Source organism: Streptomyces sp. NPDC001868 (assembly GCF_040297125.1).
In the GTDB taxonomy this organism is placed as follows: Bacteria; Actinomycetota; Actinomycetes; order Streptomycetales; family Streptomycetaceae; genus Streptomyces.
Window position 1 is genome coordinate 75,308 of sequence record NZ_JBEOYO010000016.1, and the last position, 56,036, is coordinate 131,343.

Here is a 56,036-nt window from a genome sequence, read left to right on the forward strand (position 1 = left end):
CCGGCGCCGGTGCGCCCTCGGTGATCAGCCCTGCGTCTCGCCGATGTTCACCATCCACGGGACGCCGAAGCGGTCCGTGCACATGCCGAAGACATCGCCCCACATCTGTTTGTCGAGGGGGACGGAGACCGAGGCTCCGGCGGAGACCTTCTCCCAGTAGCCGCGCAGCGCCGCCTCGTCGTCGCCGTTGAGACAGACGGAGAAGTTGGTGCCGGGGGTGTAGGGCATGCCGGGCGGGGTGTCGGCGCCCATGATCATGAAGCCGCTCGGGGTCTCCAGCGCGCCGTGCATGATCTTGTCGGATTCCGGGGCGTCGGGCTGTCCGAACTCACCGAAGGTGTTCAGCGTCAGATCGCCGCCGAAGACCTCCTGGTAGAACTCCATCGCCTGCCGGGCGTCGCCGTTGAAACTGAGGTAGGGGTTGAGTCGCGCGATCACGAGAACCTCCCTGAAACGGACAAACGGTCAGTTGTCCGGAGACTAGCCCCCGCCACTGACAACGGCATGCCGGACCGCCCGCACGCACCTGTCCGCCCGTACGGCGTGGCCCCCGTCATAAACGGAATGGGGAGCGTCAAGTCTTCACAAAGTACCCATCAGTAGGGGGAGTCGAGACTGTTACTTTCGCTTTCAAGATTTCCTCACCCCCCACCGAGGCCCCCCATGCCCACCCCCACGCCCGCCCCCTCCTCCGTCGTCCGCGCGAGCGGCCGGCACCGTAAGGCCAAGGCTCCGAACCCGGCGTTCCGCAGGGCGGCCGTGATCGCGGTCGTCGCCCCCGTCGCCGGGACGATCCTGGCCGGGACGTCCGCCTTCGCCGCCGACAAGACGACCGCGAAGGCCGGTGCCACCGAACTCGACGCCGCCGAGCAGAAGATCGCGGACAACCTGAACACGCGCAGCCAGGACACCCGCCTCGGCAGCACCCTCAGCGGTGTCGTCATCGACGCCAAGTCCGACAAGGTGGTGTGGGGGCACGACGCGGACACCGCGCTGATGGCCGCGTCGAACACGAAGCTGGCCACCTCCACCGCCGCGCTGACGGTGCTCGGCCCGAACCACCGGCTGACCACGAAGGTCGTGTACGGCGACGGCACGCTCACCCTCGTCGGCGCCGGTGACCGCACGCTGACGACCGACGACCTCGACGCGCTCGCCAAGACCGCCGTCGCCGGGCTGAAGCACGCCGGCCTCACCTCGGTGAAGGTCCGTATCGACGACAGCCTCTTCCCCGAGCCGACCCTCGCCAACGGCTGGAACACGGGCTACTACCCCGACTCCATCGCCCCCGTACGCGCGCTGGTCGTCGACTCCCACAACGTCGACGACACCTCCCTCGACGCGGGCGGAGTCTTCGCCAAGCTGCTCGCCGACCGTGGGGTCACGGTCGACGGTGACGTCACGCGCGGGGTCGTCGGCAAGGGGGACGTGCCGGTCGCCTCGCACACCTCCGACAAGCTGTCCACGATCGTCAAGCGGATGCTCAAGGTCAGCGACAACGACATCGCCGAGTCCCTGCTGCGGCTCACCGCGCTCGGCGCCGGCCGCTCCGCCACCTTCGAGGACGGGACCGCCGTCGTCCGCGACGTCCTCACCCGGTACGGCGTCCCGCTCGACAACTTCGCGATGTACGACGGCAGCGGGCTGTCCCGGGCGACCCGGATCCCGGCGCGGACCATCGCCGACATCGTCGACCTGGCCGCCGACCCCCGGCACGCCCAGACGCTGAAGTACATCATCGACGGGCTGCCCGTCTCGGGTGAGGCGGGCGCCACCCTGGGCCCGGAGTTCGGCCGCTTCGACACCGCCGACTCCCAGTGCGCCGTCGGCCAGGTCAAGGCCAAGACCGGCACCCTCACCGGCGCCGTCGCCCTGAGCGGTCTGACCAAGGGCCAGGACGGGCAGTGGAAGGTCTTCTCCTTCATCGAGAACGACTCCACCGCAGGGCCGTCCGACATCAAGGACGCCCTGGACGGCCTCGCGGCCACCGTCAACGGCTGCTGGGCGTAGCGCCCCGCACCCTCAAGCACTCACGGACGCCGGCTGTGGGGACGGCCGGCGTCCGTGGGGTACGACGACGTGGCCTCTACTGGGCGGTGAGGTGGTCCTCCAGGTCGCCGAGGACCTCGTCGGCGGCGGTCACGCCGAGGCCGAGGTACCAGGTCTCGTCCGGGACGTCGTACGCGTGACCGGCCTTGACGGCGGACAGGTTCTTCCACAGCGGGTTGCCCTGGGCCTTGGACTTGTCGGTGGCCTTCGGGTCGCCGTACACGCCGGTGAAGATGTAGTCGGCGTCGGCCTGGTCGATGTTCTCGGCGCTGATCTCGGCGGCGAGGTCCTCGATGTCCTGGTTCTTCGGGCGGGGGACGCCGACGTCCTTGAGGATGGTGCCGATGAACGAGGCGTTGGCGTAGAGACGGACGACGCCGTCGGGCATGTAACGGACCATCGACACGGTCGGCTTGTCGGCGCCGAGCTTCTTGCCCAGCGCGTCGGCCTTCGCCGCGTACGCCGCCAGCTTCTCCTTCGCTTCCGCCGTCCTGTCCAGGGCGGCGGCGTTGAGGAGGTAGTTCTCCTTCCAGGTGAAGCCGGGGCGGACGGAGAACACGGTCGGCGCGATCTTGGACAGCTCGTCGTACTTGTCGGCGGCGCGCAGCTGGCTGCCGAGGATCAGGTCGGGCTTCAGCGCGGCGATGGCCTCCAGGTTGAGGCTGTTGATCGTGCCGACGTTCTTCGGGCTGCCCGCGTCCTTCCTCAGATACGACGGCAGCTCGGGCGAGCCCTCGGTCGGCGCGAGCCCGACCGGCTTGATACCGAGGGAAACAACGTTGTCGAGCTCGCCCACGTCGAGGACGACCACGCGTTTCGGTTCCGCCTCGATCTTCGTCTCGCCCATCGCGTGCTCGATGGTGCGCGGCCACTCGCCGGCCTCGGCGTCCGTGCCCATCGCTGCGGTCTTCTTCGCGGCGTCCGCGAAGTCCTTGCCGCCCTTGGCGACGTCCTTCTTCTCGGCGGCGCCGGCGGAGGCCCCGGCACCCGACCCCTCCCCGTCGGAGGAGCCGCCGCACGCGGTCAGGGCCAGCGCGGAGGCGAGAGCGAGGGCCGCGGCGGTGGTGCCGCGGCGGCGGAGGGGCGTGGGGGGCATGGGGGGCTCCCGTCGGTCACGACTGTGGACTTAGGTACGCCTTACTTTATGGGTTTCCTGTGGGCCGGGAAGCCATGGAGCGTGTGGTTCCGGACACCTGGCGGGCCCGGCACCACCAGCGGATCACCCGTCACCGGATCCGGTACGACGACCGAGGCGAGCCCGAACACGTCCTGGACCAGCTCGGCGGTCACGATGTCGGCGGGCGGGCCCTGCGCCACGATCCGGCCCGCCCGCATGGCGATGAGATGGTCGGCGTAACGGGCGGCCTGGTTGAGGTCGTGCAGCACCGCGACCACCGTCCGGCCGCGTTCGTGGTTCAACTGCCGTACGAGGTCCAGGACTTCGACCTGGTGGGCGATGTCGAGGTACGTCGTCGGCTCGTCGAGCAGCAGCAGGTCGGTGTCCTGGGCGAGGGCCATCGCGATCCACACGCGCTGTCGCTGACCGCCCGACAGCTCGTCGACCGGGCGCTCGGCGAGGTCGAGGGTCCCCGTGCGCTCCATCGCGTGGGCGACGGCCGCCTCGTCGTCGTCGGACCACTGCCGCCACCACTTCTGGTGCGGCTGCCGCCCGCGCGAGACCAGGTCCGCGACCGTGATCCCCTCCGGCGGCACCGGCGTCTGCGGCAACAGCCCGATCACCTGCGCGATCCGCCGCGTGGGTACGTTCGCCAGCTCGGCCCCGTCCAGCAGCACGGCCCCCCGCCGAGGCTTCAGCAGCCGCCCCAGCGCCCGCAACAACGTCGATTTCCCGCACGCGTTGGGCCCGACGATCACGGTGACCTTCCCGTCCGGCACCTCCAGATCGAGCTCCTCGACGACCGTACGGTCCTCGTAGGCGAGGGTGAGGGAGCGGGCGGCGAGGCGGGAGTTGGTGCGCGGGTTGGGGGCGGCGGGGGTTGTCGGGCGGGTGCGGATGGGTGGGGGCTGGTCGCGCAGTTCCCCGCGCCCCTGAGAAGCGGGGGCTGCGCCCCTCGCTTCCCGGCCGGTGGGGTCTGTGGGGTTCTGCCCGGTGGGGTGGTCGGCGGTCACGCGGTTCCTCCGGAGCGGTTGCCGCGGGTGCGGATGATCAGCCACATCAGATAGGGGGCGCCCACGAGGGCGGTGAAGACGCCGACCGGCAGTTCCAGCGGCGACAGCAGCTTGCGGGCCAGCACATCGGCGACGACCACGATCAGCGCACCCGTCAGCGCGGAGCACACCAGCGGAACGTGCGGCGTACGGGTCAGCCGCCGGGCGATCTGCGGGGCGAGCAGCGCCACGAAGTCGACGGGCCCGGCGGCCCCGGTCGCCACGGAGGCGAGGACGACGCCGAGGACGCTCAGCCCCAGCCGTACCCGGCCGAGCCGGACACCGAGCGCGGTGGCCGTGTCGTCGTCGAACGCCGCGCTCCGCTGGGCGCGGGCCGCCCACAGCAGGAACGGCACGAGCAGCAGCAGAACCGTCGCGAGCGGCGCCGCCTGGTCGTAGCCGCGGCCGTTGAGCGACCCGGTGAGCCACACCTTGGCCTGCTGGGCGACGAGATAGTCCCCCTTGGTCACCAGCAGCCGGGTCAGTGAGCCGAGCGCCACGGAGATCCCGATGCCGACGAGCACGAACCGGGATGCGCTGAGCCCGCCCCGCCAGGCAAGCAGATAGACGAGCAGCGCGGCCAGCAGCCCGCCCACGACGGACACGTACGGCAGCGCGGCGGCCGAGGTGAGCCCGAAGGTCATCGCGGCGACCGTCGCCGCGCCCGCGCCGTGCGTCACCCCGATGATGTCGGGGCTGGCGAGCGGATTGCGGGCCATGGTCTGGATCAGCGCCCCGGACAGCCCGAACGCGACCCCCACCAGCAGCCCGGTCACCAGCCGGGGCAACCGCAGCTCCCCCACGACCAGTTCATCGGGACTGGGCAGCCCGACCAGCACCCGCACGACCTCGTCCGGCGAGACGAACGCCTCCCCGACACACAGCGACACCACCACCGCCACCGCGAGCAGCCCGGCCAGCACGAGGGCCACGCCCATGGCCCGCCGATACACCAGAAAACTGCTCCCCCACCCACCCCGCACGACAACATGCCCAACGGGCCGGCCGGACAGGGCCCCACCGCGAGGCCGGGGAACGATGGGAGGAGCCGTGGCGTAGGCCGAACGCTCCGCGAGACCGGCGGTCCCGGCGGAGGCCGAGGCCCCGGAGGAAGCGGCGGTCGCGGCGGCGGAGGCCCCGGGGAGCGCTGACTCCCCGGACCCTGGGGCAGCGGTGGCTGCGGCGGCGGAGAACCCTGGGGACGCCGACTCCCGGCCCTCCCCGGCCTCCCCGGACCCCGGCGAGCCGGCGGTCCCGGGAGCGGTGGCCCGCCCCGGCCGCCGGGCGCCGTTGCCGCTGCCCTCGCCGTGGTCGCGGTCGTCGTGGTCGTCGACGTGCGTCATGCCGTCGCCACCGCTTTCCTCCGTACCAGCACGATCAGGAACGGCACGCCCGCGAGGGCCGTCATGACGGCCACCGGTACCTCCGAAGGGCGTACGACGACTCGGCCGAGGACGTCCGCGAGGAGCAGCATCACCGGGCCGAGCAGTGCGGCCATCGGCAGCAGCGTGCGGTGGCCGGGGCCGACGAGGGCGCGGGCGATGTGCGGGACGGCGAGTCCGATGAAGGCGATGGGGCCGGCCGCGGCGACCGCGGCGCCCGTGAGGACGGTCGCGCCCAGCGCGCCGGTCGCCCGCAGCAGCGCCACATTGCGGCCGAGCCCGCGCGCGATGTCGTCGCCGAGCGCGAGCGCGTCCAGACCGCGGGCCATGGCCAGCACCAGCAGCAGCCCGGCGAGCAGGAACGGCCAGACCTGACCGGCGATCGACGCGTCCCGCCCGCTGATCGACCCGACGTCCCAGAACCGGAACTCGTCCAGCGCCCGCGCGTTGGTGGTCAGGATCGCCGAGACGACGGACGCGAGGAACGCGTTCATCGCCGCCCCGGCCAGCGCCAGCTTCACCGGCGACGCACCCCCGCGCCCGCTGCCGGCGACGGCGTAGATACAGACCGCCGCGGCCCCGGCGCCCGCGAAGGCGTACCAGACGTACCCGGTCAGGGAGTGCACGCCGAGGAAGGCGATGGCACAGACGACGCCCAGCGAGGCGCCCTGGCTGATGCCGAGGATGCCGGGCTCGGCGATCGGGTTACGGGTGATGCCCTGCAGCACGGTCCCGGCGACGGCCAGCGCGACCCCGACGAGCACCCCGATGACCGTGCGCGGCACCCGCAGCGCCCGTACGACCTGGGCGTCGTCGGTCGTACCGCCGTGGACCAGCGCGTCCCACACCGCAGAGGGCGGGATCGTACGACTGCCCACCGCGAGGCTCAGCAGCACGGCCAGCGACAGCAGGAGAAGGGCGGCGACCAGCCAGCCGACACGGCGACCCACGACTCCCGACACGCACCCTTCTCCATCACTTTCCCGCACTCAGGCAGCTGAGGCTTGCCTAAGCGTACGGTGTGGGAGAAGGGTGCCCGGGAGCGCCTGCCGTCAGAGGCCGAACTCCTGCGGGGACAGGCCGAGCGCCGCGCACACCTCGCGCAGGACCTGCTCCTCGGACTGGGCGATGTACCCGTCCGCGCCCGCCACCACGAAGCCGGTCTGGACGACCGCCCGCGCCTCCGTCGGCTTCTTCGCGGCCTTGGCGATCTCCTGCATGGCGGTGGCCTTGCCCTGCTGGAAGTTGAACGACAGCTGGTCGACGTGCTTGTTGAAGCGCTGCCGCAGCTGGTCGGCCGGGAAGTTCTGCAGGACGTCGTTGTTCAGGATCAGGGACTCCACGTGCGCCCGCTCGTGCTCGTCCACGTTCCCGTCGGCGGCGGCCACCAGGGCGCAGACGGCCATGCTGGCGTCCCGGTAGGCACCGCTCTTCAGCTCGGTCTTGAGGGAGGTGAGCTGGGACTTGAGCGCGCTCACCAGCTGGGCCTTCGACCCGCCGGAGGACCGCCCGGACCCCGAGGACCCGGTGGAACCCATCGGCCCGTTGGAGCCCATGGGCCCCGCGCCCGGCCGTCCGTGTCCGGTGCCGCCCCGCGCTCCCTGCGCCTGCTGCTGCAGACCCTTGGCCTGGTCCTTGATCCGATCCCACATCGCCATGCGTGCCACCTCGGCTTAGCCCGTGTCGTGCCGGTCGTTCCGGTCGTCCGCGTGCGTTCCGCACGTCTCCCTGTGAACGCCCGCCGCCCCCCTCAGAGTTCCACGGCCGGCCGAGCCCGTTCCGCGCCGCTCAGCGGCCGTTCCCCTTCGCGGGCGCGCGCCGGCGGCTCTGGCCGGGGCGACCCCGGCGGCCGCGGGACGACGAAGCGGACCGGGCGGGCGGCTGGTCGGTGACCGGCGGGGTGATGACGACGGGCACACCCGAGGGGGCCTGCGCGCCGGTGATGCGGTTGAGGTCGGCGCCGCCGGAGCGGACCCGCGTGGTCGTCGGGGTGATGCCGGCGACGGCCATCAGCTGGGTCACCTCACGGCGCTGGTGCGGCAGGACGAGCGTGACGACCGTCCCGGACTCGCCGGCCCGGGCCGTACGGCCGCCCCGGTGCAGATAGTCCTTGTGGTCGCCCGGCGGGTCGACGTTGACGACGAGGTCGAGGTCGTCGACGTGGATGCCGCGGGCGGCGACGTTCGTGGCGACCAGGGTCGTCACATCGCCTTCCTTGAACTGGCTCAGGGCCCGGTTGCGCTGGGACTGCGACTTGCCGCCGTGCAGGGCGGCGGCGCGCACCCCGACGGCCAGCAGCTTCTTGACCAGCCGGTCCGTGGCGTGCTTGCTGTCGAGGAACATGATCACCCGTCCGTCACGGGCGGCGATCTCGGTCGTCGTGGCGTGCTTGTCGTCGTCCTCGATGTGCAGCACGTGGTGGTCCATCGTGGTGACGGCGCCCGCGGACGGGTCGACCGAGTGGACGACGGGGTCGTGCAGGTACTCGCGGACCAGCCGGTCGACGTTGCGGTCCAGGGTGGCCGAGAACAGCATCCGCTGTCCGCCGGGACGCACCTGGTCGAGCAGCGCGGTGACCTGCGGCATGAAGCCCATGTCGGCCATCTGGTCGGCCTCGTCGAGGACGGTGATGGCGACCTGGTCCAGCCGGCAGTCGTCGCGGTCTATGAGGTCCTTGAGCCGTCCGGGTGTCGCCACGACCACTTCGGCACCGCCGCGCAGCGCGCTCGCCTGACGTCCGATGGACATGCCGCCGACCACGGTCGCAAGCCGCAGCCGCAGCGCGCGGGCGTACGGGGTGAGGGCGTCGGTGACCTGCTGGGCCAGTTCCCGGGTGGGTACGAGGACGAGGGCCAGCGGCTGCCGGGGCTCGGCCCGCTGCCCCGACGTACGGGCCAGCAGCGCGAGACCGAAGGCGAGCGTCTTGCCCGAGCCGGTGCGGCCCCGGCCCAGGACGTCCCGGCCGGCCAGCGAGTTCGGCAGCGTCGCGGCCTGGATGGGGAACGGGGCGGTCACCCCTTCGGCGCCGAGGGTCTCCAACAGCCGTGCGGGCAACTCCAGTTCGGCGAACGTCTCGACGGCGGGCAGCGCGGGCGTGACCGTCACCGGCAGCGCGAACTCCCCACCGGCCGCCACGGCGGGCCGACCACCGCCACCGCCGCCACGCGACGGCCTGCTACGGCCGGTCCTGGGCGCGGCGTTCCTGCCCGACCCGTTCCTGGCCGACGCGTTCTTCGCCGGTGCGTTCTTGGCCGTACCGCCCTTGGACGGCGTACCGCCCTTGGACGCCGAGCCGGTCTTGGCGCCCGTACCGGCACCGCTCGAACGGCCCTTCGATGTACCGCCGCCCTGCCCTGAACCACCGCCCGTTCCGGCGCCCGTGCCCTGTGAGCGGGCGCGGTTGCCCCGGGCGGCGCCGGTACCGGCGGAGCCCTTGTCCGTGCGGACGGCAGCGCCCTTCTCCGGCTTCTCCGTGCGGGAGCGGGAGGGGTTGCTGCTGTTCGTACGAGCCGTGCGGTTCATGGGGACCTTCCTCGATGCGGCGGCGCTTGTCGCACACGAGCCGGGGCCCGCACCCTTCGGGCGCGGGCCCCGGCTCATGCGTACGCGTCAGAGTCAGGCGGGAACGATGTTCTCGGCCTGGGGGCCCTTCTGGCCCTGCGTGACGTCGAAGGTCACCTTCTGGCCTTCCTGAAGCTCACGGAAGCCGGAGGTGGCGATGTTCGAGTAGTGGGCGAAGACGTCGGGGCCGCCACCCTCCTGCTCGATGAAGCCGAAGCCCTTTTCCGAGTTGAACCACTTCACGGTGCCGGATGCCATGCTGAAACTCCCTTGATGCAGTGCCCGGAGTCCACACTTTGCGGACCCGGTGTCGCAGCACGGTTCGACCCGACGGGAAGATCTGAAAAGTCCCGGAAAGCCCCGGAAACAACAAAGAGTGCTCGTCGACGGAAGGTCGAAGAGCACTCAGAAGCCTCTGGTAACCAAAACTGCCACTTCATGGCAAGGTAGCACAGGCTCATCGTCTTCGGTGTGAGACATCGGACACCACGAGCGAAAATGTTCCGGCGACGCGGACCGGGGGCGTCGGCGGGGCTGGAGACAGCGGCCCTCATCGACCTCTGCCAGGGCACCGTCGACCAGGGCGGCCTCGAAGCGCTCACCGCCGGCCATCTGACCCACGCGGCGGCCGTCGCCGACCTCAACCTGCTGGCGTACGGGCTGGTGCGGGCGAAGCGGGCGGGGTGACCGCGGTGGGGTGCGTTGTCGGGTGCGGGTGAGTGGGGGCTGGTCGCGCAGTTCCCCGCGCCCCTAAAAGCTTCAGGCCCTTGCGGGCCTGAAAAGCACAGGGCGTAGCCCGTGCTTTTCAGGGGCGCGGGGAACTGCGCGACCAGCCCCCACCGGACCCGCACCCGACGAACGAACCCCCGCAACCGCTCGCCGATGCCCAGATCGTGGTCGCGAAATAGTGTGAAAAGGGTGCAGAGGGACATATCGAAGGTAGTGGGAGGGGCGAGGGAGACCTGGGGCGAGAACGCGGGCGAGAGTGAGATGAGCGGCCATGGTGCGGCATGTCGTCGACGATCCGGGAGCGGGCCCGGGCCCGGGCCCGGACGCGGCCGGTGAGGCGCTGACCGCGCGGGCCACCGTCGACGAACACGGCACCGTGACCGGCTGGAGCGCCGGCGCCGAGCACCTGCTCGGATACACGCCGACGCAGATCCTGGGCCGGCCGGCCGCCTCCCTGCTCGCCGAGGAGCCCCCGGCGGCCGCCCTCCCGTCGTTCTCCGGTCTGCCGAGGTGGCAGGGCACCCTCGTCCTGCGGCACCGGGACGGCCGCCGCCGGGAGGTCAAGGTCCTGGCGCATCACCGCACGTCGTACTGCGGGACCCGGGACTGGTTCCTGGTCTCCGCCCTGACGGGGACCCGGCCCCGCCCCGGCGACGACGCGCTCGCGCTGCGCGGTTTCCTCGACTCCCCGAGCTGCGCGACCTCGGTGCACGACAAGGATCTGCGCTTCCGCCGGTCCAACCGGGGCTCACGGGGTGCCCTGGGCCTGAGCGACGACGACCTGCGCGGGCTGCGGATGACGGAGGCGCTGGACGACCCCGCCGGCGGGGAGGTCGAGCGGCTGATGCGCCGGGCCCTGGAGACCGGCGAGCCGCAGTACCTGGAGAACCACGCGCGCGCCCCCGGTGAGAGCCGCGAGCACGCCTGGTCGGTGCACCTCTACCGGCTGGAGGACGACGACGGCCGTGTCCTCGGCGTGGCCTCCACCGGGCACGACATGACGGAGCAGTACTGGGCCCGCAAACGCCTCCAGCTGATCGCCGAGGCCGGCCGGCGCATCGGCAGCACCCTCGACGTGACCCGGACCGCGCAGGAACTGGCGGACATCGCGGTCCCGGACCTCGCCGACTTCATCAGCGTCGACCTGCTGGCGTCCCTCGACGACGTCCACGAGCCGCCCCCGCACGCCCCGGCCGCCGGGCGCGCCCTCGCGCTGCGGCGCATCGCCCACCAGTCCGTGCTGCCGGGGAGCCCGGAGGCGGTCGTCGCACCGGGCGAGGTGGACGAGTACCCGGACGGCTCGCCGCCGGTGGAGAGTCTGCGCTCGGGCCGCGCCGTGCTCTACCAGGTGACCGAGCCCGCGATCGCCGACTGGGTGGCCCAGGACCCGCTCCGGACCTCCCGTATCCGCGACTTCGGGTTCCACTCGGCGATGACCGTGCCCCTGACGGCACGCGGGACCACCCTGGGCGTCGCCGTCTTCGCCCGCCACCGGCACCCCGACCCCTTCCAGCAGGACGACCTCGTCCTGGCCGAGGAACTGGCGGCCCGGGCGGCGGTCAGCATCGACAACGCGCTGCGCTACACGCGTGAACGCGGTACGGCCGTCACCCTGCAGCGCAGCCTGCTGCCGCAGAGCCTGCCCGAGCAGAGCGCGGTCGAGGTCGCCTCCCGCTATCTCCCGGCCGGTGCCCGCGCCGGGGTGGGCGGTGACTGGTTCGACGTGATCCCGCTGTCCGGGGCCCGGGTGGCGCTGGTCGTCGGGGATGTCGTGGGCCACGGCATCCACGCCTCCGCGACGATGGGCCGGCTGCGGACCGCCGTCCGTACCCTCGCCGACATCGACCTGCCGCCCGACGAACTCCTCACCCACCTCGACGACCTCGTGGCACGCCTGGCCACGGAGGCGGAGGGCGCGGAGCGGTCCGCCGGGGGAGGGGCGGGCGCGGGGGACGCCACCGGGGGCGTGGTCGGGGCGACCTGTCTGTACGCCGTGTACGACCCCGTCACGCGCCGGTGCACGCTCGCCCGGGCGGGGCATCCGCTGCCGGTCGTGGTGGGCCCGGACGGCGCCGCCGAACTGCTCGACCTTCCGGCGGGGCCCCCGCTGGGCCTGGGCGGACTGCCCTTCGAGTCACGGGAGACCGAACTGCCGGAGGGCGGCCTGCTCGCCCTCTACACCGACGGCCTGATCGAATCCCGGGCCGGTGGACGCGGTGACGCGGGACGCGATGACGGCGGGAGCGGTGATGGCGGGCGCGCTGACGGCGGGCGCGCTGACGGCGGGCGCGCTGACGGCGGACGCGGTGACGGCGGGCGCGGTGACGGCGGGCGCGGTGACGGCGGGCGCGGTGACGGCGGTGGCATCGACGGCCATGGCCACGGCGACGGCCCCGGTGGCGACCTCGACGACGGGATCACCCGGCTGCGTCAGGCCCTCGCCGCCCCCACCGCCTCCCTGGAGACGCTGTGCGACCGGGTCCTGGGCGCCGTACTGCCGGAGCGGCCCACCGACGACGTGGCCCTGCTCATCGCCCGCCCCCGCGCGCTCGACCCCGACCGGGTCGCCACCTTCGACGTGGAGCCCGACCCCTCCGCCGTCGCCGAGGCCCGTAAGAACGCCCTCTGCCGGCTGGAGAGCTGGGGCCTGAATGACGCGGCCTTCGTCACCGAACTGGTCGTCAGCGAGCTGGTCACCAACGCCATCCGGCACGCCGAGCCGCCCGTCCAACTGCGACTCATCCACGACAGAAGCCTGATCTGCGAGGTCTCCGACGCCAGCAGCACGGCACCTCACATGCGCCGCGCCCGCACCTACGACGAAGGCGGCCGGGGCCTGCTCCTGATCGCCCAGCTGACCCAGCGCTGGGGCACCCGCCCCACCCCCACGGGCAAGACGATCTGGACGGAGCAGGCCCTCGGATGAACCTCCGGCCCCCGGGACGACCCCCGGGATCACCCCCCGGATGACCTACGGCCTGCCCTGCTTCGGCCCGCCGAGGGTGTCGGCGGCGTGCCGGGGGCCGTGTCCGGACGAGAACTGGCCGACGAGTTCACGGAAACAGACGAGGGCGGTGATCGGCGGAATCCCGACGATCACCATGGCCAGCAGCGAACTCGCCGACTGGCCGATGCACAGGGCCACCGCCGTGCCGGAGGAGAGCAGCATCACGGCCCAGGAACGCCGGGCGGTCCGGTGCTGGACGGATGCCCGCAGGATGGACAGCCCCGCCAGCAGCCACGGCCCGTACACAGTCAGCGGCCACCAACGCGCCAAATGCTCCGACACCACCAGCAGCGCGATGCCGCGAAGCTGAATGTACGAATAAGAGACGGACCAATAAAGCATCGTCAGTGCGCACAGGGCGATTGTCGTGACCAGGAGCACGACAGGGAAGATTCTCGGATTTCCGGAGAAGATGTGGGCCCCCGGGCGGGGCCGCCGTCGGTTGCCCGGGCGGCGCGGGCTGTCGCGGAGGTCCGGCAGGGGCGGGACGGGCTCCACGCTGTGTGCCGTGTAGGCCATGTGGGGCATGTGGATCAGCTCGTCGTTGGGGTCCCAGACGCCCGACGAGGCCCGCGGGCCGGGGAGCCAGATGGGCTGCGTCTCGTACGGCTGGGGCCCGTCGAGACTCTGATCTACCGAATCATAATCGGTTCGCATTCTGATTCTGAATCCTGTTCATTCGGGATCCGCTTTTCCGACCGGTACAAGAGGGTCGACGCCTGATTTTGGGCATTCGGGAGAATAGCGATCGGCGGGGATTTTCGCGAGGAGCGAACCGCGGTGCATGGCCGATGAAATGGAGAAGGCGCGCTTGGCGCCGAACGAGTGGACTCGCTCCCGGGCGCACCCGACGGGACTCCCGGCCCGGGGCCCGGATGGTGACGTGGGCGCCTCCTGCCCCCGACCTGGAAGAGGCGACTCCCCGTGCCACTACCTGCGCGATTTCCCGTACGGCTCCCCGTGCGACCCCCTGTACGACGCACCCGCTCCCGCCGGCTGTTCGCCGCGGCGCTGCTGGTGGCGTCCGCGCGACCGGGGTCGCCGACACCGCCACCCGCCGGCCGATGGCCACCGACCAGTACATGCGGATCGGCAGTGAGACCAAGACCTTCACGGTCACCGCGCTGCTCCGGCTCGTCGACGACCGCCGGATCCGGCTCGACGACCCGATCTCCCGCTATGTCCGCGGAGTGCCGAACGGCGGCAGGATCACGCTGCGTCACCTCGCGGAGATGCGCAGCGGCCTGTTCCCGTACAGCGCCGACCCGGACTTCACACAGGCCCTGCTCAGCGACCCGAGCCGCTTCTTCACACCGCGCGAACTGCTCGCCTACGGCTTCCGGCATCCGAACACGTTCCCGCCGGGTGAAGAGTTCCAGTACTCCAACACCAACCTCATCCTGCTCGGTCTGGTGATCGAGAAGGTCAGCGGCCGGCCTCTCGCCGACGTCATCCACGAGCGGGTGCTCCGCCCGGCCCGGCTGCGCCACACCCTGTTCCCCGAGGGCCGCGAGTTCCCCGAGTCGCACGCGCACGGCTACACCGACCAGACGCTGAGCGGCGAGATCGAGGACGCCACGGACTGGAACCCCAGCTGGGCCTGGGCTGCCGGGGCGATGATCTCGGACCTGCACGATCTGCGCCGCTGGGCCAGGATCGTCGCCACCGGGACCCTGCTCACCCGGGAGACCCAGCGGGAGCGGCTCACGATGCTGCCGACCGGCTTCCCGGGCACCAGCTACGGCCTCGGCATCTTCGACTCCGGCGGCTGGATCGGGCACAACGGCTCCATCCCGGGCTACCAGAGCGTGACCGTCTACCTGCCGGCGCGGAAGGCCACCCTGGTGCTCCTGCTCAACACCGACATCACCCACGAGGGCCAGGAGCCGTCCTCGCTGCTGGCCCGCGCGATCACGGAGATCGTCACCCCGGACAACGTCTACGACCGCCCGGCACCCCCGCGCTGACCAATATGTCGGTATTGCGGGTATAAGCCGCGCCCGGTCGGATACCCGCACGGCATGATGCGGACGCTGAAGAAGCACGGAAGGCACGCCGAGCACACCGAGCGCACGGGACGGGCCGAGCGCACCGGAGAGGCCGGGCGCACGGGTCACGCGGGGCCGGACGAGCAGGTGGAGCGACAGGCGCCGGACAGTCCGACGGATCTGTCCGGCGCCTCCTGGCGCTCGGTGCTGAAAGGCACTCTGAAGGAGTTCAAGAAGGACGAGCTGACCGACCGGGCGGCGGCGCTGACCTACTACGGCATCCTGGCCCTGTTCCCGGCGCTGCTGGCCCTCGTGTCCCTGCTGGGGATCGCCGGGCAGTCGGCGACGCAGCAGGTGCTGGACAACATCCAGCAGCTCGCCCCCGGCGCGGCGCGGGATGTCCTCACCAACGCCGTCGAGCAGATGCAGGGCAACGCCGGGCTCGGCTCGGTCATGGCGATCGTGGGTCTGGCGCTCGCGGTGTGGTCGGCCTCCGGCTATGTCGCGGCGTTCATCAGGAGCGCGAACGCGGTGTACGACATGCCCGAGGGCCGTCCCGTGTGGAAGGTCCTGCCGGTCCGGGTCGGTGTGACGGTACTGCTGATGGTCATGGCCGTGATCAGCGCGCTGATCGTGGTGTTCACCGGCGGTCTCGCCCGGGAGGTGGGCACCGCGCTCGGGGTCGGCGACACCGCGCTCACCGTCTGGTCGATCGCCAAGTGGCCCGTGCTGATCCTCCTGGTCACCATCATGATCGCCGTCCTCTACTGGGCCACCCCGAACGCGAAGGTCCGCGGCTTCCGCTGGATCACACCGGGCAGCTTCCTCGCCCTGCTGCTCTGGATGGTCGCCTCGGCCGGGTTCGCGTTCTACGTGGCGAACTTCGGCTCGTACAACAAGACGTACGGCGCCATCGCCGGCGTGATCATCTTCCTGGTCTGGCTGTGGATCACGAACCTGGCGATCCTGCTCGGCCTGGAGTTCGACGCCGAACTGGCGCGTCGACGTGCCGTCGAGGGCGGTCATCCGCCGGACGAGGAGCCGTACGTCGAGCCGCGCGACACCCGGGCGTGGGACGAGGAGGACCACCGCCGTCTCGAAACCTGAGCGGCGGGGAGGGGGCGGCCCGGGACACGCCGTCGGATGGACTATCGGGCGGTTCCGGGAGCATCTGGTCATACCTTGCGGAATATGACGAAATGGCATATTGCCCATGTGGCGTGTATCGCGGCGGTCATCGGGGCGGGGCTCGGGGCCGCCCCGCAGGCTGTCGCCGACCAGCGGACCCATGTGGTCTTTCCGGGAGAGTCGATCCAGCGGGCGGTGGACGCCGCCGCACCGGGCGACACGGTGCTCGTGGCGTCCGGCACGTACCGCGAGAGCGTCCGGGTGAGCACACCCGGGATCACCCTGCGCGGCATGGGCCGCGGCACCGTCGTGGAACCGGCCGCGAAGCCCGCGCCGGCCGCGGAGAAGCCCGCCCAGGCCGCCGAGAAGCCGGCACCGGCGCCCGGCGAGAAGGCCGCCGACGGCTGCGCGGACAGCGGCAACGGGATCTGTGTGATCGGGACCAAGGACCGCAAGGTCGAGGACGTCACCGTCGCCGCCCTGACCGTCACCGGCTTCGCCGGGTCCGGGGTGTACGCCCTGGACACCGACAGGCTGACCGTGCGGCATGTGACCGCGGTGAAGAACGGTGTGTGGGGCATCGCCCAGGAGCGTTCGGTGCGCGGGGTGTTCCGCAAGAACACCGCCCGGGACAACGGCGACGCCGGTCTGTTCCTCGCCAACACGATCAAGGCCGAGCAGGGCGCCATCGACAGCGGCGGCACCGTCGTCGCCCACAACCGCCTGGAGGGCAACCGGATCGGTCTCACCGTCCGGCGTCTGCGCAACCTCACCGTCGCGGACAACCACCTCACCGGCAACTGCGCGGGCGTCTTCGTCGTCGGCGACGAGAACATGCCGAGGGCCGGCGCCCTGACCGTGCGCGACAACCTCATCGACCGCAACAACAAGTCCTGCCCGAAGACCGCGCGGCTGGACGCGCTGCAGGGCACCGGCATCGTGCTGACCGGCGCCGAGGACACCCTGGTGACCCGCAACCGGATCATGGAGAACGCCGGCACCTCCCCGCTGTCGGGCGGCATCGTCGTGTGGAAGAGCTTCGTGGGCACCACCAGCGAGCGGAACCGGATCACCGACAACGTGCTGGAGAACAACTCCCCGGCGGACATCGTCAACACGGACACCGCAGGCAAGGGCAACACCTTCACGGGCAACACCTGCGCGGCGTCCAAGCCCGCGGGGCTGTGCTGACCGGCCGAGGTCGCTCATGAACTCCCAGAAGGAAGGCGTCACATGACGACCGCTCAGACCACGGAGACGGCACCCACCGCTCCGACCGCACCGGCCGTCCACACCTCACCGGCCCCGCCGCCCCCCATGCGGTTCAGGGAACTCGTGTTCGGGGCGGCCGTCGCCGCCGCCCTGCGCGCGGCGGCCCGGCTGGGGGTCGCCGACGCCCTCGGCGACACCCCGCTGTCCGTGGAGGACCTCGCGGCGGCGGTGAAGGCCGAACCGAAGCCGCTGCGACGGCTGTTGCGGGCCCTGTCCTGCCACGGCGTCTTCACCGAGCGCCCGGACGGGACGTTCGCGCACACCGACATGTCCCGGCTGCTGCGCGAGGACGACCCGCACAGCCTGCGCGCCATCGCCCTGTGGTGCACCGAACCGTGGACCTGGGACGCCTGGCCCAAGCTGGACGAGGCGGTGCGCTCCGGCCGCGACGTCGTCCGGGACCTGTACGGCAAGGAGTTCTTCGTCTATCTCAACGAGGACGCCCCGGAGTCGGCCGACGTCTTCAACCGGGCCATGACGACCTCCAGCACGCAGTCCGCGCGGGACGTCGCCGAGTTCCTCGACCTGTCGGGGAGCGCGTCCGTCGCCGACATCGGCGGGGGACAGGGGCATGTGGTGGCGAGCCTGCTGGAGAAGCATCCGGCGCTGCGCGGCACCCTGCTCGACCTGCCGCGCGTGGTGGAGAACGCCGACCCCCGGCTGCGGCCGGGCGGCGCGCTCGCGGACCGGACGACCGTCGTCCCCGGCGACTGCCGCGAGGCCGTCCCGGTCCGGGCCGACACCTACGTCATCAAGAACATCCTGGAGTGGGACGACGACAGCACCGCCCGGCTGCTGCGCAACGTCATCGGGGCGGGCGGCCCCGGCACCCGGGTCGTGGTCATCGAGAACCTCGTCGACGACAGTCCCTCGATGCGCTTCAGCACCGCCATGGACCTGCTGCTGCTCCTCAACGTCGGAGGGGCCAAGCACACCACCGAGAGCATGACCGCCCGGCTGACGGCGGCGGGGCTGGTCATCGACGACGTACGGCCGGTCAACGCCTATCTGCACGCGTTCGACTGCCACGTGCCCGGCTGAACACCGGCACGACGGCCGAAGCACGACGGAACCGAACCACGTAAGAACCACCCGTAGGAACCACCCGTAAGAACCGAACCCCGCAGGAAGCGAACCACGAAAGAACCGGCCGCCGGGCCCCCGCCATCGCGGGCCCGGCGGCCGGTCGGCCGTGGCCGGGGTCAGCCGGCCGGGTCGCGCTCCCAGAGGTAGAAGCGCTGCGCCATCGCGTCCTTCGGGGACCGCCAGGTGGCGGGGTCGTACGCGCTGACATGGGCCGTCAGCCGGTCGCTGATGTCCCGGAACTCGGGATGCCCGGCCGCCGCGGCGATGGCGGGACCGGGGTCGCGCTCGGCCTCGATGAGGTGCAGGTACACATCGCCGAACTGGAAGAGGCTGCGCCGGGAGACCCCGATGAGGTGGGGCAGCTCCCCCCGGTCCGACTCCTCGAAGATCCTGGCGATGTCCGGCCCGGCGCCCGGGGCCATCCGGGCGACGATCAGGGTCTGGTGCATACGGTGTTCTCCGTCCGGCTCTGTCGGTCGGCGCTCAGTCGGTCAGGCCCGGCGCCGCACCCTGTTCGGCGGCGGCCTTCTCGATACGGTCCCGGATCAGGGCCATCTGGACCTTGGAGTTCCGGTTGATGTTGTCCGTCATCCAGTCGTCGTCGACCGGCGCGTCCGGCTTCATCGCGAAGTCCTGCGTCCAGGCCATCCGGGTGCCGGTGGGGACCTTCTCGTACTCCCACAGGATGTTCATGTAGGCGAAGGGCCCGGTCTCGACGCGGCGGGCCTCCACGGTGAGCGTGTCGCGGTCCGTCTCCCGCTCCGAGACCCAGCTCCACACCTTGCCGTTCTCGTCGGGGTGCATGGTCAGCCGGAACGTCACCCTGTTCCCCTCCTGGGAGAGGATCTCGGCGGTGGCGTACTCGCTGAACAGCCGGGGCCAGTTCGCCACGTCGTTGGTCATGTCCCAGACCAGGTCGAGCGGCGCGGCGATGACGATCTCGTTCTGCGTGTGCCCGGCCATCTCAGGCACCCGCCAGAAGCGCGCTGTTGACCTGTTCGAGGAACTGCCGGGGACTCTTGCTCTTCTCCGCGTCCGGCGGCATCGGGGTGCCGTACCGGTTCTCCAGCTCGCCCACGATGCCGAGCAGACCGAGCGAGTCGATGCCGATGACGTCGAAGCCGGACTCGAGGCGCTGCTGGAGCTCCTCCGGGGTGACGGTGACCCCGGCGGCCTTCTTCATCAGCTCGGACAGTTCTTCCACGGTGATGCGGTCGCTCATACGATTTCTCTCCTTGGCTGTGTGGATCGGTGTGCGGGGGGCGTGGTGCGGGGGTGGTCAGGAGGTGGTGTCGCCGGTGCCGAGCCGGAGCACCAGCGCCGAGTTCGACCCCATGAGTCCCCGGCTGAGGACCAGTGCCGTGCGCGGCTCGGCGGCGCGGGCGCGGGTGGTGACGAGGTCGAGGTCGTGGCAGACGTCGTAGACGTTGGGGGTGGGCGGGATCACGCCGTGCTCCATCGCGAGTACGGCCGCGGCGACGTCCAGGACGGCCGCCGCGCCGTTGCCCCGGCCGACGGCGGTCTTCGGCGCGGTGACGGGGACGCGGGTGCCGTGCGGGCCGAGGGCGTCGACGAGGGCCAGCGCCTCGGCGCGGTCCGCCGCCGGGGTGCCCAGGGCGTCCGCGAAGACCACGTCGATCTCCTCGGGGGCGCAGCCCGCCTCGTCCAGGGCGACCCGGATCGCCTCGGCCAGCCCCGCCCGGGACTCCTCCCAGCGGGAGGCGCCGGTGAACGTCGCCGCGTGGCCCGCCAGGACCGCCCGTACGGGCGCACCCCGCCTCCGGGCCGTGTCCTCGGCCTCGACGACGAGCATGGCGCCGCCCTCGGCGGGCACGAAACCGCAGGCCGCCGAGGTGAACGGGCGGTAGGCGCGCTCCGGGTCGTCGATGGCGCTCAGCTCCTCGTAGCCGAGCTGGCAGACCACCGAGTACGGCGCGAGCGGTGCCTCGGTCGCGCCGGCCACCATCACGTCCGTACCGCGCCGCACGGCCCGTGCCGCGTGCGCCAGGGCGTCCAGGCCGCCCGCCTCGTCGGAGGCGATCACCCCGCAGGGGCCCTTGAAGCCCCGGCGGATGGAGATCTGGCCGGTGCTCGCCGCGTAGAACCAGGCGATGGACTGGTACGGGCCCACGAAGCGGCTGCCTTTGGACCAGAGCTGCTGCAGCTCCCGCTGCCCGAACTCGCCGCCGCCGGAGCCGGCCGCGGTGACCACGCCCACGGAGAACGGCGCCGCGTCGGTCTCGGGCCGGTCGAGGCGGGCGTCGTCGAGCGCCTGGTCGGCGGCGGCCATCGCGAAGTGCGTGAACCGGTCGGTCTGGACGAGATAGCGCTCCTCGACCGCCGACGGCGGGTCGAAGTTCCGGACCTCCCCGGCCACCTTGAGCGGCAGATGCTCGCAGCCCTCGCGGGTGACCCGGTCCAGGACGCTGATGCCCTCCCGGGTGGACTTCCAGAACGTCTCGGTGCTCGTTCCGTTGGGCGCGACCACGCCGATGCCGGTGACGGCCGCGCGACGGGGACGCCGGTCGCTTGTCGTTGTCGAGGTCATCGTGTCTTCTCCCTCGGCAGGTTCAGGACCACCGCGGACTGGAACCCGCCGAACCCGCTGCCCACGGAGAGCACGTTGTTCAGCCGCCGCTCACGGGCGACGCGCGGGACGTAGTCCAGGTCGCACTCGGGGTCCGGGGTCTCGTAGTTCGCGGTGGGCGGGACGACCTGATGGGCCAGCGCCAGCGCACAGGCGACGACCTCGATGGCGCCGATCGCGCCCAGCGAGTGGCCCACCATGGACTTGATGGAACTCATGGGCGTGTCGTAGGCGTGCGCGCCGAGCGTCCGCTTCACGGCCGCCGTCTCGTGCCGGTCGTTCTGCTTGGTGCCCGAGCCGTGCGCGTTGACGTAGTCGACGGCCGTGCGGTCGATCCGGGCGTGGTCGAGGGCGTCCTCGATGGCCCGGGCCATCTCCAGGCCCTCGGTGGTCAGACCGGTCATGTGGTAGGCGTTGCCGAAGGTGGCGTAGCCGCTGATCTCGCAGTACACATGGGCGCCGCGGGCCCGTGCGTGGTCCAGCTCCTCCAGGACGAGTACGGCGCCGCCCTCGCCCATGACGAAACCGTTGCGGTCGGCGTCGAAGGGGCGGGAGGCGTGGGCCGGGTCGTCGTTGTTGGGGGAGGTGGCCTTGATGGCGTCGAAGCAGGCCATGGTGATCGGGGAGATCGGCGAGTCCGACGCGCCCGCTATGCAGATGTCGGCCCGGCCCTCCTCGATGGTGTGGAAGGCGTACCCGACGGCGTCGAGGCCCGAGGTGCAGCCGGTGGAGACGGTCTGTACCGGCCCGCGCGCCTCGAAGCGTTCCGCCACCGTCGAGGCGAGGGTGCTGGGCGCGAACGCCCGGTGCAGATGCGGCCCGGCCTCCCGGTGGTCCACGTCCCAGCGCTGCCCGCCATGGCTGACCAGCACGTAGTCGTGCTCCAGCCGGGTGGTGCCGCCGACCGCGGTGCCGAGCGAGACCCCGACCCGCCAGGGGTTCTCGGCGGCGAGGTCGAGACCGGAGTCCCGTATCGCCTCCTCGCCGGCCACCAGGGCGAACTGGATGTACCGGTCGCAGCGGGCGACCTGCTCCGCGTCCAGTCCGTGGGCCGCCGGGTCGAAGTCGCACTCGGCGGCGATCCGCGAACGCAGCCCGGACGGGTCGAAGAACGTGATGCCGCGTGTCGCCGTACGACCGTCGGCCAGGAGGTCCCAGAACGCCGGGACACCGATGCCGCCCGGGGCGACGATGCCTATGCCGGTGACCGCCACGCGCCTGGTCATGAGCGGACCTGAGGTCGTCCGGCCGCCTGCCCCGCACCGGCGTGCTCGGCCTCCACCGGGATCGGTACGCCGTTCGCGTCCTCGGTGTCGACATGGCCGAGCGGCGGGCTCGGGGCCAGCGGGCCGAGGTGGAAGACCATCCGGGCCTCGACCTTGCCGACGTTGCGGAAGCGGTGCCGCATATGGGCGGGGATCAGGAGCCCCTGCTCGGGCCGCAGCTCGTGGGGCTCACCGTCCAGGTCGACCTCCAGTTGGCCGCAGACGACGTAGATGAACTCCTCGGAGTACGGGTGGTAGTGCTCGGCGATGCGGTCGCCGGGCGGCACGATGGCGACGCCCATGAAACCGCTGGTGGAGCCGACGGTGGTGGGGGTGAGCATGGCGCGCAGATCGCCGCCGCGCCGGGTGTTGGGCTCGACCTCGCTGACATCCACGATTCCGGGATGGCGTTTGATCACGACGTTCCTCCGAACATGAGCTGCACATGAGCTGCGTCGAACATGTGCTGGGGCGACAGGGATCAGGCGTCGGGCGCCCGGCGGTCGGTGACGAGTTCCATGCGGGCGACCGTGAGAAGCCGGGCCGGGGCGCCGTCCCTGGGCGAGCCGTCCGCGCCGAGGGCGCCGCCGTCGAGGAGCGCAGTCAGCTCGGCCGCGCGGGCACGGTCGGTGAGACCGAGCACGGGCCCGGGGTCGTTGTCGATGCCGCCGCGTACGTCGACCAGCCGCACCACGATGTCGTCGCGCTGGAAGATCGTGCTGCGCAGCACCGGCCCCTGCGGGTCGTCCGCCGCCGCCTCGTCCTGCCGGGCGAGCAGTTCGGCCAGCCGCAGACCGCAGCCCTCCCGGGCCGGGTAGTACAGCGCGTGCCGTACGGCGTCCGGGCTCTCCTGACCGGCCGTCACATGGTGGACGGCGGGCAGGGCCGCGCGGGTGAAGAAGACCCGGGCGGAGTCGGGGTCGTCGAGGTCCCGGTCCTGCTCCAGATAGGGGTTGATGGCCTCCTCGACCGCCCGCACCTCGGGCTGCCGGGCCACGTGCCGCAGCGCGGCGAGCAGGTCGCCCCGCACCTCGACGGCCCGGACCACCCGGTTGCCGTGCATGAACAGGGAGGTGCGGCACAGCCGGGTGGTGTCGTCGACCTTCGGTTCGGGCGCGGCGTAGTCGGCGAGGATCCGCGCGACCTTCTCCTCGCTGCCCGGCTTGACCGTGAAGGTGAGCGCGTGCCGGATCAGGCCGTCGCCGATCCGCGGCGAGGTCTGCAGCCGGCGCTCGCCCGTCTCCGCCGCCACGGCCGGGCCGCCGGTCTCGCGGACGATGTGGAAGCGCAGCGAACGGGTGTCCCGGACGCAGTCGTGCAGCGGCCTCACCATCTGCACGTGCTCCTCGCTGTTCACCCAGGTGAGGAACGGCGGGGCGCTCTCCCACTCACTGGTGATCAGCCACTGGGAGGGGTTCTCGATGGACTGGCACAGCTGGTCGCTGACATGCCCGGGGACGGACGCGACCTGGTTGCACAGTTGCTCGTACGCCTCCAGGAACTGCTGCTGGGCCCCGTCGTACACGTCGACCAGCAGGACGACACGGAGCCGGGAGCCGTCGAAGACGGACTGGGAGACGTGCTGCGACACCTGTCGCTTCAGCGTCTGGGAAACACGTTCGGACGTGGTGGTCATCCTGCGCACATCTCCTCGGTGGGGGGCAGAGAAGGACGGACGTCGGCCGGACCGGCGTGACGTCGGCGTGCCTCGATCCTGAGCCCGCCCCTTCCGGCGCGCGACTCGTATGCACTGCGCGGGTGACCGGTGCGCCGGGCGGGTGACGGCGCGTCACGCGTCGCCTCACCGGCCGCGCCGCCATGCGCCCGACCTACCGGGCCGCCGCGCGCCTGACCTGCCGGGCCGCCACACGGGGGCGCGCGTGGCGGCCGCGGCGGCTATCGCGTCCGGCACGGGTCAGGCCACGCTTCCGGCGGTCTTCCTGCGGCGCGCCGCGTACAGACCGGTCCCGGCGACGGCGAGGACGGCGAGTCCGCCGGCGGTCACGGCCGGCGAGGCGAGACCGCCGCCACCGGTGTGCATCCCCCCGCTGGGCTTCTCCTGCTTCCCGCTCCAGGACCCCTCGTCCTGCTTCCCGCTCCAGGACTCGCCCTCCTGCTTGCCGCTCCAGGAGCGCTCGTCCTGCAGCGTGGTGCCGGTGGTCTCCTTCTCCTGGCCCTTCTCCTGTCCCGTCTCCTGCCCCTTGTCCTGCTCCTTGCTGTAGGAGGAGTCCGTGTCGTCCCAGCCCCCGGACGCGTACGCGCCGGGCGCGCCGAGTACGAGGACGGCGGCGGCCGCCGCGGTGGCCATGAGCGTGCGAGCAGAACGCATCTGACGATCCTTCCGTCGGCGGGGCGGGCAGCTGGCACTTCGTCAGCTGTGGTGACCCGCCCCCGACGTGATCCACCGTCAGCCAGCCGTCTCCCCGTCACCACTCAAGACGATCACTCGGGTGAACGCGCCCGGCCCGGCAGGTGAGTTCACGGGTTACGGCTTCGGCTCGTCGCGAGCACGGTGGTCAGGACCTCGCGCAGGGCGGACTCGGCGTCCGGGACCGGCCCCGGCGACCGCCACGCCACGAATCCGTCGGGCCGGACGAGGACGGCGCCCCCGGCCGTCGTGCCGTGGACGGCCGCCCAGTCCGCGTCGCCCTCGGGCGTCAGCTCGGCCTCGGGGCCGGTGCCGAACCGGTACGAGGTGAGGGGGACGGACATCGCCTCGGCGAGGCGGAGGGCGGCCTCGTGCCAGCCGCCGCCCGGCCCATCGGTGCGGGCGTCCGCGTCCGCGTCGGCGTCGCTGAGCAGGACGAGCGAACGTTCGTAGAGGTCCAGGGTGGAGAGGGCTTCGCCCCGGTGCCGTACCGCCATGTGGGGTGCCCTGCTGCCGGGTTCGCCGGACAGGTCGAGGCGTTCGGGGACGACCGGGGTCGCGGGATCGGCGCCGAGGACGGCGCCCCGGGGGTAGCGGTAGCCGAGGGCCACGTCGAGGATGCCGCGCTGCGGGCCGCCGCCACCGCCGACGCCGGGGGCCGGGGCGAAGCCGGGGTGGCTGTGCTCGACCGAGCGGGCGGCGGCACGGGCGCTGGTGGCCTCCGCCACCGGGCGGCGCTCGGCGTCGTACGAGTCGAGCAGTCCCTCTCCGGCCCAGCCGCCGAGTACGGCCGCCAGCTTCCAGGCCAGGTTGTGGGCGTCCTGGATACCGGTGTTGGAGCCGAACGCCCCGGTGGGGGACATCTCGTGGGCCGAGTCGCCGGCCAGGAAGACCCGCCCCGACTGGTAGCTCCGGGCGACCCGCTGGGCGGCGTGCCAGGGGGCCTTGCCGGTGACCTCGACGTCGAGGTCGGCGACCCCGACCGCGCGGCGGATGTGCTCGACACACCGCTCCTCGGTGAACTCCTCCAGGGTTTCGCCGTGTTCGGGGTGCCAGGGGGCGTGGAAGACCCAGTTCTCCTTGTTGTCCACGGGCAGCAGGGCACCGTCGGCGTCCGGGTTCGTCAGATAGCAGACGATGAAGCGGCGGTCGCCCACCACGTCGGCGAGGGCGCGGGAGCGGAAGGTGACGCTGACGTTGTGGAACAGGTCGCCGGGACCGCTCTGCCCGATGCCGAGCTGCTCGCGGATCGGGGAGCGGGGGCCGTCGGCGGCGACGAGATAGTCCGCGCGGATCGTGGTGTGCTCGCCCGTCTCACGGCTCTTGACGATCGCCGTGACACCGTCGGAATCGCTCTCGAACGACAGCAGTTCGGTGCCGTACCGCAGATCGCCGCCGAGCCGCTCCGCGTGCTCGAACAGCACCGGCTCCAGGTCGTTCTGGCTGCACAGGCACCAGGAACTGGGGCTGAACCGGGCCAGTCCGCCGCCCGCGTCGATCTGCTTGAAGAGCCACTCGCCCGCGTCGCCGACCAGGGTGGGCGTCTGCAGGATGCCGTGGTTCTCGGCCAGGGTGGCGGCGGCCTCCCGGATGCCCGGCTCGACGCCGGCCGTCCGGAACAGCTCCATCGTGCGGACGTTGTTGCCCCGGCCGCGCGGATGGATGGAGGTGCCGGTGTGCCGCTCCACCAGGGTGTGCCGCACCCCGAGCCGGCCGAGGAACACCGACGTCGACAGACCGACGAGGGACCCCCCGACGATCAGGACCGGAACACGGTGGGTCGGGTGGCCGGTGGGATCGGTCCGGTCAGGGCTCTGCTTCATCGCGTTCATCGCTCAACTCCAGCGCTTCGGGTCCGCCGGCTCCGCCGGGTGGGGCCGGGGGCTTCATCCATGCCCCGCACCGGGAATCCGGGACCGGGCTTCACCCGCTTAGGGCCCTGGGCGCTCACGTACTCGGGTGAAGCTGAGTACGTGCGCTCTGTGCGCCGGCGGGGCGCGCCGGGAGGCTGGGGACATGACCCGAGACCTTCCCAAGTCCGTTTCCCAGCTGCTGCCGACCCTCGTGACGGCCGTGGCGTCGCTGACCCTGTGGGCCCTCTGGCTGGGCTGGGACCAGCGGCGTGATCTGCATCCTGACGGTTCGTCGACCGGCCCGTACGAGGCGTGGCAGGTCATCGGTCTGGTGCTGACCCTGCTGCCGCCGCTGTACTGGGCGGCCTCCCGGCGGCACATCGCGGGCGCCGTCGTCGGCACCACCGCCGGTCTGACCGTCGCCTCCTTCTACGACTGGTCGGACGACGCCAGCGGCCTGTTCGTCATCGGCGTCACGATGGTGACGCTGGGGAGCATCGCGGTGACCACCGCCCTCTCCTTCCTGATCGCGGCAGTCGGGTCACGGCCTCAGCCGGCAGCCTCCGTGATGTCGTAGGCCTCGGGGTCGAACCGCGCAAGCTGCCGGCGCATCCGGCCCGTTGACCAGGGCCAGCTGAAGCTGTTGACGCCGTTGTCGTCCAGGTAGTAGCTGGAGCAGCCGCCCGCGTTGTAGACGGTCGACGGCAGCGCCTGCTGGACCTCGGCATTGAACGCGGCCTGCACCTCGGGGCGTACGTCCATGCTGGTCCAGCCCGCCGAGCGGAAGTGCCGTACCGCGCCCGCCACATAGTCCAGTTGCGCTTCGAGGACCGCGTACGCGGAGGAGTGCCCGGTGCCGAGATGCGGCCCGAGCAGGACGAACGCGTTGGGGAAGCCGCTGACGGTGGTGCCGAGGTAGGCGTCCGGGCTGCCCTTCCAATGGCTGTCCAGGTCGGTGCCGTCGGCGTCGAACACCCGCTGGGCGATGGGCATGTCGAGAATGTGAAAGCCGGTGCCCAGGACGATCGTGTCGACGTCCGCGTGGCTGCCGTCCGCGCCGATGACCCGGCCGCCCTCGACGGCCTGCACCGCCGTCGCGTGCACGGTGACATTGGGTCTGGTCAGCGCCGGATAGTAGGTGTTGGAGAGCAGGAGGCGCTTGCAGCCCAGGGTGTAGTCCGGGGTCAGCGCCCGTCGTAGGTGGGGGTCCTTGACGGTGGCCCTGAGGTGGAGCGTGCCCAGCTTCTGCACCGCCCGCAGCAGGGCCGGGTGGCGGAAGCCGACGCCGAGGGCCTCCAGCGCCGCGTACTCGGCGCCCCGCAGCGCCCGTTGGGCTCCGGGGAGGTTCCGCAGCAGCCATCGTTCGGCGCGCGGCACCGGGTGGTCGGGCTTGGGCAGCACCCACTGGGCGGTGCGCTGGAACAGATGCAGCCGGCCCACGCGGGGCTGGATCGCGGGCACGAACTGCACGGCCGAGGCACCGCTGCCGACGACGGCCACCCGGGCGCCGGTGAGGTCGTGGTCGTGCCGCCAGCGCGAGGAGTGGAAGACCTCGCCGGGGAAGTCGGCGAGGCCCGGTATGTCGGGGAGCAGCGGTTCGTGCCAGGGGCCGGCCGCCGAGATCAGGAACCGGGCGGTGTAGGTGTCGCGGGTGGTCTCCACGTGCCAGCGGGCGTCGGCCGGGTTCCACTGCGCCCGGGTGACCTCGGTGCCGTAGCGGATGAGCGGGGTGATGCCGTACGCGGCGGCCGTGTCCCGGAGGTAGGAGCGGATCTCGGGCTGGCCGGCGAAGGCCCGCGTCCACTCCGGGTTGGGCGCGAAGGAGTACGAGTACAGGGCGGAGGGCACGTCGCAGGCGCAGCCCGGGTAGGTGTTGTCCCGCCAGGTGCCGCCGAGGTCGTCCGCCTTCTCGACGAGCACCAGATCGCGCACCCCCGCCTCGCGCAGCTTGACCGCCGCGCCGATGCCGGAGAGACCGCTGCCGATGATCAGCGCCTCGACGTGGTGGGTCTCGTGGGTGACGGTCGCGGCGGCCGGGCTGCGGTGGCTTTCGGCGCTGTCCGCACGGTCCAGGTTCTCGGCGTTCTCGGCGTTCTCGGGTCTTTCGGGGCTTTCGAGGTGCGGCATCTCAGGCTCCTGTCCGGGCGTCGGCGGTGGGGGCGGCCTCGCGGACGGCGTCAGGGGCGGCCTCGCTCACGGCCTCGCGGACGAGGGCGCGGGTCGTGCGCAGGGCGGTCTCCAGGACGCTGAGGCGTCGCCCGGGGTCCATGAAGTTGCCGCCCATCACCTCCAGGTCGGCGGCGGTGGGCTCGATCCGGACGACCCGGGTGCCCGCCGCCCGCAGCGCGGCGCACTCCGCGTCGAGGGTGCGGGTCATGACGCGCCGCAGCAGTGCCTCCGCCCGGCCGAGCCCTCGGCGTGGTCCGGGGGAGCGGGAGCTCATCGGCGCGATGACGTACACCTCGTCGAGCCCGCTCGGGATGAGGAGGTCGGCGGAGGCGGTGGAGAGGATGCCCCCGTCGGCGTAACGCCGGCCCCCGACGCGTACGGGCGGGTACCAGCCCGGCACCGCCCAGGACGCCCGGAGCGCGTCCCGCAGCGCGGCCGGGCGGGTGTCGGGGTGCCCGAAGACCGTACGGCGGCCCGTGTCGAAGTCGGTGGCCACCAGCCAGGTCGCCGGGTGTCGGACCCACTGCCCGGGGGGCGTCAGGGAGTCCGCGAGGGCTGCCAGTCGGCGGGCGTCACCGCGTCCCTGGGGCAGGAGACCGGACAGCCCGGCCAGCATTGGGGCGGTGCGGCGCAGCGCGCGGCGGGCCAGCCGGGGCGAGCCGGGGAAGGCGGCGGGCCGGGGTGGCAGGGCCCGGGGCGGGGCGGCGAAGTGCCGGAGGAGTTCCGGGCGGGCGTCCTGGCGGCCCAGCTGTGCGGCGAGCAGGTCGTCGACGCCGATGCCCGCGCCGAGCAGCGCCGCCACCTCGGCCCCGGCGGAGGTGCCCACCAGGACCTCGGCCTCGCGCGGGTCCCAGTGTGTGGCCCGCCGGAGGGAGTGCAGGGCGGCGATCGTCCAGGCCGCGCCGAGTGTGCCGCCGCAGCCCAGGACGAGGCCTCGGGAGGGACGGGAGGGGGTCGTGCGCGTGCTCGTGGCGTTCACCGCGTTCACATACACCTACTCGGGTGCTCGGGGAATCCGGATACCGGCGAGATCCGGATACTAGTGGTACCCGAAATGCTTGGACAGCCCTTGTCGGAGATAGGATCCGGGAACTCCTGCGGCCCCACGGCCACCTGGAGAGGGAGAAGGAGAGGGGAGAGGGAGCGAGACATGGCCCGCCTCAGCCGCGTCGAGAGCCAGGAGCGCACGCGTGAGCGGCTCGTCGCCACCGCGCGGGAGCTGTTCCTCTCCCACGGGTACGCCGCCACCTCGCTCAGCGATGTCGCGGAGACGGCCGGCTACTCCAAGGGCGCCGTCTACTCCAACTTCCGCAGCAAGGGTCATCTGTGCCTCGCCGCCCTCGACGACATCCGGGCCGAACAGCTGGCGCTGCTCACGGACGCGGTGACCGGCGAGGCCGCCCTCGACGACCGTCTGACGGCCTTCGCCGCGTGGGCCGAGGCGCACATCGGCGACGAGGCCTGGACCACGCTGGAGGTCGAGTTCCTCACCAGCGCGCGGCACGACGACGAGCTGCGGCGGGAGATCACGGCCCGGGTCGCCGTGGTCCGTGAGGCGCTGGCCCTGCTGATCGACGGGCTGGCCCGGGAGCTGGGCGTCGCCCCGGCCATGCCCGCCGACCGGGCCGCGATGACCCTGCTCAGCCTGGGGATAGGGCTCGGTGTCCAGCGAGTGGCGGACCCGACGGTCCCCACCGCCGTGCTGACGGAGACGCTGCGGCTGGTCCTGCGGATGGACGACTGAGGGGCTGGGCGGATGGACGCCTGAGGCAGCTGGGCGGATGGACGCCTGAGGCGGCTGGGCGGCTGAAGGGCCGGGCGACTGAAGGGCCGGGCGGCTGGGCGATCGAGCGGCCGGGCGGGTTACGCCCGCCCCCGTGTCTCCGCCGCGCGTCGGGCCAGCGCGTCGAAGACCACCGCGACGAGCAGCACCCCGCCCGTGATCATGAACTGGACGGCGGGCTGGACCCCCAGCAGGGCCATGCCCGAGGCGATCGACTGGATGATGAGGACGCCCAGCAGCGCGGACCAGGTCGAGCCACGGCCGCCGAACAGGCTGGTGCCCCCGATGACGGCGGCGGCGATGGCGTTGATCAGCAGCATCCCGGAGCCCGGGACCGTGGTCGCCGAGGTGAGCCGCGAGGCGACGAACAGACCGCCGACCGCCGCCAGGGTCCCCGACACCAGGAACACCCAGATCCGTACGCGCGACACGTCGACGCCGGACCGCCGGGCCGCCTCCACCCCGCTGCCCAGCGCGAGGACCTGCCGGCCGTACACCGTGCGGCGCAGGAAGAGGTCCGAGGCGACGATGACCGCGAGGAAGATCAGCAGCGCCAGCGGCAGCCCCTCGAACCGGTCCAGTACGGCGACCGCGGCGAACGCGGCCACCGCGAGCAGCGCCGTACGCACCCAGATGTCGCCCCGCGCCCGATACGGCATCCCGGCGGCGGCGCGGCGCCTGCGGTCGCGGTGGCAGAGCAGGAGGTACGCGGCCGGGCCGAGCGCCGCCAGGCCGTAGGTGACGCCGGGGGCGCCGAAGGAGCGGTTGGTCAGCTCGGCGACCAGGCCGTCGTCGCTGAAGCTGATGGAGCTCTCCGGCCCCAGGAGGTAGAGCATCAGGCCGTTCCAGGCCAGCAGTCCCGCGAGGGTGACGACGAACGCGGGCACGCCGATCTTGGTGAAGATGAACCCGTGGGCCGCCCCGGCCGCCGCGCCGCAGAGCACCGCGACGAGCACGGCGAGCCCCTCCGGCATGCCGTGGTTCACGTTCAGCGCCGCGAACATGGCGCCGGACAGACCGGCCAGCGAGCCCACCGACAGATCGATCTCGCCGATCAGCAGGACGAAGACGACGCCGACGGCGACCATGCCGGTCCCGACGATCTCCACGCTGAGGACGGACAGGTTGCGCGGCGAGAGGAAGTTCTCGTTGAGGCTCTGGAAGACGATCCACGTCACGACGAGGGCGAGCAGGGCGGGGACCGGGCCGAGTTCGCCCTCGTGCAGCCGGCGGCGCGCGGCGTGGGCGTACGCGCGGGGACGCTCGCCGTACCACGGGTGCCCGTCCTCCTGAGGCCTCCCCGGCTCCTTCCCCTTCTCCCTCCCTCTCCACCTCACGCCTCTCCACCTCACGGCCAGGTCTCCTCGGGGTGGGTGGGGTGGTGGTTGGCGGTGTTGTCCACCGCGCCGGTGATGGAGGAGATGATCTGCTCCTGCGAGGTGGTGCTCACATTGAAGAGGCCGTTGTTGCGGCCGAGGCGCAGGACGGCGATCCGGTCGGCGACGGCCTTGATGTCCCCCATGTTGTGGCTGATGAGGAGTACCCCGGTGCCCCGGTCGCGCAGCTCCTCGATGAGGTCGAGAAGTTGGTTGGTCTGTTCGAGGCCGAGGGAGGCGGTGGGTTCGTCGAGCAGCAGCAGCCGGGGCGCGCTGACGAACGAGCGGGTGATCGCGACGACCTGGCGCTGCCCACCGGACAGCGTGGCGAGCGGGACGCGTACGTCGGGGATGCGGATGGAGAGGGTGCGCAGCAGCTCGCGGGTCCGGCGCTCCATCTCCACCTCGTCGAGGACGCCGAAGCGGTGGATCTCCCGGCCGAGGAAGAGGTTGCCGACGACATCGAGGTTCCCGCACATCGCGAGGTCCTGGTAGACGGCCGCGATGCCGAGGAGCTGCGCGTCCTGGGGCCGCCGGATCTGGACGGGGGCGCCCTCCCACTCGATGACGCCCTTGTCGGGGGGACCGACCCCCGAGATCACCTTGACCAGGGTGGACTTCCCGGCGGCGTTGTCACCCACCAGGGCGACGACTTCCCCGGCCCTGATCTCCAGCTCGACGTCGACCAGGGCCTGGACGGCGGCGAAGCGTTTGGAGACGCCGCGCAACGCCAGCAGGGGCTGAACCACCGGGCCACCTCCTGAATGGGACTCATGAGCCGAGTCCGGCCTTGTCGCACGCGGCCCGGAGCTTCGGGGTGCAGATCTGGTCGATGGTGTACATACCGTCCTTGACCAGAGTGTCCTCGATGTTGCCGGCCGTCACCGAGACCGACGGGAGCAGGACCGCCGGGACGTTCTCGTCGGTGGGGCTGTCGACGCTGCCGGTGGCGATGGAGTCGATCGGCTCGTCCCGTCCGAGGGCGACCGCCATCTCGGCGGCGGCGTCGGCCGCGGGCTTGAACGGCTTGTAGACGGTCATGTACTGGCTGCCCTGGACGATCCGCTGCACGGCCGCGAGGTCCGCGTCCTGGCCGGTGACCGGGGGCAGCGGCCGTACGGCGCTGGCGTTGAGGGCGGAGACCACGGCCCCGGCGAGGCTGTCGTTGGCGGCCAGGACACCGTCGATGTTGTTCGCGCCGAGGGCGGAGATGGCGCCGCTCATGTTGACGTAGCCGTTCTCAGGCCGCCAGCCGACGGTGTCGTACGACTTGCCGATCCGCACCTTGCCCTCCAGGACGGAGAGCGCGCCGCGCTTGTACCAGCCGGCGTTGGGGTCGGTGGTGGCGCCGTTCATCATGACGATCTGGCCGCCGTCCGCCTTCGGGCCCATGGCCTCAAGGAGGGCCTCGCCCTGGAGGCGGCCGACGATCTCGCCGTCGAAGGTGACGTACCCGGAGATGGGGCCCTGGGCGAGCCGGTCGTAGGCGACGACCGGGATGCCGGCCCGGTCGGCGGCCTCGACCGAGGAGCGCAGTGCCTTGGCGTCGACGGCGGCGACGATCAGCACGTCCACACCCTTGGTGATCATGGCGTCGAGCTGCTGCCGCTGGACCGCCGGCTCGGCCGTGGCGGCGACGGTCGCCGCCGGACAGCCCGGGCACAGCTCCTTCAGCTTCTTCTCGATCAGGGGCCGGTCGAACTGCCCGAAGCGGGACGCCCCGCCCCCCGGGAGCAGCACCCCGACGGTGAGGTCGTCGCCCCCGCTCCCCCCGCCCCCACCACCGCCACACGCCCCGGTCAGCACCAGGCCGACAGCGACCAGCGCCGCCGCCCCCGCCCGACTGAGGGACCTACGCTTCACGGCCGACAGGCCGACACCGAGACCCATTTTCGGTTCCTTAGGGAAATTTGCCCGATCTTACCCCGTTATGGATGCCTCTTCTTCAGCGTAGTCAAGCGGGTGGCGCGGTTCAGCGTGACTTGGGGGAGGGAGGACCGGCGAGAGGAACGAGAGGAAGACCATGACGCCGGTCCGAGGGCGCGTCGTACCGGGGCGGGCCGGGGTTGCGGGGCCGGGTGTCGGAGCTGAGCATGGGCTCGGGGCCGACGACGACAGAGCTCAGCGGAGGGCAGCCATGACGTTGCACGCGGCCCGGAGGTTCGGCGGACGTCGTCGGACGAGGCGCGGCCGGCCGGCAGGGGTGCGACCCGAGTGACCGCCGCGGACCACCCCCTCCGCTGTCTGGTCACCGGTGCCACCGGCTACCTCGGCGGCAGGCTGGTGCCCGAGCTGCTGCGCGCCGGGTACACGGTGCGGTGTCTGGCCCGCTCGCCCGGCAGGCTGCGGGATCATCCGTGGGCCGGGGAGGCGGAGGTCGTGCGCGGGGATGTGACGGACGCGGAGTCCGTGCGGGCGGCCATGGAGGGTATGGACGTCGCGTACTACCTCGTGCACGCGCTGGGCACCGGGCGGGGTTTCGAGGAGACCGACCGGCGGGCGGCCCGGATCTTCGGGGAGCGGGCGCGGGCCGCCGGGGTCCGGCGGATCGTGTATCTCGGCGGGCTGACCCCGGCCGGAGTGCCCGAGCACGAGCTGTCGCCGCATCTGCGGTCCCGCGCCGAGGTGGGCCGCGTGCTGCTGGCCTCGGGCGTGCCGACCGCCGTACTGCGCGCCGCCGTGATCATCGGGTCGGGGTCGGCGTCGTTCGAGATGCTGCGCCATCTGACCGAGCGGCTCCCCGTGATGGTGACGCCGAGCTGGGTGCGCACCCGCATCCAGCCGATCGCCGTCCGTGACGTGCTCCGCCTCCTCGTGGGCTGCGCGCGGCTGCCGTACGACGTGAACCGGGCCTTCGACATCGGCGGGCCGGACGTCGTGACGTACGAGGAGATGATGCGGCGGTACGCGGCCGTCGCGGAGCTGCCGAAGCGGGTCATCCTGCCGGTGCCGCCGCTCACCCCCCGGCTGTCCAGCCTCTGGGTCGGACTGGTCACCCCGGTGCCGGGCGCCCTCGCGCGCCCGCTCGTCGAGTCGCTGAAGCACGAGGTGGTCTGCGCCGAGCGGGACATCGTCGCCTATGTCCCGGACCCGCCGGAGGGACCGGTCACCCTCGACCGGGCGATCGGGCTGGCGCTGCGGCGCGTGCGGGACGCGGACGTCGCCACCCGTTGGTCCTCGGCCTCGACTCCCTACGCCCCCAGCGATCCGTTGCCGACCGACCCCGACTGGGCGGGCGGCAGCCTGTACGAGGATCGTCGGGAGCGTCCGGTGGCGGCGTCGCGGGAGGCCCTGTGGCGGGTGGTGGAGGCCATCGGCGGCGAGAACGGCTGGTACTCCTCGCCCTTGGCCTGGTCCCTGCGCGGCTGGCTGGACAGGCTGGTCGGCGGTGTCGGCCTGCGCCGGGGCCGCCGGGACGCCACCCGGCTGCGGGCCGGCGACAGCCTGGACTTCTGGCGGGTGGAGGAGATCGAGCCGGGCCGCCTCCTCCGGCTGCGCGCCGAGATGCGGCTCCCCGGCCTGGCCTGGCTGGAGATGACCGTCGACCAGGACCCCCACGGGCACACGGTCTACAGACAGCGCGCCCTCTTCCACCCGCACGGCCTCGCCGGTCACGCCTACTGGTGGAGCGTGGCCCCCTTCCACGCGGCGGTCTTCGGCGGCATGGCCCGCAACATCGCCGCGGCGGCGGAATCGACGGCCCCCGAGCCGGCCCGTACGCGCTGACGGGCTGACTCGGGGAGGGGGCGGTGGGGCCGTCTCCTTGCGTGGCGCGTCTTCCGCGAACTTGCCCCTTGAAGGGTGGTGACGTGTTCCTCTACGTACATCACCAACGTGCGAGCGGGAGACGCCGGATGTCCGTGACGCAGATCGACATCGATGACGACGCCCTGGAGCGAGTCATGGCTCTGGCCAAGGTCAGGACCAAGAAGGAGGCGGTGAATCTCGCTCTGCACTTCTACGCCGAGCAGCACGAGCGTGTGGCCCGCATCAGCCGTCACTTCGGGCGTGCGCGTGCGTGGGGTGCCGTCGAGGACGCCGAGCGTGTGCACCGGGCGGAGAAGTACAGCCGGTGATCTGTGTGCGTGGGGTCTGCGCCCTCCCTCCTTCCCTCCTTCCCTTACGGCCTTGTGGAGGGCGGGTCCGTATCCGGTGCGGGCAACCGCGTGACGCGTGACTCGGCCACGCGCAGGGCGTTGGCCAGGCACTCGGAGAGGCGGATCGCGGCGTATCGCACCTCGGCGTTCGGCGACACCGGATCGTCCAGGACCTGACGGGCACGGGCGAGTACGTCGGCGCCTGCGGCCAGTTGCCGGGCCTCCGCGGCGTCCGCCAGTCGCGACAGGTACCCGCCCTCGCCGCTCGTGGAGAGAAAACACGGTTTGCCCTCCGGCGACAGCCACGGCAGCAGGCGGAGCACGGTCGGGGACTGAGACTCCATCAGACAGTCGCCTTGCCCGCGCCGATGAGGTGCTGGTCGAGGTCGATCCCGAAGTCGGCGGCGAGCACGAGGGCGAGACGACGGCGCTGCTGTCGGTCACGCTCGTGCGCGTGGTCGTGTTCATGGGCGGTGAGGTAGGGGCGGACGAGCCGGTTCTCGGCGCCGTCGAGGGGGAGGTGACGGCAGTAGGGAGAACGATGGGCAGGGAGGGTGGGGCGCGTGCAGTGGGCGGGGGGTCGCTGCACGGCGGCGGGGTCGGGTGCTGACGCTTGCCGGGCGATGCCGGCGCCCGCCCTGCGGGTCCCGGTGCCGGGGGCGAACAGGAGGCTCAGCCGGTGGGCTGCACGGCGGATAAGCTTCGTCATGTCGGTCTGCTCCAAGTCAGTTCAGATCGGCCGCGCCCCGGGAGGTCTAGCCACCTCGCCGGGGTTTTCGGCGTTTCATGACAGTCTTGCATCCGGAAGCATTAGGTAGCAATAGGAAGCATAGGGATGCATGCTGATGTTCCCTCATGTGGTGAGTCGCTACGAGGCGCCTTAGCGTGCACCCATGGCTGATGACCGCGAGTGGAGGCCCGACCCGGCGAGCCACGTCTACGTGTATCTCCAGGTTGTGCACCACATTGCCGAGCAGATCCGTACGGGGCGTCTGCCAGTGGGGGCGAGGCTCCCTGCCGAGCGCGATCTCGCCGAGCAGTACGGCGTGGCCGTCAACACCGTCCGACGGGCTGTCCGCGACCTCCGCGATCAGGGCCTTGTCATCACGGTCCCTATCAAGGGCACGTTTGTCCGCGCCGAGCAGCCGTCACCCGATGCCTCTGGTCAGGACACGGCCACCGACTGACGGGTCGGAGCCCTTCGCCGACACTTCGGGCCGGTCATGTGGCGGGGCTGCGGCACGGCCGTCAGAAGGAACACGCGAGGACTCATCAACGGGGGTTGAGGGATGACTGATCTGCCGCGCTACGAGTACGTGAAGCTCGCGGACACCATCGCAGCCGACATCGCGTCCGGCAAGCTGCCCCAAGGGGCTGCTCTGCCTGGTGAGCGAGCCATGACGGAGCTGCACAGCGTCAGCATCGGCACAGTGCGTCGAGCCGTCGTGGAGCTACGGAAGCGGGGGCTGGTCGCGACCTTGCCCGCGAAGGGGACGTACGTCATCGGGGTGCCGGAGGCTTCGACCGGCAGCGCCGAGGAGGACACGGCCACCGACTGACGTGACGCAGCCCTTCGCCGACCGCGGCCGGTGACGCGGTGGGGCTGCTGTGCGGCCGTCAACGGGGGTTCAGCGCACGGCGGGCCGCGTTGATGACGTTGTGGGCGTCGGCCCCGTACGCGGCCGACTGGCGCAGCGTGCGCCAGACTTTCGAGTACAAGGTGAGGTTGTCGGCGTCGTCCAACCACATCTCGGCGTGCCAGTCCTCGGCGACCACCAGTCGGTCATCAAGGACCCAGAAGCCGTTGGCGGGCACGATCTTGACGGACGCGGTGAACGGGATGACGCCCAGCTCGACCGTGTCCATCCCGAGCATGCCGGTGAGGCGGTCGAGCTGGGCGGCCAGCACCGAGGGCGGACAGATCAGCGAGCGCAACGCGGCTTCCCACATCAGGACGTGCAGCTTGCGTCCGGGTCGGTACAGCCATTCCTGGCGCTGCACCCTGGAGCGTACGGCGGCCTCGATGTCGTCGGCTCCGCCCAGCAGTTCGGCGTACCGCTGGATGACGTGGCGGGCGTACTCAGGGGTCTGCAACATACCGGGGATCACCGACTCTTCCCAGATCCACATGTCCCAGGTCCGGTCGATCTCGGCGCTCAGCCCCTCGTGCAGCGGCTTGAAGCCGTTCGCCAGGGCTCGACGCCATGACCTGATGTGGGACTCGAACCCCGCCAGCCGGGCGGCAAGCTCGGGGTACACACCCGGCTGCTCGGTCGCGTCGGCCCAGGCCTGGAGGTCCTCAGGGGTGGCGGTCTGCTTGCCGTTCTCCAGCTTGCTGACTTTGGAGCCGGGCCAGCCGAGCCGCTGGGCAAGCCGCTGACCGGTGAGCCGACCACCAGGGCAGGTGAAGCGGAGTTCGCGCAGTCGCGCTCCCAGAGCCACCCTGGCCTGCTGATAGTCGGTGCTCACCGGTCACGCGTCATTCGGTCGCGGCGAACTGGCCGAACGGCACCGCGTGGTGCATCGCCGCGTCACGCACGCCGGCGTACCGCACGACCTCAGCCGGTTCGGTGATCAGCTCGATGTCTACGAGGTTGTCGGCATCGTCGAAGTGCAGCAGTGCGACCAGTCGCGAGTCGAAGATCCAGAAGTCTTCGGTGGGCAGATCGGCCGCGTCTTCGCGCCACAGATAGCGGATGTCCTCACCGACCGCCGCGTTGTGTCGGGCGTAGTCGAGTAAGAACCGCTGTTCGGTGGTCATCGGCCTGTCGGCGACGCGCACCCGACCGACGCGCTTGCCTGCCTCGGTCTGGGCCTTGATGTTCACGAACCAGGGCTCGTCGGGGTCGCAGGGCGAGGTGCCGGTGGCCAGGAACTCCTGGAAGTCCGGGTCCTCGCGGTCCGACGCGTAGCCGCGTCGCGTCTCCAGCCGCCAGGCGGTGTGCTGGAAGGTCTCGAAGAGGCGGCGGAAGGTGGTCCGGTCGACGAGTTCCGGCACCCGTTCCATCTCCTTCGGTCCCCAGTTCACGAGCAGTTCGCGTGGTACGGCCACCGCTGCTTCGTCCGCTCCGAAGTGCTTGAGCTGCGCGAGGTCTGTCGGATCGGTGACCGGCGTACCTTGCACGATGATCTCGCCGCTGCGCTCGTCGGTGTGCAGGGCGGGGCAGCCGTCGACCTTGCTGTCTGTTCCGGTGAAACGAAGCTGACGGGCCATGGACGCTCTCCCTTCCAGGGGGTCTGATCCACCAGCATGGCCAGGGGCCCAGCTTGGTTCCATGGGGTCTGGCCGGCTCCCGGAGAAAACACAAGCAATCTTGCGACCCGTCGAGCAATATCGAGAAAACACGATACCGGCGCGCAACTCCCGACTTCTAGCGTCCTGTTCATGCCTACGAAGACACCGGGCGTCGACGCTCACGCGGCTGCCGAGTCCCTGAGAACAGCACTCACTGAGATCGGGATCTTCCTGCCCTCGCTCGCGGTTGACGTCGCGTCCCCACAGCTGGGGCTCGTTGAGCTGGGACGTGTGCGCGCCGACGTGGCCACGCGCCTGGCCCGGGCACTTCAGCGAGGGGGGCCGGAGTGATGGCGACGACCGAGAATCCGGCGACGATGTTGAGCCACGGCGAACTGCCGTACCCGCTCGGCACGCTTGTCGAGGACACGCAGCACGACCGGACCGGCGAACTCGTCGGCGTGATCGAAGAACGCCTCAAGGAGTCGGGCAAGCTCCTCAACCGAACCGCCTATATGCGGCCACGAGGCGGCGGAATCGAATGGGATGTTCCCTTGGCCCGCATCCGGCCGGTCCAGGCGGAGTCGTGACGACGCCGACCAAGGTGGCTGCCCTGCTGGGACCTGGTGACCACCTCGGCCATGAGGGGCGGTGGCGAACGGTCAAGGCGACGAAGCCCTCCCCGCCGACGAAGCGGGGCGCGCAGTGGAGGCGAGAGTCATGCACCAGTTGATCGCGAGCCCGCAGCAGCGGACCTATCTCGTCGCACGGCCGGGCGCTCGGCGCGGCATCGAGCTTCCCGTCCAGCGCTACGACGAACTCGCCGCCGCCGACCACGCCGACGCGATGGTCCCTGAGTGGCTGGCGGATGCCGCCCGCAGGGTGTGGGAGCTGGACCTGAGGGGACAGCCGATGCGCGGCTCGGTTGTTGTACGCCCGCGTACCAGGCTCAACTACTCCCGGGCGACCTGGGAGTTGAACAAGGGCTGCAACTTCAACTGCCGGATGTGCTACCTCGCGCTGAGGAAGTTCGAGGGTCTGCCGTGGCCGCAGAAGACACGGCTGATCGACATGCTGTGTGAGGCCGGTGTCCTGTGGCTCCAGCTCACTGGCGGGGAGCCCACGATCGATCGCGATTTCCTCGCGGCGTACGCCTATGCGTACGAAAGGGGGATGCTGCTGGAGATCCTGACCAACGGCAGCCGCCTCCACCGTGACGACGTCCTAGACACGCTGGCGCGCCTGCCGCCACACAAGGTGACCGTGAGCCTGTACGGGGCGAGCGAGGCGACAGCTGATTCCCTCACCCGCACGAAGGGGTCGTTCCGGCTGGTGATGAAGGGGCTCGATGCCGTGAAGGGGGCGGGTGTCCCCATCGAGATCACGATCATCATCACCACGCACAACGAACACGAGCTTGACGCCATGCGTGGCCTCGCGCACACGTACTCGGACCGGGTCACCGAGTACGGATCGATCTCCCCGACGTTCGACGGACAGCCGGACCCACTTGCCGCCCAGTCCCCCCACTTCCTCAGCGGGGGCACCGTCTTCCAGGGCTGCCCGGCCGGGCACACGTTCTTCCACGTCGACCCGTTCGGCCTCGCCACGATGTGCAAGGTCGGCCGGGAGAACCCCATCAACCTCATCGAAACCGGCGTCGCCGGGCTGCTCGGGCTGCCCGCGACGGCCGATGCCCAAATGCTTCGCACTGGTGGCTGCTCGGGCTGCGAGCTCTCCGGCACCTGCCGGGTCTGCCGCCCGATGGCCAAGGCGTACCAGAAAGCGAAGGCACCGCTGGAGAACTATTGCCAACACGGAGGAGTACCGCCATGACCTCTGTCGCTGTTGAGATCACCGCCCGGCCCAGGAGGGCCGAGCCCATCGATCAGGTGGGCTTGGTCCTGGTCGAGGACATCGAGGAACTGGCCGTGGACGCCGTCCCCGGCTGCAATGACGACAACCCCTACCGGTAGACCCCACGCCTTGGTGGCCCCGTGCAGCCCTCGTGCTGTGCGGGGCCACCCTCCATTCTGGAAAGGTGCCACCATGCCCACCGAGCGCATCGACTTCACCGATCTGCCCGACGACGTCCAAGCCGCCGTACTCACCCGCACCGGGCCCCTCGTGAAGGCCGAGGCCATGACGAGCGGCTTCAACTCCGCCGTCGCCGTCCGCCTCACCACCGAGTACGGGGAGACGTACGTCAAGGGTCTGTCCGCCGAGCACCCCCGTGCGTGGACGCAGGCCCGGGAGGCGGTGGTGGGCCCGTACGTGGGCGGGATTTCTCCGTGTGTCCAGTGGCATCTTCGGGTCGGCGGCTGGGACTTGGTCGCCTTCGACGTCCTCGACGGCCGCCACGCCGACTACACGCCGGAATCCGCGGATCTCCCCCTCGTCGCCGCGACGTTGGAACGGTTGTCGGTGCTGCGCGCGCCGGACGGCGTGGAACTGAAGGAGGCCGGGCACCGGTTGCGCGACCACGCGCCTGCCTCCGCTCTCGCGCTCTTCTCCGGAGACGCCCTCTGTCACACCGATCCGAACGCGGCCAACGTCATGGTGGGGCAGGGGCAGGCGTGGCTCGTCGACTGGGCATGGGCCACCCGGGGCGCCGCATGGCTCGACGCCGCGTACTGGGTCGTCTGGCTCATCGCCGAGGGCGGCCACACCCCGGCCGGCGCCGAGGAGTGGGCCTCCCGTGTCCCCGCGTTCCGCGAGGCATCCGAGGACGCGCTGACCGCGTTTGCCGTAGCCCATGAAAGCGTCTGGGCCGCGATCGCCGAGCAGAGCCCCGACCCCTGGACGCACGGTGTGCATACGGCCGCGAAGACATGGGCCTCGTACCGCGTTCGCGGCAGGGCCTGATACTGCCCACCGGAGAGAGACCCTGGCCCTACAGGTCCCCCGTCCTCGTACGACCCCACGCGGTCCGGGGCGGTATCCCAGGCACCCGTGTATCCGCAGGTCAGATGGGGTGGGATGGTTCCACCGTGCTCGATCGGGCGTTGGCTGTTGCGCACGGTCGTTGTGAGCGCTGATGCTCTTGGTGTCGCACCGAGCAGGTCCGGGCCGACCAGCCGGGCTCGTCGGGGCATTCATGGCCACGTACTCATCCACACCATCCACACGGGGGAACACCCATGTCCATGCGCATTCGAACGAGCGTTCTCGCCGCACTCACCGTCGCCGCCCTCGCGGCGGGCACGGTCCTCATGGCGCCGGCCGCCGGCGCCGCGCCGAAGGCCGCCGCGCCCAAGTTCCTGTCGGCGTCCCAGCTGCCGCCGCACCCGTCGTCGTCCTGGACCGCCGGGCCGGTCACCGAGGGGTTCCCGGAGGCACTCGGTGTCTGCGTGAGCACGGAGGGCGTGCTCGACTGGGACTACCGGCACCGGGAGTTCCGGACCGACCTGGACACCAACGCCGTGCAGTTGACCGTCGTGACGGGTACGGCCGGCCAGGCCAAGGCCCTGGCGAAGCACTACGACGACCTGATCCGCACCTGCGCCGACCGCCTTGAGGAGAACGACCCGGACGTCGACGCCGAGGGCCGGGACTACGGCACCCTGCCGGTCGAGGAGGGCGCCCACGTCCGCGGCCTGAACACCGAGACGTCCTGGGGCGCCACCGACGTCGCCCTGCTGTCGGTCGGACGGGACGGCAGGACCGTCACCGTCGTTCAGTGGGGACAGATGGGCGACTTCACCAACGCGCCCGTGGCCGACTTCAAGAAGACCACGAGCACGGCCGTCAACAAGCTGTACTGACCGGGCAGACCACCGGAAAGGGCCGGGGCCGTCCTCCCGCCACGGGGGTCAGGAGGACGGCCCCGCACCGGACCCTTACGCGTCCGGCAGTGATGCCGCCAGATGTTCCCACGCCCCGTGCACCCGCTCCCCCACGATCCCGAACTGGGTGAGGACCGCGACGCAGTGGCCGTTCTCGTCGTCGAGTTCGAGGGCCGAGGTCGGGCCGTGGGCGGCGGTGGAGCGGACGAGGTGGCAGGAGTGGACGGACGTGAGGTCGATCTCTACCGAGCTGTTCGCGATCGCCGCGAACACCCGGCCGCCGACGGTCCGGTCGGTCACGTGGACGGGGCCCGCGCAGGCCTGCATCGCCGACGGGGCGAAGACCGCGACGCCGATGGGGAGGCCCACGGAGCAGACGTGGTCGAGGACGGCGGGGAAGACACCGACATCCACCTCCCGGTGCTCACCGCCGTAGCGGGTGAACGCCGCGCGCCGGGGCGCCCCGCCGTCCGCGAGGATCGCGTCGAGCTGGGCGAGTTGGTCGCCGTTCTCCCAGGAGGGGATCTCCGGGGGCTTCCGTGGTCCGGAGGCACCGGCACCGGCACTGGCACCCGCCCCCGCCCTCGCACCCGCCCCCGCCCTCGCACCCGCACCCGCCCCCGCCTCGACCGTGTCCGCCAGACCGGCCAGCAGCCGGTCACCCTCCGACAGGAGCCGGCCCTCGTGCACGGTCCGGCCGGTCGGGTCGAGGAGGTGGACGGAGACCGTGTCCTCGGCGTCGCGGGCGACCACCGCCGCGTCCACCCCGTCGGCGTCGAGGCGGAGCGTGATGGAGCCCGGGTGGAGGGCGAACGCCTCGCCGCGCAGGCTCGGTACCGCGTAGCTGCCGGCCTGGTCGATCCGGGCTACCGGTCCGCCGGTGACGGCCTGGACGTACTGGAACAGGGTCAGGCTGCGGGCCAGCTCCGGCATCCGGGCGTCGATCAGCCGTGCGGTGCCGTTCCGCCGGCCTCCGCCTCCGCCCAGGCCTCCCCCTCCGCTTAGGCCTCCGCCTCGGCCGCAGCACGCCTCGAACCCGCAGCCGTGGTGGTCGGTCATCGTCAGTACACGTCCCGTACGTAGCGCTTCGCCCGCCGCAGATCCGCCAGGTACTCCGCCGCGTCGTCGTCGCCGCGTCCGCGCTGCCCGGCGATGACGCCCAGCAGGGCCGTCTCGACGTCCTTCGCCATCCGGGAGGCGTCGCCGCAGACGTAGACGTGCGCGCCCTCCTCCAGCCACGCGTACAGCTCCCGCGACCGCTCCCGCATCCGGGTCTGGACGTAGACCTTCTCGGCCTGGTCGCGGGAGAAGGCGAGGTCGAGTTCGGTGAGGACGCCCTGTTCCCGCAGCCGGGTCAGTTCGTCCTCGTAGACGAAGTCCGTCTCGCGGTGGCGGTCGCCGTAGAACAGCCAGTTGCGGCCGGAGGCGCCCCGCGCGGCCCGCTCGTGCAGGAAGCCGCGGAAGGGGGCGATGCCCGTGCCGGGGCCGATCATGATCACGGGCGAGTCGTCGTCGGAGGGGATGCCGAAGGAGGCGTTCGGCTGGAGGTAGATGCCTGCCGGGGACTCGCCGATACGGTCCGCGAGGTACGTCGACGCCACGCCGCCGTACGTCCGCTCCCCGGAGCCGTAGCGGACCGACGCGATCGTCAGGTGGACGCTGCCCGGATGGGCGAGCGGGCTCGACGAGATCGAGTACTGGCGGGCCTGCAACGGGCGGAGGAGGGGCAGGAGTTCATCCAGACGCGGTGCCTTGGGCCCGGCGTCCCGGAGGAGGTCCAGTACGTCCCGGCCCCAGAGCCAGGAGTCGAGGTCCGAGCGGTCGCCGTGCGCGACGACCGAGGCGAGTTCGCTCGACGGGGCCCGCTCCACGAGATCCGCGATCAGTTCCTTGGACGGGGTGCGGATCTCCCGTTCCGTGCGCAGGAGTTCGGCCACCTCCTCCTGGTCGCCGCTCTCGCCCAGATGTGTCAGGAGGTCTCCCACCAGCGTCTCGTCGTTCAGCGGTACGACGGCCAGCGCGTCGCCCGCCTCGTAGGTGATGCCGCTGTCGCCGAGGTCGAACTCGTAGTGCCGGATCTCCTTCGCGCTGTGCGGGGAGGACAGCAACCGGTTCTCGGTGAGCCGGGAGGGGTACGGGGTGCGCTTGTTCCAGGGGGAGCGGGGGCGCGCGGGGGCCTGCCCCGCGGCTGCGCCCGCACCCGCACCCGCACTCACGCCCGCGCCCGCACCCGCCGCACCCCTCGCGCCGGTCTCCGCGACCAGGCGCTCCAGGACCGCGCCCGTCCACTCCGCCGCCGGCTCCTCGTAGTCCACGTCGCAGTCCACGCGGTCGTGCAGCCGGCCGGCCCCCAGCTGTTCCAGACGGGTGTCGATCAGCTTCGCCGCCTGGCAGAAGTCGTCGTAGCCCCGGTCGCCGAGGCCGAGGACCGCGTACCGCAGGCCCTCCAGGCGGGGTGCGGTGTCGGACTGCAACGCCTCCCAGAACAGCCCCGCGTTGTCGGGCATCTCGCCCTCGCCGTACGTGGAGACGACGACGAGGACATGGGACATCGCGGCGAGCTGCTCGGGTGTGACGGCGTCGAGCGCGGTGGCCCGTCCGCCGAGGCCGTGGGCGCGGGCAGCGGCGACGACATCGCCGGCCACGAACTCGGCGTTCCCGGTCTGGGTGCCGAACAGGACGTCGATCGTCACGGCGGGCGCGTCGCCCGCCGCGTCGCCCCGGCGTCCGGCCGCCGCGACACCGGCGATGAACCCGGCGAGCCAGGCCTCCTGCGCGGCGGAGAACGGCGCGTCGGCCGGGATCAGGGACCCGGTCGGGGGCAGCGGCATGGGCAGGGGCGGGGTCGGGGGCATGGGGGTCACGCGGTCACCGTCTCGGTCGGGGCCTGCGGGATACGGCGGCTCGCGATGGCGGCGAGGTCGTCGAGCGCGGCGTTGGCGAGCAGTTCGTCGAACCGGGCGGCGCGCACACGGCCCGCGTTCTTCGTGGTCTGGTGGACGATCCAGCCGTACGTACCGGGGGCGTCCACGCTCAGGTTGTTGCGCTGCTTCAGCGCGCGCTTGTAGTCGTCGAGGCGCTTGATCGCGATGAGGGTGGCGAGGTCACCGTCGTCGAACCGCTCCAGCGTGCCGCGCAGATACTTCACCACCCGCTGCTTCACGAAGAAGTCCTCGGTGAGGATCAGGTTCCGGACGGCCTCGGTGACCTTCGGGTCGTCCGGGCCGGTCGCTCCCGGCACCCGCTTCAGCGCCAGGTCCTGTGCGACACCGAGCACCGTGTACGACGACAGCAGCGAGAACATGTCGTCACTGCCCTGGTCGCCGAAGGCCGGGGCCCGGCCGCCGAGGACGGTACGCCGGTCGCGGTAGTCGACCTTGAACGCGCGGAGCTTGTCCGTCGCGATGGAGGTCGCCAGCTCGTCGAGGAGTTCGGCGCGGGTCGCCGCGGCGAGGATCTCGGTGGAGTCCTGGTAGAGGAGCAGCGCGCGGGGCATCCCGCAGTACACGTGCTCCCGCTCGTCGGACCAGTTCTCCAGGAGGCGGGCCGCGAACGGCGACCCCGTGGCCTCGACGTGCCAGGCCAGCAGCAGCCGTACGGCCTCCTCGTGGAAGGCGCCGTGCGCGGTGTCCGTCACCGGGAAGACGAGGAGCGAGTCGGCGCTCACCCGGTCGCGGAGGTCGCCGGAGGGGTCGTACTGGTACAGGAACCCGCCGCTCATACCGTTGCCGAGGCCCTTGCCGAAGCCGCCCAGGTTGAGGACCGTACCGCCGGTCATGTACTCGCAGCCGAAGTCGCCGAGCCCCTCGACGACCGCCGTCGCACCGGAGTTCCGTACGGCGAACCGGTCGCCCGCCTCGCCCTGCACGAAGGTCCGGCCGCCGGTCGCGCCGAACAGCGCGAAGTTGCCGACGAGGACGTTGCCCCCGCGCTCGGCGCTGCCGCCGCCGGGGGCGCGGACGACGATCCGGCCGCCGCTCTGGCTCTTGCCGACGCCGTCGTTGGCGGTGCCGGTGTGTTCGAGGGTGATGCCGTCGTTGCAGAACACGCCGTACGACTGCCCGGCCGATCCGGTGGTGCGGATGCGGACGGCGTCGTCGACGAGGCGGCGACGGCCCCGGTCGTCGGTCGTGACGGCGGGCACGGCATCGTCGAACCGGTGGCTCTCGTGGTCCTCGTGGTTGAGGAGCCGCTCGACGTCGATGGAGAGCTGTCCGCCCACCGACTTGTCGCTGTTGCCGAGGTGGATGCCCTCGACGAGCAGGGACGGCTCCCGGCGGTCGAGCAGCGCGGCCCGGACCCGCTCGATCAGGGCGTCGTCGGTGGTGAAGTCCTTCTCCAGGTACTCCGGGTCGGCCACGATCTTCTCGGGCACGCGCGCGAGGAGACGGCGTACGTCGAGGCGGCCGACGCTCGCCGGGTGGTCGAGGAGCTGTAGCAGGTCCGTACGGCCCCGGGCCTCGCGGAGCGACCGCAGTCCCAGTCGGGCGAGGATCTGCCGGACGTCGTGGGCGATGTTGAGGAGGTACTGGGCGAGGGCGCGCGGGTCGCCCTCGAAGGCCTCGGAGTTGGTGGTGAGCCCGGCGGGGCACTTCACGTTGCAGTTCTTCGCCATGACGCAGCCGAGCATCATGAGGGCCGTCGTCCCGAACTCGAAGCTGTCGCCGCCGAGCAGGGCCGAGGTGACGACGTCGCCGCCGGTCTGGTGCGCGCCGGAGCAGCGCAGGACGACCTTCTGGCGCAGCCCGTTGGCGACGAGCGCCTGGTGGACCTCGGCGACGCCGATCTCCGCCGAACGCCCGGCGTACTTGAGGCTGGTGACGGCGGCGGCGCCCGTGCCACCGGTGTTCCCGGCGACGTTGATGACATCCGCGCCGGCCTTGGCGACACCGACCGCGATGGTGCCGATGCCCTCCGAGGAGACGAGCTTGACGATGACGCGGACGCGGGCGGCCTTGCAGTCGTGGATGAGCTGGGCGAGGTCCTCGATGGAGTACGTGTCGTGGTGCGGGGGAGGGGAGATCAGCTCGATGCCCGGAGTGCCGCCGCGCGCTGCCGCGATGTCGACGGTCACCTTCGGCGCGGGCAGCTGGCCGCCCTCGCCCGGCTTCGCGCCCTGCCCGATCTTGATCTCCAGCTCCTGGAGCATCGGGTCGGCGAGATAGCCCGCCCAGATGCCGAACCGGCCCGACGCGAACTGCTTGATCCGGGAGCCCCGGATGGTGCCGTACCGGGTGTGGTGCTCGCCGCCCTCACCGCTGTTCGACATCGCGCCGACCATGTTCGTGCCGTGCGCGACGGCCTCGTGCGCGGTCGCCACGAGCGCGCCGTGGCTCATCGCGCCGGAGGCGAGGGAGCGGGTGATCTCGTGCGCGGGCTGGACCTCGTCGAGCGGGACGCTGTCGGGGGCGCCGTCGAGGAGGGTGAGGAGGTGGGCGGCGGTGCCGGTGGCGGCGACCTCGACGCCGTCGGCGCCGACGGCGAGGGTGGTGACCTCGCCCAGCCGCGCGAGGCCTTCGGCGAGGGCGGCGTGGCGCTCGGCGGCCCCGGGGCCCGGCGAGGTGAGGCGCAGGTGGATCGTCGAGCGGGGCGTCATGGTCACGACCACCCCACGCACGGTGACGCTCGCGTTGCCGGTCGCCGAGAAGCGGCCCAGCTCGCGGGCGAAGTCCTCCGGGGTTCGGAGTCCGGTGAGGTCGGCGGGCAGCGCGAGCACGTCCCGCAGGGCGGCCGGGCGGCGGGAGCGCTCCTCGTGCGTGGTGCGCAGGAAGGCCCGGTAGCCGGGCGTGATCCGGAACGCGTCGATCTCGGCGTCGCTGAGGGCGTCGTACCCCGTGTTGCGGTACGCGGCGTCGGTGATGCCGAACGCGTCGTCGAGCTGGCCGAGCGTGAGGAGGCGCAGGGCCTCCGGGTCGCCCTCGCGGCCGAACTCCGGGCGCTCCTCGACCATGTCGCCGAAGCCGCGTACGGCCGTGACGCCGAAGGAGTGCCCGGCGCCGTCCGACCGCTCCTTGAACAGCCCGAGCAGCGGAACCTGCCCCTCGGTCTCCACGGTCCGGGCCCGCTCGTGCCAGTCCGTCGCGGCCTGGGCGATGCGGGCGAAGCCGACACCGCCTACGGGTGCGTCCATGTGCGGGAAGGTCCGCGCGAACACGTCGTCGCGGGTGTCGAGGTAGTTCGGCTCGAAGAACTCGCCGCCGATGTAGCTCTCGGCGGTGCACAGCCCGACGCGGCCCATGGTCTTGGCGAGGGACTTCTCGGCGGCCTTGCGGAACTTGGCGAGCGCCCGGTCGGTCTCGGTGATCTCACCGGCGGGGGCGGGCGCGCTGGGGAACTTCTCCTCGGCGCGCAGCCGGGCGCTGAGGCTGTAGACGGCGGAGGCGCCGAAGCCCAGCGCGGTCGCGACATGGTGGGAGGAGGCCAGCTGGCCGCTCTCCGCCACCATCGAGACGCGCAGCCGCAGCCCGGTCTCGATGAGCCGCTGGTTGACGGCCGCGACGGCGAGGATCACCGGCAGCGGGGCGCGCGTGGAGGAGACCGCCCGGTCGGTGAGGACGGCGATGCCGCCGCCTTCCGAGGCGAACCGCTCGACGTCGTCGCAGAGCCGCTGGAGCGCGGCCCGGAGGGCGTCGGCGTTCGCCGTTTCGTCCCCGCTCACCGGGTCGTAGAGCATGGCGAACCGCTCCAGCGGCACGATCCGCTGGTCGCGCAGCCGGACCATGTCGAGATGCCCGAGCACGGGCGAGGAGACGACGAGCTGACGGTCGCCGACGCTGCCCGTGCCATCGGGCTTGGGGCCGAGCGCGACCCGCATGCTCATGCCGTCGGCCTCGCGGATGCTGTCCAGCGGCGGGTTGGTGACCTGGGCGAAGCGCTGCGAGAAGTACTTCGCCATGCCGCCCTCGGTGTCGCTGAGCGCGTTGATGGCGTTGCCGTAGCCCATGGCCGAGATCCGCTCCGACCCGGTGGCGAGCATCGGGTCGAGCATGAACCGGAAGCTCTCCTGGTTCAGCGCGTACGCCACGTACCGGCCCGCGAGGGTGAGGTCGCCGTCGTAGCCGAGCGTGGTCGTGCCCCGGTAGTAGTCGGGAGCGGGCAGGTCGTCGAGGTTCACCCGGGCCGCGTCGAGCAGCTCGCTGTACGGCCGGCGCGCGGCGAGGGAGTCGAGGACCTCGCGGGTGCGCATCCGGCGGCCTGTGCGGTGGTCGACGACGAGCATGCCGCCGGCCTCGATACGGCCCCGGTGCACGACCTCGTCGTCGGGGAAGGTGACCTGGCCGGCCTCCGACGCCACCATCAGGTACTCGGCGGTCTCGACGGTACGCAGCGGGCGCAGCCCGAGCCGGTCGAGGCGGGCGCCGACGACGTCGCCGTCGCTGAAGATGAGGGCGGCCGGACCGTCGTTCTTCTCCTCGTACAGGGAGAAGTACTCCAGCATGTCGCGGACGGAGTCGGGCAGCGTGCGGTCGTTCTCCCAGGCGGGCGGCATGAGCGACACGACGGCCTCGACGAGGTCCAGGCCGTCGTCGAACACCCGGCTCTGCAGGGTCTGGTCCAGCCGGCTGGAGTCGGACTGCCCTGGCGGGCGCACGATGCTCCGCGTCCGGGCGCGGGCCAGTGCCTCGTCGGAGAGCCGGTTCTTCCTGTCCGTGTTCAGCTCGCCGTTGTGGGCCATGAGCCGGAACGGCTGGGCCATGGTCGGGTGCGGCTCGGTGTTCGTGGAGAACCGGGTGTGGAAGTAGAGCGAGCGGACCGAGTGCCGGGGGTCGGTGAGGTCGCGGAAGTATCCGATGACCTCGCCGGAGTTGAGCCGCCCCTTGAGCACCTGGGTGCGCGCGCTCAGCGACAGCGGGTACAGCCCGGTGTATCCGCCCTCGCCGGTCCCGTTGTCCCCGTCCGCCGCGTCGGCGTAGGCGACGGCCTCGACGGCGAGCAGGGCGCGGTTGGCCGCCGAGTCGACCTCGGCGCGCTCCCAGTCGTCGGGGGCACGGAACACCCACTGCACGATCGGCAGCTGGTACCGCTCGGCGGCGGGCCGGGCGACACCGTGGTCGACGGGTACGTCGCGCACGAGCAGCACCTCGAAGCCCTGCTCGGCGATGCTGCGGCCGACGAGGTCCACCGCGCCGGCCCGGCGGGCGGCGTCGGTCGGCACGAAGCAGTTGGCGACGCCGAAGTGCCCGGCGCGCAGCGTCTCACCAGTGAGCGCGCCGAAGAACTCCACCGACAGGTCGACGCTCACGCCCGCGCCGTCGCCGACGCCCTCGGCGGACTTTCCGCCCCGGTGCGGGATCGCGCGGAGCGCTTCGTCGCTCTTGAGGATGACGTCATGGCTCGGCACCCCGTCGAGGCGGGTGAGGAAACCGACGCCGCAGTCACTGTGGTCGCGGGCAGGGTCGTACAGACCGAAGGGCGAGGAGGGTGCGAGATTCAAGTGCGGGTCCTGTGAGCGGGTGCCGGCTGGGGGTGCCTCCCAGGCCCTTGAGGCCCTGGGGGAGGAACGGCCAGGCTGCGTCGCTGAAGCGCTTGCCGCGGGCGGACCGGTGTGACGTCCGGGTCCCTGAATGGTGCGATTGGCTAGAGTAAGGCTTACCTAAGTTGAACCGCAAGGGTGTGCCTTGCAGGTATCTCCCGTAAGTACTCCTCGTCTGCGAGGCTACGCGAAAGCCTGGACCAACCCCGCATCTCCCGTCATGATGACGCTGCCATGACAAAGCTGTCGGCGAAGTCGTCTCCTGGGCGGTGACCGTGCGCGGATCCCTCGGCAGGACCATTCCGGCCAGGACCACTCTGGTCAGGACCGCTCTGGGCAGGGCCATTCCGGTCAGGACCGCTCTGGCCGCCGTGTTCCTGCTGCTTCCCCTGGCGCCCGCCCCCGCGCTCGCGCGCGACCCCGCCTCCGCGTCCGCCCCCGAGCCCGCCTTCGCCTCCGCCGGGACGGCCGTGGCCGCGCCGGACTGGACCGCGCCGCTGAGCACCCGGGGCCGCTGGATCGTCGACGCGGACGGGGACCGCTTCAAGCTGCGGTCGGGCAACTGGCATGGGGCGAGCGGCACTTGGAGCGGTTCGGGGAGCGCGGACGAGGACGCGAACCATCACGCGGGCGAGAACTCCGGCCGGATACCGCTCGGCCTGGACCGGGCCCCCGTCGCCGAGATCATCGCCGGTTTCCGGGAGCTCGGGATCAACAGCGTCCGGCTGCCCTTCTCCAACGAGATGATCCACGACACCGTCCCCGTCACGGACGACGCCGTCGCCGCCAACCCCTCGCTGCGCGGCAGGACGCCGCTCCAGGTGTACGACGCCGTCGTCCGCGACCTCACCGCCGCCGGCCTCGCCGTGATCCTCAACAACCACACCAACACCACCCGCTGGTGCTGCGGAGTCGACGGCAACGAACGCTGGAACGCGAGCCGGTCGGCCCGGGCCTGGGAGGACGACTGGCTTTTCATGGCCCGCCGTTACAAGGACAACCAGCGGGTCGTCGGCGCGGACCTCTACAACGAGGTCCGCCGCGACATCTGGGACGACCCCAACTGGGGCCTCGGCGACGCCCACGACTGGTTCGCCGCCTCACAGCGCGTCGGCGACCGCATCCTGACGGAGGCCGACCCCGATCTGCTGATCATCGTCGAGGGCATCAACTGGACCGGCGTCCCCGTCGACGGCCTGCCGCACGAACGCCCCACCCTGGAACCCGTACGCCGCCTCTCGCACACCCTCGTCGACTCGGGCAAGCTCGTGTACTCCGCCCACTTCTACGACTACACCGGCCCCCGGCACAGCGGCGCCACCGGGATCGGTGAGACGAGCGACTCCCGCTACCGCGATCTGACCCCGGCCGAGCTGATCGACGTACTGAACCGCCAGGCGTTCTTCGTCACCGGCGAACAGGACCGGCACTTCACGGCCCCGGTCTGGATCAGCGAGTTCGGTGTCGGGGGCCGGGCGGAGACCGGGGTGCGGCAGCGCGCCTGGTTCGAGAACTTCGTCGACCAACTCATCCGTACCGACGCCGACTTCGCGTACTGGCCGCTCGTCGGCTGGCACGAGAACCGCACCGGCAACGGCTGGGCCCTGCTCCACTGGGACGCGGCGGGCCACCGTATGGGCCTGTACGACGGTGACGACTGGCGGGCCGCCGCCTGGACCCGGCTCGTCGGGGCCCAGGGCCGCACCGGACGTGTCGCCCCGGTGACCCACTGGTCGATGCTCAGCCCCGACCACGGTGACTTCGTCGCCTCGCGGCGGATGCGCGCCCTGCCCGACTGGGACCCCGGAGCCCGCAAGGCCGTCTGCCCCGACGGGCTGCGCCTGATCGGTCTGAGCCACACCGGCAACCGGGGCCTGTGCTCCGACGTGGCCGCCGGCCCCGGGTGGGACCCGGCCGGCGGGCACAGGGTGGTCGTCGACGAGCGGTATGTCGTGCCGGGCCGCGACTGGGCGAGCGGATACACCAAACTCCAGTGCCCCGAGGGCCACTTCCTGACCGGCTACAGCGTCCGGGGTGCCGCCGTCTCCGCCGCGCTGTGCGTGCCCGCCCCGCCCGGCTCGATCACGGGCACGAGCGGCCGAACGGTCTGGTTCGACCGCGCCGACGGCAGGGGCACCGCTCCCAAGGGCGGTGACTTCGCGCAGGGCCACTACAAGGGCCAGTGCGCGGACGACGAATACGCCGCCGGAATCGCGTACACGGGCCGTGTGGGCTCGTCACGTACGCCCGACGCCCTGTACTGCCGACAGCTGATCTGATCCCCTCCGCCCCGGTGCACATCCAAGCCCCCGTCGCGTGCGTCTTACAAGCAAGTCAGCTGCTCGCAAGGGAAGTTCACCGTCACCGGAGGATCCGATGCAACGACGCCTCGTCATCTCTGCCGTCACCGCCGCCCTGTGCGGCACCACGCTCGCCGGTACCGCCTCGTCCGCCTCCGCCGCCCCCAAGGCCGTCGACTGCCGCAAGGTGAAGTGCGTGGCGCTCACCTTCGACGACGGGCCGGTCAAGGACACCCAGCGGCTGCTGAACCTGCTGAAGGCCAACGGTGATGCCAGAGCGACGTTCTACGCCGTCGGCACGAACGTGCAGAAGAACCCGGCGACGATGAAGGCCGCGGCGACGGCCGGGCACCAGATAGGCAACCACAGCTGGGACCACGCCGATCTGACCAAGCTCAGCGCCGCGAAGATAAAGTCGCAGTTCTCCCGCGCGGACACCGCGATCAAGGATGCGACGGGCAAGAAGCCCACCACCGTCCGCGCCCCCTACGGCGCCCACAACGCGGCGGTCCGCTCGGCCGCCGGACGACCGCTGGTGCACTGGAGCGTCGACACCCTCGACTGGAAGTACCGCGACACCGCCCGGCTCATCAAGTACGTCAACGCGCAGACCAAGCCCGGCGACATCGTCCTCATGCACGACATCCACAGGACGACGGTCGACGCGGTGCCGGGCATCATCAAGGCCCTCAAGGCGCGCGGCTTCACCTTCGTGACCGTCGACCAGCTCTTCGCCCCCGTCAAGCTCCCCGTCGGGAAGGTCACCTACCACAACCGGGCCGCCTACCGGCCGTGACGGGGAAGGGGCTCTCCTGATCAGCCGGAGCCGCGGGCGGAGTCGGGGGCGGAACGGTCGGGGGCCTCGTGCCCCGCGCGGCGGCGGTACTCGGCGTTGATGCGCTGGGCCTCTTCGAGCTGGTCCTCGAGGATGACGATGCGGCAGGCGGCCTCGATCGGGGTGCCCCGGTCGACGAGCTCGCGGGCGCGGGCGGCGATCCGCAGCTGGTAGCGGGAGTACCGGCGGTGTCCGCCCTCGGAGCGCAGGGGTGTGATCAGACGAGCCTCACCGAGGGCTCGCAGGAATGCCGGGGTGGTGCCGAGCATCTCGGCGGCCCGACCCATCGTGTAGGCGGGGTAGTCATCGTCGTCCAGACGATCACTGAGCGGGATATCTGCTGTCATGTCACCTCGTTGTGCAACGCGCGTCGAGGGGCCCTGGCGCCGTACGGCACCAGGGCCCCGAAGGAAATTCAACACCATCTGTCGGCCTTGATGCTCTGCCGACCTTCTGTTTCCGTCACCGGCCCTGCGTGAGGGGGGTGCGGGGATCGCGGCTGCGTGACCGGGGACCACCTTCCAATCCGGGGTCTTGCGGTACCCGGGCCGAGTGCCTCTCGGGCCGGGCGATCCTGATGGCGTCCGCTCCTCCGTCCTTCGCCTGACAGTCTCGACGGGAAAAAGGCTAACCGTGTCGGCTCCCAATGTCTACTCTGGCAAGAGTAGATTTCAGCTGTCCGGGGGAACAGAAAGCTGTGACCTGCGACGACGGGAAACAACGATGAGGGCCCTGCCGACGCGCGTCGGCAGGGCCCTCATCGGGATCGGGGAAAGCGGTTCTCCGCCCGTCCTCACACCTCCACGGAGGCACCGCCGAGCAGTGCCGACGCGGTCTGGAGCGGGGTGGCGACCGGCTGGGGCACGGCCTTGAGGTGGTCGTGGCAGGTGAAGCCCAGGCGGAGCATGGCCCGGACGACCTCGCCGCTGGTGAAGTCGCGGCTGTCCTGCCGGGTGATGACCTGCCCCACCTGCTTGACGGGGTAGCGACGGCGGCCGATGGTCACGGACTCACCCGTGATCAGCGCGGGCGTGACGCCCTTCATCAGGGCCAGCACTCCGCCCTTGGTGAGGTCGAACGGGTACCGGGCGATGACACAGCGCATGATGCCCCCACGGGGAGAAGGAGAACGGGCTTCCTCGGAGATGGGTGAGTTTCGGGGCGAGGCCTTGAGGACTCGGTGCCGTCGCCCCGATACCTCTAGGCGGCCGTGTCGAGGGCGGGCCGCTGGGCCGCCCTGGGGCGACGCCGTGCCTGTCCGCCGCGGTCGCGGCGGCTCCGGGACGAGGGCGCCCCCGAGGACGCGCGGCGGGCGGGACGGGCCGCCGCCGGCGCGGTGATGACGACGGGGACACCCGAAGGGGCCTGGGCGCCGGTGATCCGGGTCAGCTCCGCCTCACCGGACCGTACGGAGGTGATCTGCGGGGAGATACCGGCCGACGCCATCAGCCGGGTCATACCGCGGCGCTGGCCGGGGGTCACGAGGGTGACGACGCTGCCGGACTCGCCGGCGCGGGCGGTACGGCCGCCGCGGTGCAG

General features: G+C 71.6%; 53 protein-coding genes and 1 pseudogene (1 of these 54 cut by a window edge). 21 read left to right on the top strand and 33 right to left on the bottom strand.

Annotated elements, in window-relative coordinates:
* Positions 1–24: 24 nt before the first annotated feature.
* Positions 25–438, bottom strand: coding sequence for a VOC family protein (locus ABT147_RS20360; RefSeq protein WP_351407992.1), 414 nt, complete (start codon positions 436–438; stop codon positions 25–27).
* A gap of 225 nt (positions 439–663) precedes the next feature.
* Here ABT147_RS20360 and dacB point away from each other — a divergent pair, with 225 nt between their 5' ends.
* The gene (dacB, locus tag ABT147_RS20365; RefSeq protein ID WP_351407995.1) at positions 664–2,010 is read left to right on the top strand and encodes a D-alanyl-D-alanine carboxypeptidase/D-alanyl-D-alanine endopeptidase; all 1,347 of its coding nucleotides are present in this window, start codon (positions 664–666) and stop codon (positions 2,008–2,010) included.
* A 76-nt stretch (positions 2,011–2,086) separates the two neighbouring features.
* Here dacB and ABT147_RS20370 read toward each other — a convergent pair whose 3' ends face one another.
* The 7 genes from ABT147_RS20370 to ABT147_RS20400 form a co-directional block, all read right to left on the bottom strand.
* Positions 2,087–3,145 (bottom strand): ABC transporter substrate-binding protein, encoded by a 1,059-nt coding sequence (locus tag ABT147_RS20370; protein WP_351407997.1) that lies wholly within the window; start codon positions 3,143–3,145, stop codon positions 2,087–2,089.
* Between the two features lie 41 nt (positions 3,146–3,186).
* Positions 3,187–4,065 (bottom strand): ABC transporter ATP-binding protein, encoded by an 879-nt coding sequence (locus tag ABT147_RS20375; RefSeq protein ID WP_351408188.1) that lies wholly within the window; start codon positions 4,063–4,065, stop codon positions 3,187–3,189.
* 110 nt (positions 4,066–4,175) lie between these two features.
* Positions 4,176–5,258: a FecCD family ABC transporter permease gene (locus tag ABT147_RS20380; RefSeq protein WP_351408190.1), complete on the bottom strand. Its 1,083-nt coding sequence runs from the start codon at positions 5,256–5,258 to the stop codon at positions 4,176–4,178.
* Positions 5,259–5,557: 299 nt separating this feature from the next.
* A complete protein-coding gene (locus tag ABT147_RS20385; protein ID WP_351407999.1) occupies positions 5,558–6,562 on the bottom strand; it encodes a FecCD family ABC transporter permease in 1,005 nt (334 codons plus the stop codon).
* A gap of 90 nt (positions 6,563–6,652) precedes the next feature.
* On the bottom strand, positions 6,653–7,258 hold the full coding sequence (locus tag ABT147_RS20390; protein ID WP_351408002.1) for a tellurite resistance TerB family protein: 606 nt from the start codon (positions 7,256–7,258) through the stop codon (positions 6,653–6,655).
* A gap of 130 nt (positions 7,259–7,388) precedes the next feature.
* Complete coding sequence (locus tag ABT147_RS20395; RefSeq protein WP_351408004.1) at positions 7,389–9,122, bottom strand: DEAD/DEAH box helicase; 1,734 nt, start codon at positions 9,120–9,122, stop codon at positions 7,389–7,391.
* A 93-nt stretch (positions 9,123–9,215) separates the two neighbouring features.
* A complete protein-coding gene (locus ABT147_RS20400) occupies positions 9,216–9,419 on the bottom strand; it encodes a cold-shock protein (RefSeq protein WP_005483357.1) in 204 nt (67 codons plus the stop codon).
* Between the two features lie 240 nt (positions 9,420–9,659).
* On the opposite strand from ABT147_RS20400, the gene ABT147_RS20405 reads away from it, so the two are divergent.
* Both ABT147_RS20405 and ABT147_RS20410 read left to right on the top strand, forming a co-directional pair.
* Entirely contained in the window at positions 9,660–9,848 is a 189-nt protein-coding gene (locus ABT147_RS20405) for a hypothetical protein (protein ID WP_351408008.1), read from the top strand.
* A 313-nt stretch (positions 9,849–10,161) separates the two neighbouring features.
* Complete coding sequence (locus ABT147_RS20410) at positions 10,162–12,816, top strand: SpoIIE family protein phosphatase (RefSeq protein ID WP_351408010.1); 2,655 nt, start codon at positions 10,162–10,164, stop codon at positions 12,814–12,816.
* 45 nt (positions 12,817–12,861) lie between these two features.
* Here the strand turns inward: ABT147_RS20410 and ABT147_RS20415 are convergent, their stop codons facing one another.
* Positions 12,862–13,554: a DUF2637 domain-containing protein gene (locus ABT147_RS20415; RefSeq protein ID WP_351408013.1), complete on the bottom strand. Its 693-nt coding sequence runs from the start codon at positions 13,552–13,554 to the stop codon at positions 12,862–12,864.
* 365 nt (positions 13,555–13,919) lie between these two features.
* Here ABT147_RS20415 and ABT147_RS20420 point away from each other — a divergent pair.
* The 4 genes and pseudogenes from ABT147_RS20420 to ABT147_RS20435 all read left to right on the top strand — a co-directional run.
* Positions 13,920–14,864, top strand: a pseudogene (locus ABT147_RS20420) (serine hydrolase domain-containing protein); the annotation flags it as partial.
* 54 nt (positions 14,865–14,918) lie between these two features.
* Positions 14,919–15,992, top strand: a complete 1,074-nt coding sequence (locus tag ABT147_RS20425) for a YihY/virulence factor BrkB family protein (protein WP_351408015.1) — start codon at positions 14,919–14,921, stop codon at positions 15,990–15,992.
* An 84-nt stretch (positions 15,993–16,076) separates the two neighbouring features.
* Positions 16,077–17,204 carry a right-handed parallel beta-helix repeat-containing protein gene (locus ABT147_RS20430; RefSeq protein ID WP_351408018.1) on the top strand — a complete coding sequence of 376 codons (1,128 nt, stop codon included), beginning with the start codon at positions 16,077–16,079 and terminating at the stop codon, positions 17,202–17,204.
* Between the two features lie 42 nt (positions 17,205–17,246).
* A complete protein-coding gene (locus ABT147_RS20435) occupies positions 17,247–18,326 on the top strand; it encodes a methyltransferase (protein ID WP_502983122.1) in 1,080 nt (359 codons plus the stop codon).
* 161 nt (positions 18,327–18,487) lie between these two features.
* Here the strand turns inward: ABT147_RS20435 and ABT147_RS20440 are convergent, their stop codons facing one another.
* The 9 genes from ABT147_RS20440 to ABT147_RS20480 all read right to left on the bottom strand — a co-directional run bounded on the left by ABT147_RS20440 (position 18,488) and on the right by ABT147_RS20480 (position 26,423).
* Complete coding sequence (locus ABT147_RS20440; protein WP_351408020.1) at positions 18,488–18,820, bottom strand: TcmI family type II polyketide cyclase; 333 nt, start codon at positions 18,818–18,820, stop codon at positions 18,488–18,490.
* A 34-nt stretch (positions 18,821–18,854) separates the two neighbouring features.
* On the bottom strand, positions 18,855–19,334 hold the full coding sequence (locus tag ABT147_RS20445) for an SRPBCC family protein (RefSeq protein ID WP_351408022.1): 480 nt from the start codon (positions 19,332–19,334) through the stop codon (positions 18,855–18,857).
* A 1-nt stretch (position 19,335) separates the two neighbouring features.
* Entirely contained in the window at positions 19,336–19,593 is a 258-nt protein-coding gene (locus ABT147_RS20450; RefSeq protein WP_351408024.1) for a phosphopantetheine-binding protein, read from the bottom strand.
* 57 nt (positions 19,594–19,650) lie between these two features.
* Entirely contained in the window at positions 19,651–20,919 is a 1,269-nt protein-coding gene (locus tag ABT147_RS20455) for a beta-ketoacyl synthase N-terminal-like domain-containing protein (protein WP_351408027.1), read from the bottom strand.
* Positions 20,916–22,184, bottom strand: coding sequence for a beta-ketoacyl-[acyl-carrier-protein] synthase family protein (locus ABT147_RS20460; RefSeq protein WP_351408029.1), 1,269 nt, complete (start codon positions 22,182–22,184; stop codon positions 20,916–20,918). The genes ABT147_RS20455 and ABT147_RS20460 overlap by 4 nt, the downstream gene beginning before the upstream one ends.
* Positions 22,181–22,642: a cupin domain-containing protein gene (locus ABT147_RS20465; protein WP_351408031.1), complete on the bottom strand. Its 462-nt coding sequence runs from the start codon at positions 22,640–22,642 to the stop codon at positions 22,181–22,183. Before ABT147_RS20465 ends, ABT147_RS20460 begins: the two co-directional genes overlap by 4 nt.
* A 62-nt stretch (positions 22,643–22,704) precedes the next feature.
* On the bottom strand, positions 22,705–23,859 hold the full coding sequence (locus tag ABT147_RS20470) for a SchA/CurD-like domain-containing protein (RefSeq protein WP_351408034.1): 1,155 nt from the start codon (positions 23,857–23,859) through the stop codon (positions 22,705–22,707).
* 279 nt (positions 23,860–24,138) lie between these two features.
* Entirely contained in the window at positions 24,139–24,552 is a 414-nt protein-coding gene (locus ABT147_RS20475; RefSeq protein WP_351408036.1) for a hypothetical protein, read from the bottom strand.
* Between the two features lie 149 nt (positions 24,553–24,701).
* Positions 24,702–26,423, bottom strand: coding sequence for an FAD-dependent oxidoreductase (locus tag ABT147_RS20480; RefSeq protein ID WP_351408038.1), 1,722 nt, complete (start codon positions 26,421–26,423; stop codon positions 24,702–24,704).
* 184 nt (positions 26,424–26,607) lie between these two features.
* Here ABT147_RS20480 and ABT147_RS20485 point away from each other — a divergent pair, with 184 nt between their 5' ends.
* Entirely contained in the window at positions 26,608–27,021 is a 414-nt protein-coding gene (locus ABT147_RS20485; RefSeq protein ID WP_351408040.1) for a hypothetical protein, read from the top strand.
* Here ABT147_RS20485 and ABT147_RS20490 read toward each other — a convergent pair.
* Entirely contained in the window at positions 26,994–28,571 is a 1,578-nt protein-coding gene (locus tag ABT147_RS20490) for a flavin-containing monooxygenase (RefSeq protein WP_351408043.1), read from the bottom strand. The genes ABT147_RS20485 and ABT147_RS20490 overlap by 28 nt on opposite strands.
* 1 nt (position 28,572) lies before the next feature.
* Positions 28,573–29,592 carry a patatin-like phospholipase family protein gene (locus ABT147_RS20495; protein ID WP_351408045.1) on the bottom strand — a complete coding sequence of 340 codons (1,020 nt, stop codon included), beginning with the start codon at positions 29,590–29,592 and terminating at the stop codon, positions 28,573–28,575.
* Between the two features lie 171 nt (positions 29,593–29,763).
* Between ABT147_RS20495 and ABT147_RS20500 the strand changes: the two genes are divergently transcribed.
* Positions 29,764–30,357: a TetR/AcrR family transcriptional regulator gene (locus tag ABT147_RS20500; RefSeq protein ID WP_351408047.1), complete on the top strand. Its 594-nt coding sequence runs from the start codon at positions 29,764–29,766 to the stop codon at positions 30,355–30,357.
* A 119-nt stretch (positions 30,358–30,476) separates the two neighbouring features.
* Here the strand turns inward: ABT147_RS20500 and ABT147_RS20505 are convergent, their stop codons facing one another.
* From ABT147_RS20505 to ABT147_RS20515, 3 genes are read right to left on the bottom strand one after another with little or no spacing between them, the layout of a single operon-like run.
* Positions 30,477–31,733 carry a sugar ABC transporter permease gene (locus tag ABT147_RS20505; protein WP_502983123.1) on the bottom strand — a complete coding sequence of 419 codons (1,257 nt, stop codon included), beginning with the start codon at positions 31,731–31,733 and terminating at the stop codon, positions 30,477–30,479.
* Between the two features lie 11 nt (positions 31,734–31,744).
* Positions 31,745–32,521 (bottom strand): ATP-binding cassette domain-containing protein, encoded by a 777-nt coding sequence (locus ABT147_RS20510; protein WP_351408049.1) that lies wholly within the window; start codon positions 32,519–32,521, stop codon positions 31,745–31,747.
* A 22-nt stretch (positions 32,522–32,543) separates the two neighbouring features.
* Entirely contained in the window at positions 32,544–33,662 is a 1,119-nt protein-coding gene (locus ABT147_RS20515) for a sugar ABC transporter substrate-binding protein (RefSeq protein WP_351408051.1), read from the bottom strand.
* Positions 33,663–33,986: 324 nt separating this feature from the next.
* Here ABT147_RS20515 and ABT147_RS20520 point away from each other — a divergent pair, with 324 nt between their 5' ends.
* Both ABT147_RS20520 and ABT147_RS20525 read left to right on the top strand, forming a co-directional pair.
* The gene (locus ABT147_RS20520; protein WP_351408053.1) at positions 33,987–35,498 is read left to right on the top strand and encodes an SDR family oxidoreductase; all 1,512 of its coding nucleotides are present in this window, start codon (positions 33,987–33,989) and stop codon (positions 35,496–35,498) included.
* 128 nt (positions 35,499–35,626) lie between these two features.
* On the top strand, positions 35,627–35,848 hold the full coding sequence (locus ABT147_RS20525; protein WP_351408055.1) for a type II toxin-antitoxin system VapB family antitoxin: 222 nt from the start codon (positions 35,627–35,629) through the stop codon (positions 35,846–35,848).
* Between the two features lie 44 nt (positions 35,849–35,892).
* Here the strand turns inward: ABT147_RS20525 and ABT147_RS20530 are convergent, their stop codons facing one another.
* On the bottom strand, positions 35,893–36,213 hold the full coding sequence (locus ABT147_RS20530; protein ID WP_351408057.1) for a hypothetical protein: 321 nt from the start codon (positions 36,211–36,213) through the stop codon (positions 35,893–35,895).
* Entirely contained in the window at positions 36,213–36,578 is a 366-nt protein-coding gene (locus tag ABT147_RS20535; protein WP_351408059.1) for a hypothetical protein, read from the bottom strand. The genes ABT147_RS20530 and ABT147_RS20535 overlap by 1 nt, the downstream gene beginning before the upstream one ends.
* Before the next feature lie 184 nt (positions 36,579–36,762).
* On the opposite strand from ABT147_RS20535, the gene ABT147_RS20540 reads away from it, so the two are divergent.
* Both ABT147_RS20540 and ABT147_RS20545 read left to right on the top strand, forming a co-directional pair.
* Positions 36,763–37,056 (top strand): GntR family transcriptional regulator, encoded by a 294-nt coding sequence (locus tag ABT147_RS20540; RefSeq protein WP_351408062.1) that lies wholly within the window; start codon positions 36,763–36,765, stop codon positions 37,054–37,056.
* Between the two features lie 102 nt (positions 37,057–37,158).
* Complete coding sequence (locus ABT147_RS20545) at positions 37,159–37,428, top strand: winged helix-turn-helix domain-containing protein (RefSeq protein WP_351408064.1); 270 nt, start codon at positions 37,159–37,161, stop codon at positions 37,426–37,428.
* 58 nt (positions 37,429–37,486) lie between these two features.
* Here ABT147_RS20545 and ABT147_RS20550 read toward each other — a convergent pair whose 3' ends face one another.
* Together ABT147_RS20550 and ABT147_RS20555 are read right to left on the bottom strand one after the other, a co-directional pair.
* Positions 37,487–38,338 (bottom strand): helix-turn-helix domain-containing protein, encoded by an 852-nt coding sequence (locus tag ABT147_RS20550; RefSeq protein WP_351408066.1) that lies wholly within the window; start codon positions 38,336–38,338, stop codon positions 37,487–37,489.
* 10 nt (positions 38,339–38,348) lie between these two features.
* Positions 38,349–39,083 (bottom strand): DUF6879 family protein, encoded by a 735-nt coding sequence (locus ABT147_RS20555; protein ID WP_351408069.1) that lies wholly within the window; start codon positions 39,081–39,083, stop codon positions 38,349–38,351.
* Between the two features lie 171 nt (positions 39,084–39,254).
* On the opposite strand from ABT147_RS20555, the gene ABT147_RS20560 reads away from it, so the two are divergent.
* The 6 genes from ABT147_RS20560 to ABT147_RS20585 all read left to right on the top strand — a co-directional run bounded on the left by ABT147_RS20560 (position 39,255) and on the right by ABT147_RS20585 (position 42,868).
* Positions 39,255–39,455: a hypothetical protein gene (locus tag ABT147_RS20560; RefSeq protein ID WP_351408071.1), complete on the top strand. Its 201-nt coding sequence runs from the start codon at positions 39,255–39,257 to the stop codon at positions 39,453–39,455.
* The gene (locus ABT147_RS20565) at positions 39,455–39,694 is read left to right on the top strand and encodes a hypothetical protein (RefSeq protein WP_351408073.1); all 240 of its coding nucleotides are present in this window, start codon (positions 39,455–39,457) and stop codon (positions 39,692–39,694) included. Before ABT147_RS20560 ends, ABT147_RS20565 begins: the two co-directional genes overlap by 1 nt.
* A gap of 130 nt (positions 39,695–39,824) precedes the next feature.
* Positions 39,825–40,940: a radical SAM protein gene (locus ABT147_RS20570; protein WP_351408075.1), complete on the top strand. Its 1,116-nt coding sequence runs from the start codon at positions 39,825–39,827 to the stop codon at positions 40,938–40,940.
* A complete protein-coding gene (locus ABT147_RS20575; protein ID WP_351408078.1) occupies positions 40,937–41,080 on the top strand; it encodes a hypothetical protein in 144 nt (47 codons plus the stop codon). Before ABT147_RS20570 ends, ABT147_RS20575 begins: the two co-directional genes overlap by 4 nt.
* Positions 41,081–41,153: 73 nt before the next feature.
* Positions 41,154–41,969 (top strand): phosphotransferase family protein, encoded by an 816-nt coding sequence (locus tag ABT147_RS20580; protein ID WP_351408080.1) that lies wholly within the window; start codon positions 41,154–41,156, stop codon positions 41,967–41,969.
* 275 nt (positions 41,970–42,244) lie between these two features.
* Complete coding sequence (locus ABT147_RS20585) at positions 42,245–42,868, top strand: hypothetical protein (protein ID WP_351408083.1); 624 nt, start codon at positions 42,245–42,247, stop codon at positions 42,866–42,868.
* A 75-nt stretch (positions 42,869–42,943) separates the two neighbouring features.
* Here the strand turns inward: ABT147_RS20585 and ABT147_RS20590 are convergent, their stop codons facing one another.
* The 3 genes from ABT147_RS20590 to ABT147_RS20600 all read right to left on the bottom strand — a co-directional run bounded on the left by ABT147_RS20590 (position 42,944) and on the right by ABT147_RS20600 (position 51,323).
* Positions 42,944–43,822 carry a hypothetical protein gene (locus ABT147_RS20590; protein WP_351408085.1) on the bottom strand — a complete coding sequence of 293 codons (879 nt, stop codon included), beginning with the start codon at positions 43,820–43,822 and terminating at the stop codon, positions 42,944–42,946.
* A gap of 128 nt (positions 43,823–43,950) precedes the next feature.
* Positions 43,951–45,744 carry a diflavin oxidoreductase gene (locus ABT147_RS20595; protein ID WP_351408196.1) on the bottom strand — a complete coding sequence of 598 codons (1,794 nt, stop codon included), beginning with the start codon at positions 45,742–45,744 and terminating at the stop codon, positions 43,951–43,953.
* Between the two features lie 5 nt (positions 45,745–45,749).
* Positions 45,750–51,323: a glutamate synthase-related protein gene (locus ABT147_RS20600; protein WP_351408087.1), complete on the bottom strand. Its 5,574-nt coding sequence runs from the start codon at positions 51,321–51,323 to the stop codon at positions 45,750–45,752.
* A gap of 410 nt (positions 51,324–51,733) precedes the next feature.
* Here ABT147_RS20600 and ABT147_RS20605 point away from each other — a divergent pair, with 410 nt between their 5' ends.
* Positions 51,734–53,641, top strand: coding sequence for a glycoside hydrolase family 5 protein (locus tag ABT147_RS20605; RefSeq protein WP_351408197.1), 1,908 nt, complete (start codon positions 51,734–51,736; stop codon positions 53,639–53,641).
* A 97-nt stretch (positions 53,642–53,738) separates the two neighbouring features.
* Complete coding sequence (locus ABT147_RS20610; protein ID WP_351408090.1) at positions 53,739–54,458, top strand: polysaccharide deacetylase family protein; 720 nt, start codon at positions 53,739–53,741, stop codon at positions 54,456–54,458.
* A gap of 20 nt (positions 54,459–54,478) precedes the next feature.
* Here the strand turns inward: ABT147_RS20610 and ABT147_RS20615 are convergent, their stop codons facing one another.
* The 3 genes from ABT147_RS20615 to ABT147_RS20625 form a co-directional block, all read right to left on the bottom strand.
* Positions 54,479–54,844: a helix-turn-helix domain-containing protein gene (locus tag ABT147_RS20615; RefSeq protein WP_351408092.1), complete on the bottom strand. Its 366-nt coding sequence runs from the start codon at positions 54,842–54,844 to the stop codon at positions 54,479–54,481.
* A gap of 446 nt (positions 54,845–55,290) precedes the next feature.
* A complete protein-coding gene (locus ABT147_RS20620) occupies positions 55,291–55,602 on the bottom strand; it encodes an SCO5918 family protein (protein WP_351408094.1) in 312 nt (103 codons plus the stop codon).
* Between the two features lie 95 nt (positions 55,603–55,697).
* On the bottom strand, positions 55,698–56,036 hold the final stretch of the coding sequence (locus ABT147_RS20625) for a DEAD/DEAH box helicase (RefSeq protein ID WP_351408097.1). The gene runs 1,152 nt beyond the window's last position; the window shows 339 of its 1,491 coding nt (coding positions 1,153–1,491); its start codon lies off the right edge, out of view — the gene reads right to left on this strand; its stop codon occupies positions 55,698–55,700.

Excerpts from the sequence above, each read along its gene's own strand:
- dacB (WP_351407995.1), top strand. The coding sequence starts at position 664 with ATGCCCACCCCCACGCCCGCCCCCTCCTCCGTCGTCCGCGCGAGCGGC.
- ABT147_RS20370 (WP_351407997.1), bottom strand. The coding sequence starts at position 3,145 with ATGCCCCCCACGCCCCTCCGCCGCCGCGGCACCACCGCCGCGGCCCTC.
- ABT147_RS20390 (WP_351408002.1), bottom strand. The coding sequence starts at position 7,258 with ATGGCGATGTGGGATCGGATCAAGGACCAGGCCAAGGGTCTGCAGCAG.
- ABT147_RS20395 (WP_351408004.1), bottom strand. The coding sequence starts at position 9,122 with ATGAACCGCACGGCTCGTACGAACAGCAGCAACCCCTCCCGCTCCCGC.
- ABT147_RS20400 (WP_005483357.1), bottom strand. The coding sequence starts at position 9,419 with ATGGCATCCGGCACCGTGAAGTGGTTCAACTCGGAAAAGGGCTTCGGC.
- ABT147_RS20405 (WP_351408008.1), top strand. The coding sequence starts at position 9,660 with ATGTTCCGGCGACGCGGACCGGGGGCGTCGGCGGGGCTGGAGACAGCG.
- ABT147_RS20410 (WP_351408010.1), top strand. The coding sequence starts at position 10,162 with ATGGTGCGGCATGTCGTCGACGATCCGGGAGCGGGCCCGGGCCCGGGC.
- ABT147_RS20415 (WP_351408013.1), bottom strand. The coding sequence starts at position 13,554 with ATGCGAACCGATTATGATTCGGTAGATCAGAGTCTCGACGGGCCCCAG.
- ABT147_RS20425 (WP_351408015.1), top strand. The coding sequence starts at position 14,919 with ATGATGCGGACGCTGAAGAAGCACGGAAGGCACGCCGAGCACACCGAG.
- ABT147_RS20430 (WP_351408018.1), top strand. The coding sequence starts at position 16,077 with ATGACGAAATGGCATATTGCCCATGTGGCGTGTATCGCGGCGGTCATC.
- ABT147_RS20435 (WP_502983122.1), top strand. The coding sequence starts at position 17,247 with ATGACGACCGCTCAGACCACGGAGACGGCACCCACCGCTCCGACCGCA.
- ABT147_RS20440 (WP_351408020.1), bottom strand. The coding sequence starts at position 18,820 with ATGCACCAGACCCTGATCGTCGCCCGGATGGCCCCGGGCGCCGGGCCG.
- ABT147_RS20445 (WP_351408022.1), bottom strand. The coding sequence starts at position 19,334 with ATGGCCGGGCACACGCAGAACGAGATCGTCATCGCCGCGCCGCTCGAC.
- ABT147_RS20450 (WP_351408024.1), bottom strand. The coding sequence starts at position 19,593 with ATGAGCGACCGCATCACCGTGGAAGAACTGTCCGAGCTGATGAAGAAG.
- ABT147_RS20455 (WP_351408027.1), bottom strand. The coding sequence starts at position 20,919 with ATGACCTCGACAACGACAAGCGACCGGCGTCCCCGTCGCGCGGCCGTC.
- ABT147_RS20460 (WP_351408029.1), bottom strand. The coding sequence starts at position 22,184 with ATGACCAGGCGCGTGGCGGTCACCGGCATAGGCATCGTCGCCCCGGGC.
- ABT147_RS20470 (WP_351408034.1), bottom strand. The coding sequence starts at position 23,859 with ATGACCACCACGTCCGAACGTGTTTCCCAGACGCTGAAGCGACAGGTG.
- ABT147_RS20475 (WP_351408036.1), bottom strand. The coding sequence starts at position 24,552 with ATGCGTTCTGCTCGCACGCTCATGGCCACCGCGGCGGCCGCCGCCGTC.
- ABT147_RS20480 (WP_351408038.1), bottom strand. The coding sequence starts at position 26,423 with ATGAACGCGATGAAGCAGAGCCCTGACCGGACCGATCCCACCGGCCAC.
- ABT147_RS20485 (WP_351408040.1), top strand. The coding sequence starts at position 26,608 with ATGACCCGAGACCTTCCCAAGTCCGTTTCCCAGCTGCTGCCGACCCTC.
- ABT147_RS20490 (WP_351408043.1), bottom strand. The coding sequence starts at position 28,571 with ATGCCGCACCTCGAAAGCCCCGAAAGACCCGAGAACGCCGAGAACGCC.
- ABT147_RS20500 (WP_351408047.1), top strand. The coding sequence starts at position 29,764 with ATGGCCCGCCTCAGCCGCGTCGAGAGCCAGGAGCGCACGCGTGAGCGG.
- ABT147_RS20515 (WP_351408051.1), bottom strand. The coding sequence starts at position 33,662 with ATGGGTCTCGGTGTCGGCCTGTCGGCCGTGAAGCGTAGGTCCCTCAGT.
- ABT147_RS20525 (WP_351408055.1), top strand. The coding sequence starts at position 35,627 with ATGTCCGTGACGCAGATCGACATCGATGACGACGCCCTGGAGCGAGTC.
- ABT147_RS20530 (WP_351408057.1), bottom strand. The coding sequence starts at position 36,213 with ATGGAGTCTCAGTCCCCGACCGTGCTCCGCCTGCTGCCGTGGCTGTCG.
- ABT147_RS20535 (WP_351408059.1), bottom strand. The coding sequence starts at position 36,578 with ATGACGAAGCTTATCCGCCGTGCAGCCCACCGGCTGAGCCTCCTGTTC.
- ABT147_RS20540 (WP_351408062.1), top strand. The coding sequence starts at position 36,763 with ATGGCTGATGACCGCGAGTGGAGGCCCGACCCGGCGAGCCACGTCTAC.
- ABT147_RS20545 (WP_351408064.1), top strand. The coding sequence starts at position 37,159 with ATGACTGATCTGCCGCGCTACGAGTACGTGAAGCTCGCGGACACCATC.
- ABT147_RS20555 (WP_351408069.1), bottom strand. The coding sequence starts at position 39,083 with ATGGCCCGTCAGCTTCGTTTCACCGGAACAGACAGCAAGGTCGACGGC.
- ABT147_RS20560 (WP_351408071.1), top strand. The coding sequence starts at position 39,255 with ATGCCTACGAAGACACCGGGCGTCGACGCTCACGCGGCTGCCGAGTCC.
- ABT147_RS20565 (WP_351408073.1), top strand. The coding sequence starts at position 39,455 with ATGGCGACGACCGAGAATCCGGCGACGATGTTGAGCCACGGCGAACTG.
- ABT147_RS20570 (WP_351408075.1), top strand. The coding sequence starts at position 39,825 with ATGCACCAGTTGATCGCGAGCCCGCAGCAGCGGACCTATCTCGTCGCA.
- ABT147_RS20575 (WP_351408078.1), top strand. The coding sequence starts at position 40,937 with ATGACCTCTGTCGCTGTTGAGATCACCGCCCGGCCCAGGAGGGCCGAG.
- ABT147_RS20580 (WP_351408080.1), top strand. The coding sequence starts at position 41,154 with ATGCCCACCGAGCGCATCGACTTCACCGATCTGCCCGACGACGTCCAA.
- ABT147_RS20585 (WP_351408083.1), top strand. The coding sequence starts at position 42,245 with ATGTCCATGCGCATTCGAACGAGCGTTCTCGCCGCACTCACCGTCGCC.
- ABT147_RS20590 (WP_351408085.1), bottom strand. The coding sequence starts at position 43,822 with ATGCCGGAGCTGGCCCGCAGCCTGACCCTGTTCCAGTACGTCCAGGCC.
- ABT147_RS20595 (WP_351408196.1), bottom strand. The coding sequence starts at position 45,744 with ATGCCCCCGACCCCGCCCCTGCCCATGCCGCTGCCCCCGACCGGGTCC.
- ABT147_RS20610 (WP_351408090.1), top strand. The coding sequence starts at position 53,739 with ATGCAACGACGCCTCGTCATCTCTGCCGTCACCGCCGCCCTGTGCGGC.
- ABT147_RS20615 (WP_351408092.1), bottom strand. The coding sequence starts at position 54,844 with ATGACAGCAGATATCCCGCTCAGTGATCGTCTGGACGACGATGACTAC.
- ABT147_RS20620 (WP_351408094.1), bottom strand. The coding sequence starts at position 55,602 with ATGCGCTGTGTCATCGCCCGGTACCCGTTCGACCTCACCAAGGGCGGA.